Origin of the sequence: Chroococcidiopsis sp. CCALA 051 (assembly GCF_003015105.1) — a bacterium.
GTDB lineage: Bacteria > Cyanobacteriota > Cyanobacteriia > Cyanobacteriales > Chroococcidiopsidaceae > Chroococcidiopsis > Chroococcidiopsis thermalis.
Genome location: NZ_PYCI01000029.1, coordinates 1 through 55426 on the forward strand (window position 1 = coordinate 1; position 55426 = coordinate 55426).

A 55426-nucleotide genomic window follows, 5' to 3' on the forward strand; every position below is an offset into this window, starting at 1 on the left:
CTGTGATTGGTGTTTCAGGACGTTTTCCTGAAGCCAATAATGTTGAGGATTTTTGGCAAAATTTGTTAAATGAAGTGGAGGCAGTTTCAGTTTTCTCTAATCGAGAGCGAGAAGCAATCAATTTAACTTCTAATGGTTGCGATCGCTCCAAATCTCCAATCAAAGCGGGGGGTGTGTTGGATGATATAGAATTATTTGATGCTGCGTTTTTTGGCGTGAATCCTAGAGAAGCTGAAACCATAGACCCACAGCACCGTTTGTTTTTAGAATGTGCTTGGGAAGCTTTAGAAAATGCAGGATATGATTCTGAAACCGAGGAGAGTTCGATTGGAGTTTATGCGGGAGTTGGGAGGAGTACTTATTTCCTCTACAATGTGTTTCCCCATCAGGAAGTATCGCAGTCGAGCGGTTCTTTACAAGAGTTACTGATTAGCGATAAAGATTACGTTCCTACTCGCGCTTCTTATAAATTAAATCTTAGAGGACCAAGTGTTAGTATTCAAACTGCTTGTTCTAGTTCCTTAGTAGCAGTTCACTCAGCTTGTCAAAGTTTGCTGAGCGGTGAATGTAAAATGGCTTTGGCGGCTGGTGTTTCTGTCAAAGTTCCTCAAAATGAATTAACACTATCTCCATCGGAAATTGTTTCTCCTGACGGACATTGCCGTGCTTTTGATGCTAGGGCAAATGGCACTATTGGAGGGAATGGGATTGGGGTTGTTGTCCTGAAGCGATTGGAAGATGCGATCGCAGATAGAGACTATATTTATGCAGTTATTAAAGGTTCGGCAATTAACAATGATGGTGCTTTAAAAGTTGGTTACACAGCACCTAGCGAGGAAGGACAAGCCAAGGTGATTCGAGCAGCTCAGATCGTGGCTGAAGTGAAGCCAGAAACAATTTCTTATATGGAAACTCACGGTACTGGAACTGCTTTAGGAGATCCAATTGAAATTGCGGCGATGACAAGGGCTTTTCGAGCTAGTACCGATAAAAAAGGTTACTGCGCGATCGGTTCGGTGAAAACCAATGTCGGGCATTTAGATGCGGCGGCTGGAATTACAGGCTTCATCAAAACAGTTTTAGCTCTCCATTACAAGTTGATACCTCCTAGCCTCAACTTCGAGCAGCCTAACCCTCAAATTGATTTTGCAAATAGCCCGTTTTATGTCAATACCAAATTACGGGAATGGAAGGCAAACGGCACTCCGCGACGGGCTGGAGTTAGTTCTTTTGGTGTTGGTGGTACGAATGCTCATGTTGTCTTGGAAGAAGCACCTGGAGAAAGTCAAAAGTCAAAAGTTAAAAGTCAAAATTGCCAGGATACAGGTGAACGTTCTTGTCACTTGGTGTGTTTGTCGGCGAAAACTGAGTCGGCGCTGGAGAAGGCTACGGTTAATTTAGCGAATTATCTCAAGCAGCATCCAGATGTGAATCTGGCGGATGTGGCTTATACTTTGGCGATCGGTCGGAGGGCGTTCGATCGCCGTCGAATGGTTGTCGTACGAGACGGTGAGGATGCAGTCACAGCTCTGGAATCAGTTGCGCCGCAACGAGTTTTTACTCAAGTCAAGGAATTGGGTAGCCGCTCCGTCGTGTTTATGTTTCCCGGTCAGGGAGCGCAGTACATTAACATGGCTGGGGAACTCTATCAAAGTGAGGCGATCTTTCGGCAAGAGTGCGATCGCTGTTTCGATCTCCTCCAATCCCATTTGGATATCGATTTGCGTTCTTGCTTGTACCCAACAGCAGCAGACACAGAAGCAGTGCAGCAGTTGCAGCAAACTGCAATTACCCAACCAGCATTGTTTGTCATTGAGTATGCCTTGGCTAAATTGTGGATGTCGTGGGGAGTACAACCGCAAGCCGCGATCGGTCACAGTATTGGAGAATATGTAGCGGCGTGTCTGTCTGGAGTCTTTTCTCTCAAAGATGCTTTGTTGCTGGTGGCGACTCGCGGACAGTTGATGCAACAGCTTCCCAGGGGTGCAATGCTCTCCGTGAGTTTATCGGCGGATGAGGCGCGATCGCTCTTGAATGACAATCTTTCTTTAGCAGCAAGTAATGCTCCGTCTCTAAGCGTTGTATCGGGTTCGGTAGAGGCTGTGGAGCAACTGGAACGCCAACTGACACAACAAGGGATAGACTGTCGCCGCCTGCATACTTCCCATGCTTTTCATTCTCAAATGATGGAGGCGATCGCCGCACCTTTTCAGACTGCGGTGCAAAAAGTCAAGTTGTCTCCTCCCCAAATTCCTTTTATTTCTAACGTTACAGGTACTTGGATTACACCAGAAGCAGCGACAGATCCTAATTATTGGGTGCGACATCTGCGCTTTTCAGTGCAGTTTTCTGAGGGAATTGCCGAGTTGTTAAAAGACGAGCGGGCGATTTTTCTGGAAGTGGGACCCGGACGGACGTTAAACACTTTAGTGAAACAGCAAGCATCTAGCAGGGTTGGATTTACTTCGCTGCGCCATCCGAAAGAGCAACAATCGGACGTAGCATTTTTGCTGAATACGCTAGGACGGCTTTGGTTGATAGGAGTGCAAGTCGATTGGTCTGGTTTCTATGCTGGTGAGAAACGCGATCGCTTGCCGTTACCAACTTATCCCTTTGAGCGTCAGCGCTATTGGATCGATCCGCCAGAGCAATCGGTTGGTAGCACCCCAGTAAGTTTGGGTAAAAAGCCTGATATTACCGATTGGTTTTACATCCCTACATGGAAACGCTCGATCGCCTTGTCGCGTCAGTCGCAGCAGGTGCAAAACTCATGCACTCTTGTGTTTATTGACGAGTGCGGTTTGGGTGAGGCGTTGGTTCAGCGATTACGGCAACAAGGGCAAGTGGCGATCGCCGTGCGCGTCGGCCCTCAATTTGAGCTTTTGGAAGAGAATGTCTTCGCGCTCAACCCACAACAAGCGTCAGATTACGAGGCTTTGCTGCAAGCACTGCACGCACGACAACAGCTTCCAGATTCAATTATTCATTTGTGGACGCTTGCACCCCCTACCCAGATAGCGTTGGATGTTGAAATATTTGAGCGATCGCAAGTTAGGGGATTCTATAGTTTGCTGTTTCTCGCTCAAGCATTGGGGAAGCAAAATTTGGGCGATCGCTTGCAATTAACGGTTGTCTCTAACCATCTTCACGGCGTGACGGCAGAAGAAATTGTGTCTCCAGAGAAAGCGACTGTATTGGCAGCGGTGAAGGTAATTGGGCAAGAATATCCCCAGATTCGCTGTCGCAGTATTGATGTGATGATTTCTGATGCGGAGAAGCTAGTGGAGCGGTTGTTGGGGGAGTCGATCCCAAGTCAAGCAGAAGATTTGGTGTCACGCATTAGCCGAAGGCGAAGCGAAGCGTTAGACGCAAAGGCGCAAAGGGCGCTTAAGGTAGATGTGTCTGCTGATGTGGCGATCGCTTATCGAAAGGGGCAGCGTTGGGTACAAGCGTTTGAATCAGTTAAGTTACCAAAAACAAATACATCTGCACTCCTTAGAACGGGTGGAGTCTATCTGATTACTGGTGGACTTGGCAACATTGGATTAGTGTTGGCGGAGTATTTGGCTAAGAGTGTCAAGGCGAAGTTGATTCTGACGGGGCGAGCGGTTTTTCCGACGAAAGATGAGTGGGAAAAATGGCTGGCGACTCACGATGAAGATGATGAAATTAGTGGCAAAATTCGGAAAGTTCAACGGTTAGAAACATTGGGCGCACGGGTGATGGTAGCTGCTGCTGATGTGGCTGACATCCAACAAATGCAAGCTGTTATCGCTCAAGCTGAGTCGCAATTTGGTCAGCTTAATGGTGTGATTCACGCTGCTGGAGTTTTGGGAGAAAGAGCGTTTAGCACTATTGAAAAGATTGAAATAATCAATTGCAGGCAGCAGTTTCAATCGAAGGTTTATGGATTATTGGTATTAGAAAAGGTTTTACAGGAAAAACAACTAGATTTTTGCTTGTTGATGTCTTCTTTGTCCTCTGTTTTAGGAGGCTTGGGTTCTGTTGCTTATGCGGCTGCGAATCTGTTTATGGATGCTTTTATCCATCAGCAGAAGCAAAATAATTCGATTCCTTGGATTGGTGTAAACTGGGATATCTGGCAGTTTAAAAATAACAAAAATATTTTTACTAGTGCTAGTTTGGCTGAATTCGCGATCGCATCGGAAGAAGGAATAGATGCTTTGCAACGAATTTTATCCCAAGCTGAATTCGAGCAGGTAGTTGTTTCAACGGGAGATTTACAAAGCAGGATCGATCGCTCGATTCAAGTGAAACTACGCGAAACGGATATTCCCAAGCAAGACAGTTTATCCTCGGCATACTCTAGACCGAATTTACCGAATTGCTATGTCGCGCCGCGCGATCGCCTGGAACAAACAATTGCTAACCTCTGGCAACAACTTTTCGGGATCGAGCAAGTAGGAATTCACGATAACTTTTTCGATTTGGGTGGTGAATCGATTAATGGGATGACATTTATCAACCAGTTCCAAAAACAAATGGGGCAGATCGTGCATATTTCAGCAATTTTTGAAGCGCCAACTGTTGCCGAGTTTGCTACATACTTGCAGAAAAAATATCCTGAAGCGATCGCGAAAATGTTGGGATTCGAAACAGTTCTGGTAGGCGATCGCGAGGAGGGAGAACTATGAATATTGATGAGTTTTTATCCTATTGTCGCAGTTTAGATGTAAAAATCTGGCTCGATGGCGAACGATTGCGTTATAGCGCTCCATCAGGAACGCTGACACCGGAATTGTTAGCAGAAATGCGATCGCGCAAAGCAGAAATTCTGAAATGCTTGCATACAACTCAAATTCAGCCGATCTGTCCTGCTGCTCGAAATGGAGATTTACCCTTGTCTTTTGCTCAGCAAAGGATTTGGTTCCTAGAGCAAATGGGGGACAAGAGTGCGGTTTATAACTTAGCTGGGGCGCTGAAAATTGAAGGTACGCTCGACGTTGCAGCTTTAGAGCAAAGCTTGAGGGAAATTATTCAGCGTCACGAAATCTTGCGGACTAATTTTGCTATTGCGAACGGACAACCAACTCAAGTTATTTCACTTAGCTGGAATTTTACGCTCCCAGTTGTAGATTTGCGATCGCTCCCCGTAGCAGATCGGGAAGTTGAGATGCAGCGCTTGATAAGCGCAGAACAAGAGCGACCCTTCGATCTGACTCAAGGGGCGTTGTGGCGATGGAAGTTACTACAATTGGATCGGAATGAGTACTTTCTACTAGTTGTAATCCATCACATTATCGCGGATGCTTGGACGTTCGCTGTAATTTTCCGCGAGTTGCAAGCGCTTTACACAGCCTTTGCCAGCGGTAAACCCTCACCACTGCCCGATCTGCCAATCCAATATGCAGATTTCGCCGTTTGGCAACGCCAGCGATCGCCAAAAGAGGTGTTGGAAACTGAGCTGTCTTATTGGCAGCAGCAATTGGACGGTGCGCCAACCGTGTTGCAACTCCCTAGCCGTCCGCGTCCGCCAGTCCAGACCTACCGAGGGGCAACGCAAGTCTTTACGTTACCTTCGTCTCTGACCGCAGCGTTGAAGTCTGTCAGCCAACAGGCAGAAGCTACCCTATTTATGACGTTGCTAGCGGCTTTCAATATCTTATTACACCGCTATACGGGAGCGATCGATATCCTAGTCGGTTCGCCAATTGCTAACCGCGATCGGGCTGAGACTGAATCACTAGTTGGTTTTTTTGTCAATACATTAGTGTTGCGTACCGATCTATCTGGCAATCCCAGCTTTCGAGAGTTGTTAAAACGAGTGCGAGAAGTGGCTTTAGGAGCTTATACGCATCAAAACTTACCTTTTGAAAAGTTGGTGGAAACATTGCCGCTAGAGCGAGATTTGAGTTACTCGCCATTATTCCAGGTGATGTTTGTCTTTCAAAATGTGCCGATCGCAGATATAAAGTTGCCAGATTTAACCATGCATCCTGTAAGGATCGATAGTCCTACGGCACAGTTTGACTTGACTCTCGATTTGACAGAAACAAAATCGGGGTTAATTGGACGGCTGGAATATAACACGGATTTATTCGAGGCTGACGCGATCGCGCGGATGGTGGGACATTTTCAGACATTACTAGAAGGGATTGTTGCCGATCGCGATCGGTGTATTTCAGATTTACCTATATTAACTTCGTGGGAGTGGCAGCAACTTGTAGAGTGGAATCGCTCCTCAGCAGACGATTCAAAAGATATTTGCATTCACCAACTGTTTGCTGCTCAAGTGGAGCGCACCCCCGATGCTGTGGCGGTGGTGTTAGAAGACAAGCAGCTAACTTATCGTCAGATGGATCGACAAGCTAATCAACTGGCACGCTATTTAAAGAAACTAGGCGTGAAACCAGAAACCCTGGTGGGGATCTGCGTCGAGCGATCGCTAGAAATGGTTGTAGGACTTTTGGGCATTCTCAAAGCTGGTGGAGCTTATGTACCGCTAGATCCAGCCTATCCCCAAGAGCGCTTAGCTTGGATGATAGCCGATTCGGGTGTAACGGTGCTGTTAACTCAGAAAAAGTTATTGGAATATCTTCCCGAGCATCAAGCTCATACAATCTGTTTAGATGCAGATTGGCAAGCAATATCTCAGGAGAACGAGGACAATCCTGCTAATGAAGTTAAGCCAGAAAATTTGGCTTATGTCATTTATACTTCAGGTTCTACAGGCAAGCCTAAAGGAGTGGCGATTCAACATAAGTCTTTAGTTAGTTTTACAAAGTCTGCAATTGTTGAATATGAGATCGATCGGTGCGATCGCGTTTTGCAGTTTGCTTCTCTGAGTTTTGACGTAGCAGCAGAAGAAATTTATCCCTGCTTGAGCTGTGGCGGAACACTGGTGCTACGAACTGAGGAAATGTTGACCATAGCTACATTCGTGCAAAAGTGCTGGGATTGGGGACTGACAGTGTTAGATCTGCCAACAGCTTACTGGCATCAGTTAACGACTGAATTAGCAAACGCCAATTTGACATTACCCGATTCGTTGCGCTTGGTAATTTTTGGCGGAGAGCGGGCGCTACCGGAAAAGCTAAGTTCTTGGTACGGGTATGTAGGCGATCGCCCTCAACTCATAAATGCTTATGGTCCCACTGAAACGACTGTAGAAGCAACTATTTGTAAATTATCACACAGCCACGCGCGATCCCCCCTTGCCCCCCTTAACAAGGGGGGGGATCTTGCCCTCCGCAATCGGGAAGGTGGAAAGGATCTCGTTGCCCCCCTGAATCAGGAAGGTGGGAAGGATCTGATTGCCCCCCTGAATCAGGAAGGTGGGAAGGATCTGATTGCCCCCCTTCAAAAGGGGGGTTGGGGGGATCGCCTTCGAGAAATACCGATTGGGCGACCTATGCCTCACGTCCAGGTATACGTACTAGATCGATATCTTCAACCCGTCCCCATCGGTGTTCCTGGCGAACTCTATATCGGTGGTGCTGGCGTAGCGCGAGGCTATCTCAACCGTCCAGATTTGACCCAAGAACGATTTATTCCCAACCCTTGGGAAAAGTCAAAATTCAAAAGTCAAAAGTCAAAATTAATTCCGAATTCCGAATTCCGAATTCCGAATTCCAACTCCCGCCTTTACAAAACCGGGGACTTAGTTCGTTACCTACCAGATGGAAATATTGAGTTTCTGGGACGGATCGATCGCCAAGTCAAAATTCGCGGTTTTCGCGTTGAATTAGGAGAAATTGAAGCAATTTTGGCTCAACATCCAAAGGTGAGGGAAATAGCAGTCACTGTATGGGAAGACCATTTAGAAGATAAGCGTTTAGTAGCGTATATTGTTCCCAGCCAAGGACAAATCCTTACGACTAACGAACTGCAAAGTTTTCTCAAGGAAAAACTACCTAATTATCTGCTGCCGTCAGCTTTTGTGATGTTGGAAACGATGCCGCTGACTCCCAATGGTAAGCTAGACCGTCATGCGTTGCCTGCACCAACAAATCGCCCGGAGTTGGTAGAGGCTTATGTTGTACCTCAAACGGAAACTGAACGAGTTATCGCTGCTGTGTGGCAAGAAATGCTGCAACTAGAAAAAGTAGGGATTGATGACAATTTCTTTAACATAGGTGGGCATTCATTACTTTTGGTCAAGGTACAGGTGAAATTGAATCAAATCTTCGATCGAGAACTGTCTGTGATTGATATGTTTAAATATCCCACTATTAAAGCTTTAGCTAATTATTTAAATCGGCGATCGCGCGAAAAATTGAATTCTCAATTAGGTCAAAATCGCGCTGCAACTCGTAGCGATCGCGCCTCAGCACGGCAACAAAAAAGGCAATTCAGACAAATGCATCGAGCTACAAACGAACGGGGGAGGGATTGAAATGAGTAAGTATTCACTTGACTCCCTCAATCAGACAGATATCGCCATTATTGGTATGTCATGCCGTTTTCCAGGGGCAGATAATCCTGATGCATTTTGGCAGAATCTTCGAGATGGCGTAGAATCTATTTCCGTTTTTAGCGATCGCGAGTTATTGTCTTCAGGTGTAGACTCCGAATTGTTGAGTCATCCTAATTATGTTAAAGCTGGTGGCGTTCTACCGGATATCGAACTATTTGATGCGGCATTTTTCGACATTAGCGCCAGAGAAGCTGAGATTTTAGACCCACAACAGCGCCTGTTTCTAGAGAATGCCTGGACAGCGCTAGAAAGTGCGGGTTATGACGCTAAAACCTATAGTGGTTCGATTGGCGTTTATGCTGGTGTTGGCATGAATACTTATTTGCTCCACAACCTTTATGCCAACCTGAACTCCCCAGATTTAGCAGCGGCTTTTCAACTGGCGATCGCCAACGACAAAGATTTTCTGCCTACACGCATTTCTTACAAGCTCAACCTGAAAGGACCGAGCGTTAACGTACAAACCGCCTGTTCTACTTCTTTAGTTGCGGTTCACTTGGCTTGCCAAAGTTTACTAAACGGCGAGTGTGACATGGCTTTGGCTGGTGGCGTTTCTATTCGCATTCCGCAAAAGGTTGGGTATTTGTATCAAGAAGGGATGATTCTTTCTCCTGACGGACATTGCCGCGCTTTTGACGCTCAAGCTCAAGGTACTATTGGCAGTAGCGGACTGGGGATTGTCGTCCTGAAGCGATTAGAGGATGCTATTGCTGATGGTGACTGCATTCACGCCGCGATTAAAGGCTCGGCAATTAATAACGATGGGGCTGTCAAAGTTGGTTATACAGCTCCTAGCGTCGATGGACAAGCATCTGCGATCGCAGAAGCTCAGGCGATCGCTGGGGTTGCACCAGATACAGTTACTTATATAGCAGCCCACGGCACGGGAACACCTCTAGGCGATCCGATTGAAATTGCAGCCCTAACACAAGCTTTTGCTACGAGTACCCAACAAAAATTTTGCGCGATCGGCTCGGTAAAAACGAATTTCGGACATTTGGATGCTGCTGCGGGTGTGGCGAGTTTGATCGAGACGGTTTTAGCACTGAAACACAAACAGATCCCGCCTAGTCTACACTTTGAACAACCCAATCCAGAAATTGACTTCACCAATAGTCCTTTCTACGTCAACACTCAGCTACAAGAATGGAAAACCAACGGCATTCCGCGCCGCGCTGGAGTCAGTTCTTTTGGCATTGGTGGCACGAATGCCCACGTCGTTGTGGAAGAAGCACCTGGAGAAAGTCAAAAGTCAAAAGTTAAAAGTCAAAATTGCCAGGATACAGGTGAACGTCCATGTCACTTGCTGTGTTTGTCGGCGAAAACTGCAAATGCTTTGGAGAAGGCGAGCGCGAATTTAGCTCATCACTTAGGGCAACATCCAGAGGTGAATCTAGCGGATGTGGCTTATACTCTGGCGATTGGTCGTCAGGCGTTCGACCATCGCCGCACAGTCGTAGTCCGAGACGGCAAGGATGCAGTTACAGCTTTAGAATCAGCCGCGCCAGCACCAGTGGTTCGCCTGGATGGTTCTCAACAGCCTGCGGTAGCGTTCCTGTTTCCCGGACAGGGGACGCAATACGTGAATATGGGACGGGAAGTCTACGAAACCGAACCGAGATTTCGCCAGCAGGTGGATGAGTGCTGCGAGATGCTACAACCCCTACTGGGGCTAGATTTACGCTCGATTCTCTACCCCCACGACTCACAAACCGCAACGGCAACCGCACAACTGCAACAAACCGCACTGACTCAACCCGCGATTTTTGTGGTCGAATATGCCCTGGCGCAATTGTGGATGTCATGGGGCGTGCGTCCAGTGGCAGCACTCGGTCACAGCATCGGGGAATATGTCGCCGCTACGATTGCCGGGGTGTTTTCTCTAGAAGAAGCACTATCGCTGGTGGCAGCTAGAGGACAGTTGATGCAGCAGTTACCAGCAGGGAAAATGCTTGCCGTGCCACTGGGTGAAGCACAAGTCCTACCCCTACTGGACGAGCAGTTATCGCTAGCAGCCGTCAATGCTCCGAATACTTGTGTCGTTTCTGGCACTAAAGAAGCAATCGAGAACTTGCAGCAACGCTTATCCGCCCAAGGGATAGAGTCTCGTCTGTTGCATACTTCCCATGCGTTCCACTCGCCGATGATGGCAGCGGTACTTGTACCTTTTGGGCAACGAGTCGAACAAGTGCGTCTCCAAGTGCCGCAAATCCCGTTTTTGTCTAACGTCACGGGAACGTGGATAACTACTGAGGCAGCAACCGATCCCAGTTATTGGGTGAAGCATCTGCGTCACACGGTGCGGTTTGCGCATGGATTGCAGCAGTTGATGCAGCCACCCGGACACATTCTGCTGGAGGTGGGAGCGGGAACCAGCTTGAGTACGTTGGCGCGACGGCAGGCTCAAGCATCAAAGCCAGTGGTGTTGTCGTCACTGCGCCATCCCCAACAACAGCAATCGGATGTAGCGCTGTTGTTAGAGAGTTTGGGGCAGTTGTGGCTTCATGGGGTTAAGGTAGATTGGCAGGGATTTTATCGCCCTCAGCGGCGTTCTCGCTTGCCCTTGCCGACTTATCCTTTTGAGCGCCAGCGTTTTTGGGTTGAACCCGATCCTGATAATAATCGCGATCGCCAACTATCGATTCGCAATAGGACTCAAACATCCTCCCCAAATATAGAATTACAAAACTCTTCTGTTGTTGAATCTTTGGATGATTCTACAGATGCATTAGATAATTTCACAGGTGTAGAAGATAAACAAAATTTCTCTGAATTAGCGATAGAAGAAATCCTCGATCGCCAGCTCGATCTGATGTCTCAACAGCTAGATTTTGTGCATAACATAAAATCCGGTTAACATAGCCTCTCTACTTGCAGAACTAGCTCGCCATCAATCTAGCGAATTTTACACTTTTGACTTTTGTACGGGCGAGTTTATCGGAAATATTTGTTGGAGACACAGAGACTTCGTAAACCCGCCCCTACAATTTTTGACTTTTAACTTTTGACTTTTGACTTTTGACTTACTAATGCTTAATTCTTCAGATAATTCACGGTTTGATAAAGTCGTTTCAGCGCTCAAGGATATTTTGAGCGGTTGGCTGGGAATAGAATCTCAGGCGATAGATATTCATAGCAATTTTCTTGAATTGGGTTTGGAATCTCTGTTATTAACTCAATTTAGTCGTTCTGTTCGAGATCGTTTTGGAATTGAGATTCCTTTTCGCTTATTGATGGGAGAGTTGTCAACGCTTGAAGCATTGGCTACATACATAGCTCAACAGATGCCATTCGAGGAAGAAAAATCAGCACCTTCTCCGCTTCCCGAAACGATGCCTGTAGAAGCGATGCCTGTAGAAGCAATATCTACACCAGTGCGAGAAATGGCTGCTGCACAAAGTTCTAACAACTCTCAGGCGATCGCCAAGCTGATTGCACGACAGCTAGAGGTTATGTCCAAACAGCTAGAAGTACTACGCTCTACGTCATCTGAGGTAAAGCGCGATCGCTCTTTATCTGCTATGAATCAGGCTCAGCAGGCGATCGCGCCAACAATTGAACGCAAACCAGTTATGAGTTCCCAACAGGGGGATACGGGTTTAAGCCCTCACCAGCAACGGCATTTAGACGCATTAATTGCGCGAGTTGTCAAGCGAACCCAAGAATCGAAAAAACTGACGCAAGCTGCTCGTCCTTACTTAGCTAATCCTAGATCGATTACAGGGTTTCGTCTCCCCATCAAAGAGATGTTGTACCCAATTCACGTCCAGCGTGCTGCTGGAGCGAGAATTTGGGATGTTGATGGCAACGAATACATCGATCTGTCAATGGGGTTTGGTCCGTTGCTATTCGGTCATTCACCACCTTTTGTCGTGGAGGCGATTCAAGCACAGATCCAGCAAGGGATGCAAAATGGTCCGCAGTCACGTCTTACGGGTCAGGTGACTCAGTTATTTTGCCAGTTGACGGGTCAAGAAAGAGTAACTTTTTGTAACGACGGTACAGAGGCGGTGATGGCAGCAATTCGGATCGCCCGTACCGCGACAGGACGCTCCAAAATTGCGGTGTTTGCGGGTTCGTATCACGGCAACTTAGATGAGGTTTTGGTCACGGGAGTACCAACAGCAAACGGTTTGCGTACCGTGCCAATTGCTCCAGGCATTCCGCAGCACATGACGGACAAGGTGATGGTACTCGAATATGGCAGTCCTGAATCTCTCCAGCTGTTGAAAACCCACGCTCAGGACTTGGCAGCTGTGCTAGTCGAACCCGTACAAAGCCGCAGACCCGATTTTCAACCTCAAGAATATCTTTACGAATTAAGGCAGTTGACTCAAGAAACAGGAACCGTACTCATTTTTGATGAGGTGATTACTGGCTTCCGAATGCATCCTGGTGGTATTCAAGCATTATGGGGAATTCAAGCAGACCTGTCCACATATGGAAAGGCGCTTGGCTCTGGTTTGCCAGTTGGAGTAGTTGCTGGCAAAGCGGCATTGATGGATGTCTTGGATGGCGGCTTTTGGAATTATGGAGATGCGTCTTATCCGCAAGTGGAAACGACTTATTTCGCCGGAACCTTTTTCAAAAATCCTTTGGTCGTGGCTGGTGTTTGGGCAGTCCTTAACCATATCAAGCAAAGTGGAGCGCAACTACAAGCAGAATTAGCAGCAAAAACCGCAAAGTTAGCGGCAACGCTTAATGCTTTCTTCGAGCAAAAGCAATTACCAATTCAAGTTGCCCATTTCGGTTCGCTGTTTCGGTTTATTTATCCGCCTAACCTCACTTGGATGAATTTGTTTTTCTATCACCTATTAGAAAAAGGGATTTACATCTGGGAAGGACGCACTTGTTTTTTATCGACTGCTCACACCGATGTAGATATCGAGCAAGCGATCGCCGCCGTGAAGGAAAGTATAGTAGAAATGCAAGCAGGAGGCTTTTTACCCTGCGATCGCCAGATCGTGCCTGTTTCTCGCCACGAGCATTTACCGCTATCGTTTGCCCAGCAAAGATTGTGGTTCCTCGATCGCCTCGATCCAAACAACTTTGGTTACAACGAGCCAATCGCCCTCCGCATTGCCGGAGAACTGAATGTCGCAGCACTGGAACAGAGTTTCAATGAAATTATTCGCCGACACGAAGTTTTGCGTACTACCTTTACTACAGTTGAAGGGCAACCAGTCCAGGTCATTGCCCCTCACCTCCACTTGACGATCCCAGTTGTGGATTTGCGGCATTTGCCAAGTGCCGAACGAGAAACAACTGCCCTTCACCTGGCAACCGAGCAAGCCCAGCAGCCTTTTGACTTGACGCAAAACCCGCTACTACGATGCACGCTGCTACAGCTAGATGAGACAGAATACGTATTGCTCTGCACGATGCATCACATTGTCACCGATGCTTGGTCAACGGGTATATTTTTTAGCGAACTGGCAGCTTTGTATGCAGCCTTCATTGCTAGTAAACCTTCACCATTACCAGAACTACCGATACAATATGCCGACTTCGCTGTTTGGCAGCGCCAGCAATTGCAAGGGGAGGTACTAGAAACTCAGTTATCTTACTGGCGACAGCAGCTAAGTGGTAATTTACCCGTGTTGCAGCTACCTACAGATAGACCGCGATCGCAGTTCCAGACTTTTCGCGGTGCTAACCAATCTTTTGAGCTGCCAGCCAACCTGCATCAAGCACTACGAAATTTAAGCCACCAAGCAAATTGCACGTTATTCATCACCCTACTAGCAGCCTTTGTGACGCTGCTGCATCGCTACACACAGCAAGATGACATCGTTGTCGGTACGGATGTCGCGAACCGCAACCAACCGGAAACAGAAGAGTTAATTGGGTTTTTTGTCAACCTCCTTGCCTTGCGTATCAATCTGTCGGGTAATCCTGGTTTTCAAGAACTGCTGGGGCGCGTGCGCGAGGTAGCTTTAGGGGCTTATGCCCACCAAGACTTACCCTTTGAACGGCTAGTAGATGCATTGCGATGTCGCGATCGCAGCCGTCCGCCTCTCTGTCAGGTATTGCTAGTGATGGATAACGTGCCGACAATGCCAGCCTTGGAGTTACCAGGACTAACTCTGAGTCCGATAGACATTGACAACGGCACGGCTAAATTCGATCTAGTGCTATTTGTGGAGGAAAAAGAACGGGGAATCGTCGGGAAATGGCAGTACAACACCGATCTTTTCGATGCTGCGACAATAAATCGGATGTCAAAGCATTTTGAAACGCTACTTCAGAGCATTGTGGCACAGCCGGAAGCTCGGATCGATAGTTTAGAAATGCAGACTCAAGCTGAAATCGCCCGACAAGCTGAGAAAAAGAGCCAGCAGAAAGCAGCCAAGCGGCAAAAGTTTGTGGCAGTTCAACCGAAAGTCGTGGATTTGTCACAAAATAGCGCGATCGCCACCGATTTGTTACAACCTGGGGCAACATTACCTTTAGTCATTACTCCAACCGTGGATGATTTCGATCGCATTGATTGGGCAAAGAGCGATCGGCAATTTATCGAAACCAAGTTATTGCATCACGGTGCGATCCTCTTCCGTAATTTCAAGATTGCCTCTGCCTCTGAATTTGAAAGTTTTGCTGAAGCCATCTGTCCGGGGTTATTCGGCGAGTATGGCGATTTACCGCGTGAAGGCGTTTCCGGTAAAGTTTACGGCTCCACCCCCTATCCATCCGAGCAAGCAATCTTGTTTCACAATGAAAGTTCTCACCTACACTGTTATCCCCAAAAAATCTGGTTTTTCTGTATGCAGCCAGCCGCGCAAGGGGGAGAAACACCAATTGTTGATTCCAGAAAAGTTTATCAGCTGCTCGATCCAAAACTGCGCCAAAAATTTGCTCAAAAACAGTTAATGTACGTTCGCAACTTCACTGACAACTTGGATGTAAGTTGGCAAGATTTCTTTCACACAAACGATCGCGCAGCAGTAGAAGCATACTGCCGTAAAGCAGGAATGAGCGTGGAGTGGAAGCCCGATGGTAGTTTGAGAACTTGCCAAGTACGTCCGGCAGTCATCAACCATCCCCAGACGGGTGAGACGGTGTTTTTCAACCAAATCCAATTGCATCATCCATCTTACTTACAAGCGGATGTGAGGGAATCGTTAATGTCTGTATTTGGAGCGGAAAATCTCCCCCGTCAGCTTTATTATGGCGATCGCTCTCCAATTGAAGCATCGGTCATAGAAGAAGTTTTAGCAGTTTACAAAGCGGCTGAAATTAGTTTTCCTTGGCAACAAGGAGACGTATTGATGCTAGATAACATTTTGGCTGCTCACGGACGCAATCCCTATATAGGTTCGCGCAAAATTGTGGTGGCAATGGGAGAAATGATTCATCGCGCCGATATCGAAAATAAGGAGACAGCTTATGCACACTGAAACTACACTCGGCTTTGAGCTTTCTCCCCAGCAAAAACGCCTGTGGTTATTGCAGCAAAATAGTCCTGCTTACATAACTGGGTGTGCTATTTCCATAGAAGGGGCGCTTCAGCCAGAAGTTTTAAAAGCCGCTTTAGAGCAAATTGTCCATCGACATGAAATTTTCCGCACGATTTTTAGGCGGCTACCTGGTCGGAAGTTGCCAGTTATGACTGTGGTAGATCTGAACCGAGATGCACAAGCGATCGCAATTGATAGCAGTTTTCAATTGGATGCAATACGCGTCTGTAGGGGCGCACAGCTGTGCGCCCCTACAAATGTCATCCACACAATCGAGAATTGCTATGAAACATTATTTCAAGAAGCATGTAACCATAGTTTTGATTTCGAGTCAGGTTCGCTGTTGCAGTTATCTTTACTGAAATTGTCGCCAAATCTCCATGTTTTGCACGTCTGCTTACCTTCCCTGTGTGCCGATTCTCGGACGATCGCAAATTTAGTCGCTGAGATCGGCAATTCCTATTCCACTTGTCTAAAAGGTCGGGAATTGGGGGCAGAAGTCGTACAATACTGCCAATTCTCGACATGGCAAAATCAATTACTTGCAGATGCAGATGCAGAGGAAGCTAATGCATATTGGCGCGAACGAGTTGCTTCCCTAGAATTAAAACTCCCTTTTGAAAATAAGCCTTTAAAACCAGCAACATTTCAACCTGAGTGTTTTGAATTGGCGATCGCTCCCACTCTCGCAACTCAAATTGAAGACTTAGCGCGTAAATTCGATACTACCATCGCGATCGTCTTGCTAGCGTGTTGGCAAACACTTTTATGGCGGCTGACTCAACAGGACATTGCGATCGGAGTGGCTAGCGATCGCCGAGAATATGAAGAACTCGATCGAGTCATGGGGTTACTTGCTACCTGGCTACCAACCAAAATCAATTTAGTCCCAGATTTACGCTTTCAAGAAGTTGTAGCATTAGCCGCAAAAACTCTCAGTCAAGCCGAGGAATGGCAAGATTATTTTACGCCAAAATCGATAGAAAACAACAATACTCTAGCGTTCTCAATTGGTTTTGAATTCGAGCAATTGCCGGAGAAATTTTCTACTGCTGGCGTAACATTTTCGCTTGACAAGCAGTATAGTTGCATCGAGCAGTTTAAAGTTAAACTGACCTGTACTCAACGCGACAATTCTCTGAGTACGGCATTTTATTATGATATTAATTACTTTTTAGCAGATACCATCCAACGCTTAGCTGCCCAGTTTCAAACTTTATTAACCCATGCAATCGAAAATCCAGAAATCGCGATCGCTCAGTTAGAAATCCTCAGCCAGAGCGATCGCCAACAATTACTGCTATTAAATCAAACACAGATAGATTACCCGCTTGACAAATGTATCCACCAATTATTTGAAACTCAGGTAGAGCGATCGCCTGACAAAATAGCTGTTGTCTTTGAAGATCGGCAATTGACTTATGCTCAATTAAATGCTGAGGCTAATCAACTCGCTCGTTACTTGCAGCAGTTAGGAGTCAAACCAGAGGTGCTGGTGGGACTTTACCTAGAGCGATCGCTCTTAACGTTGGTAGGACTTTTAGGCATTCTCAAAGCTGGTGGCGCATATCTACCGCTAGATCCAGCATTGCCAGCAGAGAATTTGGCTTTCCGCTTGCAAGATGCGCAAGCACCAATCGTTTTGACCCAACAGCACCTAGTCGAGACATTACCACCCCACTCAGCACGGGCAATTTGTCTGGATGCAGATTGGGATGAAATTGGGCGCTATAGCGATGAGAATCCCACAAGTGAAGTAACCATTGAGAATCTCGTCTACGTGCTATACACCTCTGGCTCGACTGGCAAACCCAAGGGTGTCGCGATCGAGCATCGGCAACTCCTGAATTATTTTTATGCGATCGCCCCCCAACTCAACTTACCCACTGATGCTAGCTTTGCCACCGTGTCTACCTTTGCCGCTGACTTAGGTAATACCTGCATATTTCCTGCTCTGTGTCAAGGGGGTTTTCTGCATATCATCTCTCAACAACGGGCATCCGACCCCGTAGCCTTAGCAGACTACTGCGATCGCCACGCAGTCGACTGTCTCAAAATTGTCCCCTCACACTTAGCGGCACTTTTAGCATCGCCTTCCCCAGCCAAAATTCTGCCGCGTCAATGCCTGGTGTTAGGTGGTGAGGCTGCAAGTTGGAATCTCGTCGAGCAAATCCAGCAGTACGCACCAACCTGCCGGATTATCAATCACTACGGACCCACAGAAACAACTGTTGGCGTGCTGACCTATCCCTTAGAAACAAGGCAACAAGAGACAAGGCAACACGATTCTGCAACAGTTCCGCTAGGTCGTCCCTTGGCGAATATGCAAGTCTACGTCTTAGATCGGCAATTGCAGCCAGTCCCGATCGGCGTACCAGGGGAATTATATATTGCTGGTGCTGGCGTAGCGCGGGGCTACCTCAACCGTCCAGATTTGACCCAAGAACGATTTATTCCCAACATCTGGGAAAAGTCAAAATTAATTCCGAATTCCGAATTCCGAATTCCGAATTCCGATTCCCGCCTCTACAAAACTGGCGATCTAGTGCGCTACCTACCAGATGGCAACCTGGAATTTCTAGGACGGCTGGACGATCAGGTCAAGGTGCGTGGCTTCCGCATCGAGTTGGGAGAAGTTGAGGCAGCACTGAGACAACACCCGCAGGTCAGGGAAGTTGTTGTCATCGTTCGAGAAGATAACCTAGACGATCGCCGTTTGGTTGCTTACGTCGTTCCCAGTCAAAGCACTGCGATCGCTAACGATTTGCGTTTGTTCTTGAAGGATAAACTACCCGAGTACATGATGCCATCTGCTTTTGTGCTGTTGAAGCAACTACCTTTGACTCCTAATGGTAAGGTGGATCGGCAAGCGCTACCTGCACCGGACACGTCCAGACCCGATTTAGCAGATACTTTTGTTGCACCTCGGACTCCTGTAGAAAAATCTCTAGTGGAAATTTGGGCGGAAGTTTTGCGGCTAGAGCGAATCGGGATTAACGACAATTTCTTTGACCTCGGCGGACACTCTTTGCTTGTAACTCAAGTTGTGTCTCGCGTGCGTGACGCTTTCGAGATCGAGTTACCCCTACGCGACTTTTTCGCTGCACCGACCGTAGCCGATCTCGCCGTGAAAATTGCCCAAAAACTAGCCCAAGAGACTGACGGCGAACTGCTCGCCCAAACGTTAGCAGAACTAGAGCAGCTTTCGGAAGCAGAAATTCAAACATTACTTGCCAGCGAAACAGAGTCGAACGATTGGGAAGGAAGCAGAAAATGAGTGACGCGATCGCCAATATTGCTAATCTATCTCCAGAGCAACGCGATTTACTACTGCAACGGCTGAGGCAGAAACGCGGCAATGTCTCGTCTGTCAAAATTCAGCCCCAAAGTCGCGACACCAATACTTTTCCCTTGTCCTTTGCTCAACAGCGGTTGTGGTTCCTCGATCGCCTCGAGCCAGGTAATCCCTTATACAACCAAGCCGTTGCTCTGCGAATCGTAGGAGCGCTGAATTTACCAGTATTAGAACAAAGCTTTAACGAAATCGTGCGCCGTCACGAAGTTTTACGCACGACTTTCCATCAGGTAGATGGGCAACCAGTCCAGGTCATTGCTCCTAGTTTAGTCTTGAAACTGCCAGTCATCGACTTAGAAAAACTCCCTGCCGCAGAACGGGAGGTTGAAGTGCAACGTCTTGCAACAGCAGAGGCAAAGCGATCGTTTAACCTAGCAGAAGCTCCACTATTACGATTTACCATCCTGCGGCTGAACCAGTCCGAGCATATACTGCTATCTACAATCCATCACATTATCTCTGATGGTTGGTCTAACGGCATACTGATCCGCGAACTCACCGCTCTCTACACAGCTTTTGCTAGCGGCAAACCCTCACCCTTACCAGAATTATCCATTCAATATGCAGACTTTGCTGTTTGGCAGCGGCAATGGTTACAAGGGGAAGTTCTAGCAACCCAACTCGCTTACTGGCAACAGCAACTAGAGGGCAGCGCCCCGATTTTGGAATTGCCTACAGACCGTCCTCGACCTGCAATTCAGACTTTTAAAGGAGCAGTGCAATCTTTTACCTTGCCTCTAGCTTTAACTGAGGCATTGAAAGATTTGAGCAGGCAGGAAGATGTCACCCTGTACGTGACATTGTTAGCGGCATTCAAAACCCTGCTTTACCGTCACACGGGACAGGAAGATCTGCTCGTCGGTTCGCCCATTGCCAACCGCAATCGGAGCGAAATTGAAGGAGCGATCGGATTCTTTGCGAATACCTTGGTCATGCGTACCAATATGGCAGGTACTCCCAGTTTTCGAGAGCTGTTGAGCCGAGTGCGTCAAGTTGCTCTAGGAGCATATGCCCATCAAGACCTACCCTTCGAGCAGTTGGTAGAGCAATTGCAACCAGAGCGTTCCTTAAGCCATACGCCTCTATTCCAAGTGATGTTTGCGCTCAACGTGCCGATGTCAGCTTTGGAACTACCAGGTTTGACCCTAGACCTGTTGGAAACGGATAGTACTACTGCTAGGTTCGATTTGACTTTGTGGATGACCCAAACCGATCGCGGGTTGACGGGCAGTCTAGAATACAATACCGATCTGTTCGATCGCAGCACGATCGCCAGGATGCTTGGGCATTTCCAAACCTTGCTAGCAGGCGTTACTGAAAATCCCGATCGCAGCCTCGGAGATTTGCCACTCTTAACACCAGCAGAGCGACAACAAATCCTGGTGGAATGGAACAATACCAACTGGAATATAATCGACAATCGAGCAAATCCCGATTCTCCTGTACGGGCGCACAGCCGTGCGCCCGTACCGACTTGCCTGCATCATTTATTTGAAATGCAAGTCGAGCAAACGCCCGATGCCATTGCTGTAGTCTTTGAAAACGAGCATCTCACCTACCGCGAGTTAAACCAGCGGGCAAATGCACTCGCTCACTACCTACAGCAACTCGGAGTCAAACCAGAGGTACTGGTGGGGATTTGCATGGAGCGATCGCTAGAAATGGTAGTCGGACTCTTGGGAATTCTCAAAGCTGGAGGGGCTTACGTACCTCTTGACCCAGAATATCCCCCAGAACGATTAGCTTTTATGCTGCAAGATGCCCAAGTCGCAGTGCTGTTGACTCAAGAAAAGCAGATCGCTGGACTACCCGATCGTCAAACGCACGTTATTTGTTTGGATACTGAGTGGGAAAAAATTTCTAGAGAGCAAAAAACGAATCCAGTTAGCGATCTCCGGTCGGAAAACCTAGCATATGTCATTTATACTTCTGGTTCTACGGGAAAACCAAAAGGGGCAATGAATACCCATCGGGGCATTTGCAATCGCCTGCTGTGGATGCAACAGGCATATCAACTGACAAGTCAAGATCGGGTACTGCAAAAAACTCCGTTTAGCTTTGATGTTTCCGTTTGGGAATTTTTCTGGACTTTGTTAACTGGCGCACGTCTAATTATCGCCAAGCCTGGGGGACATCGCGATCGCGATTACTTAGTTAACATCATCGCCCAAGAGCAGATTACCACCGTGCATTTTGTCCCCTCCATGTTGCAAGTGTTTCTCGATCGCGATTTAGATCGATGCGATCGCTTGCGGAGAGTCTTCTGTAGCGGTGAAGCCCTCAGCCTTGGACTGCAAGAAAAATTCTTTCAACATCTAGATTGTGAATTGCATAATTTGTACGGTCCCACAGAAGCGGCGATCGACGTGACATTCTGGCAGTGCCAAAAAAATAGCCATTTAAGAACTGTACCTATCGGTCGTCCCATTGCCAACACGCAGATTTACATCCTCGATCCCCGTTTACAACCAGTACCCATCGGCATTCCTGGCGAACTCTATATCGGTGGCACTGGCGTAGCCCGAGGCTACCTCAACCGCCCAGATTTGACGCAAGAGCGATTTATTCCCAATCCTTGGGAAAATTCAAAATTCAAAATTCAAAATTCATTCCGAATTCCGAATTCCGAATTCCGAATTCCGAATTCCAACTCTCGCCTTTACAAAACTGGCGATTTGGCTCGTTACTTACCTGATGGAAATATTGAGTTTCTCGGGCGGATCGACCATCAAGTCAAGATTAGGGGTTTTCGGATCGAATTAGGAGAAGTTGAGGCAGTTCTCAGCCAACACCCAGAGGTAAAAGACACTGTGGTTGTGGCGCGGGAGGACGAACCAGGCGATCGCCGTTTGGTTGCTTATGTCGTGTTGCACTCGCAGCAGGCGATCGCACCTCAACTGCGCGGCTTTTTAGAAAAGAAACTGCCCCAGTACGCGATTCCCAACCACTTTGTCATTTTAGAAGCACTACCGCTCTTGCCCAATGGTAAGGTAAACAGGCAAATCCTACCCGCACCCGATCCGGCTAGCGCTGAGTTAAAGCCTGATACTACTGCTCGTACCCCCGTTCAACAGCTCCTAGTTGCTATTTGGGGTGATGTCTTGAAGTTAGAACGAGTGGGTATTCACGACAACTTCTTTCAGTTAGGCGGACATTCCCTGCTAGCAACTCAAGTTATGGCACGGGTGCGTTCTGCTTTTGAGATCGAGTTACCCTTGCGTTATTTGTTTGAGTCGCCAACGATCGCTAAATTTTCCGAGCGCGTGGAAACAGCAATGAAGCTCGGACGAGGACGGGAAGCACCACCAATCGAGCCTGTTTCGCAGCAGGGATATTTACCCCTGTCCTTCGGGCAACAACGACTATGGCTCCTCAGCCAATTGGAACCCAACAACCCGTTTTACAATTTGCCCGCAGCCGTACGCCTGACAGGTAGGCTCGATGTCGCAGCGCTGGAACAAAGTTTAAATCGAATCGTACAGCGTCACGCCGCCTTGCGGACTAAATTTGTCACAGTTGACGGACAAGGATTTCAAGTTATCGATCCAGTTTTAAATTTATCTCTGCCAGTCGTAGATTTGCGATCGCATCCCACACGGGAAGCCCAAGTGCAAAAACTAGCTCGCCAGGAAGCAAACCGTCCCTTCGACTTGGCTCAAGATGCATTACTGAGAGTGATGCTACTGCAAGTAGGCGATACAGAACACGTATTACTACTAACAATGCATCACATTGTTTCCGATGCTTGGTCTATGGGCATACTCGTTCGAGAACTGGCGGCGCTCTATCAAACTTTTACCACTGGGGAATCCTCGCCCCTCCCCGACTTAACAATCCAATATACAGACTTTGCCATTTGGCAGCGCCAATGGTTACAGGGAGAAGTGCTGGAAACTCAGTTGAATTACTGGAAGCAGCAACTTAGCGGCGCTCCTCCCTTGACACAACTACCTCTAGATAAACCGCGATCGCCAGTCCGCACTTATAGGGGTGCAAAACAATCTTTTCTCCTATCCAAAACCTTAGCCGCAGAAATTCAAAATCTCTGTCAGCGCGAAGGAGTCACCTTATTCATGACTCTGCTAGCAGCATTCAAGACATTGCTGTATTCCTACACGGGACAGGAAGATATTTCAGTTGGATCGCCGATCGCCAACCGCACCCAGCCAGAAGTTGAAAAGCTAATTGGATTTTTCATTAACACTTTGGTACTGCGTACCGATTTGTCCGGCGATCCGAGTTTCCGAGAGTTGCTGGGTCGAGTGCGTCAGCGTACCTTAGAAGCCTATACTTACCAAGACGTGCCTTTCGAGAAACTGCTGGAAGAATTGCAGCCCGATCGCCACTCAAGTTACAATCCGCTATTTCAAGTGTGGTTCGTCCTCCAAAATGCCCCCATGCCAACCCCAGAGTTATCGGGACTGCATTTGACTCCATTAGAGATTGACAATCAGACGACTAAGTATGACTTGCGGCTGGAATTGGAAGAAAGTCTAGCAGGTTTACACGGTTCATTTGGCTACCGAGTCGATTTATTCGAGCCAAATAGTATTACCCAAATGGCAGAGCGTTTAGAAATACTTTTGCACCAGATTGTCACTCAACCCGATTTGAAGTTAAGCGCGATCGCCCAAATCTTAGCTAACCGCGATCGCGAACGACAGATCGTCAAAGCTAAGGAACTAGAAAAAGCGAGTTTGCAAAAATTCAAAAAGCATCAACGCCATCCAATACGTGGCACGCAGTAAGTAGTCACCCTAATCATGAAAGATATTCCCAAGCCCAGCCTAAAAAACTTAAGCAACCTGCGGCGAAAAGCGATTAACCTCTCCCAAGTAGGAGCGATCGCAATCGATAATTTACTGCCAAATCGCCCTCTACCTTTGCTCATTCAACCGACTAACGAGCGACTAGATTTGTGTGCTTGGGCAAAACACAATCGTGAGGCGATCGCCACATATTTACTGAAGCATGGAGGTATACTTTTTCGCAATTTTCAGTTAAATGGAGCAGCCGATTTCGAGCAGTTTATTCAAGTGACTTCTGGAGAATTATTACCCTACACTTATCGTTCTACACCGCGCAGTCATGTTAGCGGCAACATCTATACTTCAACTGAATATCCTGCTAGTCAATCAATCCCACTGCACAATGAAATGTCATACTCCCGTCATTGGTGCATGAAAATTTATTTTTATTGCTTTGAGAACGCTCAACAGGGAGGAGAAACCCCAATTGCTGATAGTCGCCGAGTTTTTGCTCGAATCGATCCAAGAATTAGAGAAAAGTTTCAGCAAAAACAAGTCATGTACGTACGAAATTATCGTAAAGAATTCGATCTTTCTTGGGAAGATGTATTTCAAACTTCAAATAAATCCGAAGTAGAAAATTACTGTCACGCGGCAGGTATTGAGGTAGAATGGTTGGACAAAGATCGGCTCAGAACCAAGCAAGTTTGTCAGGCGATCGCCACGCATCCAAAAACAGGCGAAATCGTTTGGTTTAATCAAGCACATTTATTTCATGTATCAAACTTAAATCCATCTGTTCGAGTCGGTCTTTTAGCTGGGTTTAAAGAAGAAGAATTACCGCGCAACGCCTATTATGGCGACGGTTCCCCAATTGAAGATTCTGTATTAGAAGAAATCAGAACAATCTATCAACAAGAAGCAATTATTTTTCCCTGGCAGACAGGAGATGTATTGTTATTAGACAATATGTTGTCATGTCACGGACGAATGCCATTTGTTGGTTCTCGCAAAGTTTTAGTTGGGATGTCCGAACCATTTAAGTAGTAGTATTTAACAACAGAGGCATGAAAATGCAACCAGAAATCATTGAGGGTTATCGACTTTCCCCGCAGCAAAAGCATCTATGGCTGTTACAGCAAAGCGATCGCCAAACTTATCGCACTCAGTTTGCTCTCTTAATCGAGGGAAATTTAGATATAAAAACTTTAGAGATAGCTTTACAAAAAGTCGTTGCCCGACATGAGATTTTACGAACAAATTTTTGTTTTTTACCTGGAATGACAATTCCACTTCAGGTTATCAGCGATCGCAGTACGGTATCTATTCAATACGAAATTTGTAAAGATGCCAATATTCAAAAAGTTTTTATTGAACGACTCAAAACGCCTTTGGATCTAACACAAAGCTCGCTTTTAGATATATCTTTAATCAACTTATCTTCACAACAAAATATATTACTCATTAGCCTTCCATCTCTATGTGCAGATCGTGCAAATATTGATAATTTTGTGCGCGAACTTAGCCATTTGTATACAGCTTGTTTGGATGATAAGGAATTATCTGATGAACTCACGCAATATGCAGATATCTCTGAATGGCAAAACGAGCTACTTGAGGCAGAGGACACCAAATCAGGAATAGAATATTGGTGCAAGCAAGACTTATCTAATGCTTTGAACCTAAAATTACCTATTGAAAGTAAATCAAAACAAAAAAAACAATTTCAGCCTCATTGCCTTAGTTATAAAATCGATTCGAGTTTATTAGGTCAGCTTGAAGCAATCGCACAAAAATACGATTGTTCGATTTCTGATTTCTTATTGACTTGTTGGTTCGTTATCTTATGGCGTTTTACTAGGCAAGATAAGATTACGCTCGGTCGAGCTTTTGACGGTCGTAAATACGAAGAATTAGAACGATCGCTAGGATTACTAGAAAAGTATTTACCACTATCGTGTCATTTAAACGACCGCGTTCAATTTCAGGAAATCTTAAAAAAAGTCGAACAAGCGACAGTAGAAATCGAGCAATGGCAAGAATATTTTAGCTGGGAAAATGTAAAGCTAGAACAAAACAATCCAAGCTTGACATTTTTTCCAGTTTGTTTTGATTTTTGGCAACAGCCGCAGAAATATTACGCTGATGAAATTTCATTTGCTGTCATTCAGCAATACGTCTGTTGCGATCGCTTCAATCTTAAACTATCTTGCCTGCTTCAAGATGCCTCTTTGACCGCAGAATTTCATTACGATTCAACTTTATTTGACATAGCGGCGATCGAACGCTTGGCAAGCCATTTTCAAACATTATTGGCGAGTGCTATTAATTGTCCAGAAGCAGAAATTGGTCAGCTAGAAATCTTGAATCAAAGCGATCGCAACACATTATTAGTTGAATTTAACCAAACCCAAACCGACTATTCACAAGAGCGATGCATTCACCAACTTTTCGAGGCACAGGCAACGCAAACACCAGATAATATTGCTGTTGTCTTTGAAGATCGACAACTCACCTACGCCGAACTCAACAGGCAAGCTAACCAACTCGCGCATCGCCTCCAGAGATTGGGAGTAACCTCGGAGGTACTAGTAGGACTATTTGTCGAGCGATCGCTAGAATTCATCGTAGGACTTTTAGGCATCCTCAAAGCTGGTGGCGCATACCTGCCTCTAGATCCTGGCTTGCCGCAAGATGGCGTAGCCTTCCGGTTGCAAGACGCTCAAGTCAAGGTGCTGTTAACTCAACAACATCTCGTTGAATCGCTGTCTCATAGTGGTTTTCAATTGGATGCAATACACGTCTGTAGGGGCGCACAGCTGTGCGCCCCTACAAATGTCATCCATACAATCGAGAATTGCTATCAATCCACAGCGCAAATAATCTATTTGGACACCGATTGGCAAGACATTGCGACTGAAAGCGATAAAAATCTTACCAGTGAGGTAAAACCTGAGAATTTAGTCTACGTGCTATTTACTTCTGGCTCGACAGGCAAACCCAAGGGAGTTGCGGTTGAGCATCGGCAACTCCTCAACTATATAAACGCGATCGCCCAAAGACTAGACCTTTCTACCTGTAATAGCTTTGCTGCTGTTTCCACCTTCGCCGCCGACTTGGGCAACACGACAATCTTCCCTTGTTTGTGTAGTGGTGGCTGTCTCCACGTAATTTCCTCCGAACGTGCTGCCAACCCAGAGGCACTAGCAGACTATTTCCATCGCCATCCCATTGATTGCCTCAAGATCGTTCCTTCTCACCTAAGCGCCTTACTCACAGCTTCTCGCCCAGAACGCATCTTACCGCGACAGCGACTCATTTTGGGTGGCGAAACTTGTAGCTGGCAACTCATTGAGCAGATTCAGCAATTATCAACGTGCCAAATCAAAATATTTAACCACTATGGTCCAACAGAAGCGACTGTAGGTGCAACCACCTTTGCGATCGCCGCAGAACAAACCAAACAAGTTTCTCAGACTGTGCCTCTGGGTCGTCCGCTTGCCAATACGCAGATCTATCTACTCGATCCGAATCTACAACTAGTACCCATCGGCGTACCTGGCGAACTCTACATCGGTGGCGCTGGCGTAGCGCGAGGCTACCTCAACCGCCCAGATTTGACGCAAGAACGATTTATTCCCAATCCTTTTTGGGAGAGTCGGGAGTCAGAAAGCAGGGAGCAGGGAGCGCTGCGGTGCAGGGAGCAGGGAAGCAATTCAGAATTCAAAATTCAAAATTCAAAATTAATTCCGAATTCCGAATTCCGAATTCCGAATTCCGACTCCCGACTCTACAAAACTGGCGATTTGGCTCGCTACCTACCTGATGGAAATATTGAGTTTCTAGGACGGATCGATCGCCAGGTCAAAATTCATGGTTTCCGAATTGAGCTAGGGGAGATTGAGGCGGCGCTGAGACAACATCCTGCAATACGGGAGACTGTAGTTGTAGCGCGAGAAGATCGACCGGACATCAAGCATTTGGTTGCCTATATCGTACCGAAAAAACAATCGGTTCCCACAACTAGCGAACTACGGGAATTTTTACAGCAGCAACTGCCCGAGTACATGGTTCCGTCAGCTTTCGTCAAACTGAAAGCAATGCCGCTTTTACCCAATGGGAAGGTGGATCTTCAAGCACTGCCAGCAGCAGAGGCGATCGCACCAGAAACAGACACGTTTGCCGCACCGCGCACCACTGTTGAGAAAATGCTGGCTGAGATTTGGCAGCAGATTCTCGGATTGGAGCAGGTAGGAATCTACAATAACTTTTTTGAGTTGGGCGGAGATTCTATCTTGAATATGCAGGTGGTTGCCAAAGCTAACCAAGCGGGATTGCAACTGACCCCGAAACAACTGTTTGAAAATCAAACAATTGCCGAATTAGCAGCAGCAGTTGGCAAACACCGAGTTATTTCAGCCGAACAGGGAATCGTGACGGGTCGAGTTCCCCTAACTCCGATTCAACAGCGATTTTTTGCGCAAAATCTACCTGACTCGCACCACTGGAATCAATCCGTTTTGCTGGAAGTGCGGCAGATCGACCCAGCACTCTTAAAGCAAGCAGTACAGAAATTGCTGGAGTATCACGACGCTCTCCGGTTGCGCTTCGTTCGCCAAGAGTCCGTTTGGCAGCAGTTTAACGCTGACTTTAACGGAATAGTGCCGTTTACCCAAATCGATTTATCGGCATTGTCACCCGCAGAGCAAAGGGAAGCGATCGCCTCTGCTGCTAACGAAATCCAAACTAGCCTAGATCTATCATCGGGTTCCCTAATCCGGGTAGCTTTTTTCGATCTGGGTGCTAGTCAGCCTAGCCGCTTGCTAATAGTCATTCACCATTTAGCCGTTGATGGCGTGTCGTGGCGCATATTACTCTCAGACCTCCAGACTATTTACCAACAACTCAGCCGAGGTGAGACAATCCAACTACCACCCAAAACCACTGCATTTAAACATTGGGCAGAGCGATTGACAGATTACGCGCGATCGCCAGCATTGCAGCGAGAACTAGAATACTGGCTCGCAGTATCTCGTCAACAGACAACTCGCCTACCGATCGATTTTCCTGATGGCGAGAACACGGTAGCTCAGGCTCGCACTGTCGCGATCGCCTTGAGTCGGGAGGAAACCCAAGCTTTATTGCAGGAAGTACCAGCAGCCGCTCAAACCCAAATTGGTGACGTTTTGCTGGCAGCACTAGCGCCAGCTTTGAAACAGTGGACGGGCGCAAACTCACACCTCATCGATTTGGAGGGACACGGCAGGGAAGCAATTTTTGACGATGTAGACTTATCGCGCACCGTAGGCTGGTTTACTACCATCTTTCCAGTATTGCTGGACTTAGGGGCAGAGAAAGATCTAGGGGATACTTTAAAAACAGTTAAACAACAACTGCGAGCTATTCCCAATCGCGGAATTGGTTATGGCGTGCTGCGCTACCTCAGTGGCTCACAACTAGGATCTCAAGCGGAGATCCAATTTAACTATCTGGGACAGTCCGATCGAGTCTTCCAATCGTCTCTGTTTGCCCCAGCTTACGAGTCTTGCGGTGCGGGACGCAGCCCCCGAGGAAGCAGAGCCTATTTACTAGATATTAACGGCATTGTTGCTGAAGGTCAGTTGCAACTGGATTGGACTTACAGCGAAGCAATTCATCGTCGAGCCACAATTGAAAATTTGGCAAATAGTTTTTTGGGAATATTGCGCCAACTTATCGCCTATTGTCAGTCCCTTAAAGCTGTAGGATACAAACCTGCTAACTTACCGGACGTAGTACCTGCTGCTAGTAAAATAACTGCTGCCGTTTTAAACGCTGAGGCTGAACTCGATGCTGCAATTCGTCCTGAAACATCTTTTCAGCCTACAGTTAAACCAACTCGGATCTTTTTAACTGGAGCAACAGGATTTCTAGGAGCTTTTTTACTTCACGAGTTGCTACAGCAGACCGATACTGAGATTTATTGCTTAGTACGTGCTGCCAATCTTGAATCAGGCAAACAGAAGATTCAAAACAATTTGGCATCCTATTTGCTTTGGCATGAGTCTTTGAGCGATCGCATCATCCCAGTTGTCGGAGATCTATCGCAACCACTTTTAGGTCTTACTGACGAGCAGTTTCAATTGCTGGCAAGTGCGATCGATGTCATTTATCACAATGGCGCGGCGATTAATTTGGTTTATCCCTACTCTGCCCTTAAAGCAACTAATGTGCTGGGAACTCAGGAAGTTTTGCGACTGGCAAGTCAAACCAAAGTCAAGCCAGTACACTACATTTCAACTCTCAGCGTGTTGTCCGCCAACGATCGCGCTGAAACTAGAAACATGCGAGAACTGTACGAGTGCGATCGCCATCATATACCGTCTTTTGGCTACGCTCAAACGAAATGGGTAGCAGAAAAGTTAGTTGCAACTGCCCAGCACCGAGGTATTCCTGCTTGCATTTACCGCTTAGGACGGATTTCGGGAGATAGCAAAACGGGTGTTTGTAATACTAACGATCGCCTGTACAGAACGATCAAAGGTATTATCCAACTTGGATACGCGCCCGCTCTCGATACAACCGTAGACATGACTCCTGTAGATTATCTCAGCAAAGCGATCGTTCATTTATCGCAGCAGGAAAAATCTGGCGATCGCGTATTTCACCTCTGTCATCCCCATCCCTGGCGCTGGTTCGAGCTAACTAACTGGATGCGATCGTTTGGCTATCCACTTCAACCAATTGATTACAAACAGTTTCAAGCAGAGCTACTTAACGAAAAAATGTCCCCGGACAATCCACTGTATCCACTCATACCTTTTTTTAGCGATCGCGACGAAACAGAATCTTCTAGCTCAACTCCAGCATCCGATCGAAACACATCGGAGGAACTTGCAGATATCCCGATTGCGTGTCCGCCCATAGATACCCAGTTACTCAATAATTACTTTTCATACCTGATTCAAAGCGGTTTTCTCGATGCTCCTCATAGCAATTCTCAACTGCGTGCGTGACATCTGTAGGGGCGCACAGCTGTGCGCCCCTACAGATCTTTTACCCAATTGGAAACCGCGATCGCGTTAATGTAGGGTGCATTGCAATACTTCTCGGTTAGAGTGCATAGTCCTTGAAGATCCCCCCAACCCCCTTTTTAAGGGGGCTATGATTCCCCCCTTTTTAAGGGGGGCTAGGGGGGATCGCATCAAAACCTGTGATGTATTGGGGTGCGTTACACCAACGCACCCTACCTAAGAAATGTCTTTTCAAAGCTTTTCTACTTGAAAAACTTCATCAAAATCATGAAAACAACAGCCCTAGCAAACCAGTCCCGCCAGCAAAAGTATTTAGAGCAATTCATCATGCGTTACACCGAGCGCACAAAAACATCAAAACAACTGGCGCAGACCTATCGCCCCTATTTGGCTGACGAGCGAGGAACGGAAGATTTCAGTTTTCCCTTTAAAGAAATGACCTATCCCATCGCCAGCAAACGTGCTGCGGGTTCCAGAATGTGGGATGTCGATGGCAATGAATATATAGATCTCGTCATGGGGTTGGGAGTCAATCTTTTTGGCTACAATCCTCCGTTTATTCAAGCAGCACTAGCAGAGCAGCTAGAGCAAGGCATACAACTCGGTTCGCAACTAGAGTTTGTTGGTGAGGTTGCAGAGCTATTTTGCGAACTAACGCGGATGGAACGAGTCGCCTTTAGTAATACAGGCACAGAAGCAATAATGACTGCAATTCGTCTAGCACGATCGGTCACAGGTCGCAACAAAGTTGCAATATTTTCCCATTCCTATCACGGACATAGCGATCAAACACTGGTTCAAGCAGAAACGGTAGATGAGAATCTGCATTCAGTGCCAATTTATCCAGGTATACCACCCAGCGCTGCCGAGGATGTTTTGGTTTTAGATTTTATGCATCCGCGATCGCTCGATGCGATCGCGGCTCGTCACCAAGAATTAGCAGCTGTGTTAGTGAGTCCGATCCAAAGACAAAGACCAGATCGAGATCCGCGCATGTTTCTCCACCAACTAAGGCAATTAACCGCAGAATTGGGAATAGCGTTAATCTTTGATGAAGTCGTAACTGGCTTTCGCCTGCATCCAGGTGGCGCTCAAGCGTTTTTTGACGTGGCAGCAGATTTAGCCGTATATGGAAAAATCGTTGGTGGCGGGATGCCAATCGGAGCCGTTGCTGGTAAGGCTGTCTATATGGATCGGATCGATGGTGGGATGTGGAATTATGGAGATGCTTCCTATCCTCAAGCGAATCAGACATTATTTGCAGGGACTTTTCGCAAACATCCACTGGCGATCGCGGCTGCACGAGCTGTCCTTCAATATCTCAAGTTGCAAGGATCGACTCTGCAAGAGCAATTAGCTCAGCGCACGTCACAATTTATTGCTGAATTGAATGCTTACTTTGCCACAAAAGCAGTACCGCTCCGCATGGCAAATTTCAGCTCGATTATCGGTCCCGCGACTTCGGGAATTTCTGCATCGTTTGAGAGCCTGATGTTGTTGAATTATAACTTAATCGATAGAGGGGTTCTGCTTTTACCTGGAGGAGGAGGGTACTTATCCGCAACCCATACTGATGAAGATATAGTTCGCATTGTGCAGGTTTTTAAGGATAGTGTAGAGGAACTTCAAAATGTAGGTCTGTTGCTTCAGTAGAGTTTTAGGTTGTGTTGTCTCTCTAATGAGTTGCAAACACCAGTAGAATCCTCAGTACTGAAGGTAATACCAAGTGCAGGGAGTGGCATACCGATGGGTCATGCCCTAGACAAGTGTGGGACTGATAGACTGAACAAAGTAAATCGATCTTGAGCAGTGCAATGAATTGTCCCCTGTGCGGTCATGAAAAATCACATAAGCATGGCTTGACGAGTCAAGGGAGCCAACGCCACTTCTGTCCCAAATGTCAGCAAACCTTCACTGATACCTTTGATACACTCTACTATCGGCGGCAAGTGAGTGAAGGAAGATGTGTAAATTGTGCTGCAATCCCATGAGTCTCGGCAGCAGTTTACGAGGGATTAGTCGGATCGGTAGTTTAGCTTACGACACAGTAGTCAGCATTGTTCGTTCCTCGGCTCAAAAAGCGCAGCTCGTACACAATGCCGAAGTACAAGATGTTAATACAGATGCTATTGCTGCGGATGAGTTGTGGTCATTTGTAGAAAAAACAAAAATACTGCTTACCCCAAGAGCTAGAAGCTGGAGATTGCACCGATAGCTGTGAGTTTGGCACAGTTGAGTGGACTGATTCTTACAGGTCGTGTAGGTAAGCATACTGACGAACTAGCGATTGAGCTGGTAGTTAGTACTGAGGGCAAGACCGATTGCAAGGAATGGCATACGGATGGTTGGGATGGATATGAGCGAGTGCTGCCTGATGAGATAGACCATTATATTAGTAAAGTGTTGACCCAACGCTTGGAACGCACTAATGGGATTATTCGCTACTCAAACAGGGCGTTGGCATAGGCGACAGAACAAATTTAGCAAAGCGTGGGAGCAGGCAAAAGTTACTCTCAGGCTTGTAGTTAGCTACTTCAACTGGATTTGGCGACACTCCTGTTTAGGAACTACTGCGGCACAGCGAGCAGAGTTAACCAATCGTGCTTGGACTTGGAATGACATCGCTAGCTATCCCACACTTGTGTAGGGCATGACCCAGAATACAACGACAAAAACTACCGACTGTCGCTGTTTTACGATTTGGCGAAAACATCAGTCATCCGCATGGCTTGGGCACTGGCGCAAGAGTTGAAACCCCATCAATCTACGGCTGTGGCATTGACTCCAGGCTGGTTGCGATCGGAAATCATGTTGGATCTTTTTGGCGTGAGCGAAGCTAACTGGCAGGATGCAACAGCAAAAGAACCCCACTTCGTTATCTCGGAAACCCCGCGCTATATCGGTCGTGCCGTTGCGAGTCTTGCCCAAGATCCGGACTTGGCTCGCTGGAACGGTCAATCGCTATCGAGCGGTCAACTAGCGCAGATCTATGGCTTTACAGACCTAGATGGCTCGCAGCCTGATGCTTGGCGCTACATTCGTGAGGTGGCAGACGCTAGTAAACCTGCTGATGCAACTGGCTATCGGTAGCGTCTAACTGCGCTTTCGATTTTCTAAGCTTTGCAGGTACTCTGCGTATTCAACCTGAAATTCCAGGGCATTTTTGAAATCGGTAGAACGCTCTGACAGTGTTGCGACAACAGCTTCCTTGCTGGTTTCTGTTAAAGCGATCGCCTGGGGTTGACGGGGAAGGCGAAACTGGGTGTGGTCGTGAAAGATCATCGTAACGATCGTTCCTAGTGCCTTTTCTTCCTGTGATGCGATCGCACTCCACATCCATCGCTGTCGATCGCTTTGGTCTGCGCCCCATTCCCTTGAACTATTGAAATCGCCAGGGAGCCAAGGCGAGGGATACAACCCAGCCTGTTTCAGATGTTGATGAATCGGTCGAAATAGCTTGTAGCAATACACGCCATATGCCATGTCATCAACTTTGTTGAATGCATCTAATAATTTATCTCGATTCTGATGCAGCAGAGTTTGCCAGTTTTCATCGATCTGATTTTCGATGTAGCGACCAATTGCGTGAATATCGCTATTCTTGTGAATTGAAAGAACGAACTGTGATGAATTCATCGGGCGTTATCTCCCCAATTGCAGCAGCTTGCATTATGGCGCACGATCGATACAGATTTCAGGTAACATTGATTTAAAAATGAACGGTGTGCTTTATTATTCCGATTATCGCAACTACATTGCACGCCGCATTCAATAGTTATTGTTTGTTCTCTAGGAATTGCAGTATTGTAACTGTATCTGAATAAAACATCTGCGATTCAACGATCTTGCCACCGTGCATTTTATAGACGCTGACAACTGGCAAATCCAACTTTCTGCCGCTACTTGTCTCTAGCCCTCTCAGCCGCCAAAGGACGGTGACATAATCTCCTGAGTCTAGAAAAACCGCATCCATTTTTCTCTCTGCTGCTGGTTGGAGATCGTCCCAAGTTCTTGCTGCGCCTTCGACGTGTTGTTTCGCGCCTTCGATGCCATAATGTACGCCACCGTAGGGCAGTGACTCGGCATCGCGGATGATAATCTCAGGAGCGTAAGCTGCGAGAACTCCAGCAACATCGCGGTCTTCGACAGCTTGAAAGAGACGACGAGTATTTTCTACGTTTTCCCGTGACATAAATTCTTCTCCTTTTCCATGTCCTACCAATGAGCTGCAAGGGTTTGAAGAGTAGCTTGAGCCGTTGAAATAGATTGCTCTCGATCGCCTAAGACCAGGTTACTCGCATTGACAAACTGGACATCCTTTGCATCTTCAGGATGAAACATTTTCCAAGCCGTGATGAATTCTTGAGATAGAATTCGCGATACTGAACTTTGACTGCTGTAACTCGCGTCAATGTGAAGAATGCGTCTCATAAGCGAACCTTGAAATCTTGTGACAAATTCAGTATGTGGCAATTCCTGAATGCTTTTCTTCAAGGTTCTTGCGATTGTTTTCAACGTTCTTGCGATTTCGGCAAAGTTGCGTCGCGTGCTAGTCGCTGCGAAAAAACTTTGGGCGTTACTCCTACACAACGTTTGAAATGATAGGTAAAATGTCCTTGGCTAGCAAAACCAACAGTTTGAGCAATTGCAGCAAGTGATAGATCGCTCATGACTATCAATTCTTTAGCCCGTTCAATCCGGCAACGAATTAAATATTGATGAGGTGAAGTGTTTGTTGACTCCTTGAACAAATGAGCAAAATGATATGGACTTAATTGCACAATCTTTGCTAATTCAGCTAAGCTAATGTTTTCATCCAGATTTGCATTAATAAATTCAATAATTTGTTTCCATTGTTGTTGAGTAAATCTACCTATAATAGGTTTTAATTGACTTGAGTTAGTTGAATATCGAGATAAAAGATGAACGACAAGTGCATGAGCAATCGAATCAGCATAAAGATTACTATTTTTGCCGTCAATTTCTAAAGATGTTTTAAGTGCAAAACCAATCTGCCCAACTAACGGGTCAAACAGTGTAGCCAGATGTGGAATAAGTTCGAGGCGATCGCTGCCAAACACGTCATAACCAACAGTAGCTAGAAATGACGGTGATAAAAACAAATTGAAAAACTCAGCATCTCGATCCCAGTGGAACTGTTGGCTGAGGTAGGCTGGGTAAATTGCTAAATCTCCCGATACTGAGTCAACTGTCTTCTTTTTTCCATCGACTACTTGCTCAAGTCGAACAGGTTTGCCGACATTCAGACAAATGGTATGCCAAGGCGACACGTATTCTGGAATTTCACGAGGTGGTTGTCGAAAATGAGCAAACTGAATGTTTTTCCAGTTAGCACCGTCACTAGCTAGAATCGGCGGATAAGGGAAGACCAAATGTGAATTGTTTTTGTCAAAATTGCTCACAATTAGTTTTGTTTCAATTGCCTAAATTGTAAATCATAGAAGCTCTATTAGCATGAATGGATAGCCTTTTCGTTGAGCCGCTTTAGTTTTTCTGGATTCCTCATCGTGTAGATAGATTGGATGTAGCCATCCACGATATCAAACGTCATCACGCTGTGAATGCGATCGTCAACGAGCGTAACTATGCCCCGCTGTCCGTTAATATCAACGATGCGAGTCACTGCCCCAGAAAGCCACTTGCTCCGAATTGCCAGCAGGAAACGAGCTACTTTCATTGCACCCTGCAACGGTTTGAGAGCAGCAGCAACTTTTCCACCACCGTCCGACCAGAAGGTAACATCCTTGGCTAGAAGTGCCAACAACTCTGACAAATTGCCTTCGTTGGATGCTTCTAAGAATTTGGTTGTAATTTGCTCTTGCTGCTGATGGGAAACCGGAAAGCGGGAACGTGCGATCGCAATGTGCTGGCGCGATCGCCGCAGAATTTGACGACAGTTCGCTGGAGTTTTGCCCACTATCTGAGCGATTTCATCGTAGTCATAATCAAAAACTTCGCGCAGCAGAAATACGGCTCGTTCGAGCGGCGATAATCGCTCTAAAACGACAAGAAACGCCATCGAAAGTGAATCCGCCAACTCTACATAAGTGCCTGGATCGTTGGTTTGTTGCGTCGCGATCGGTTCCGGTAGCCAGGGTCCTACATATTGTTCTCGTTGCACGCGGGCAGAACGCAGATGATCAATGCAGAAGCGCGTGATAATAGCCGATAAATATGTTTTGGCGGATTTTACTGTTGCTTGAGTCGTTTGCTGCCAGCGCAGAAAAGTTTCTTGTACCATATCTTCGGCATCCGTAACCGTTCCTAACATGCGCTCTTGCGATCGCGAACAGTAAAGAACGATGTTGGTTAAAGGTTTCAAGATGGCTCATAAAACCTGCTCTTTCTGCTGAAGTGTTTTCCAAGCCCATACACCAACTCCACATCCGAGTCCTTCAACGAAGACCAGAAGAATCGCTGTGATATCAAAGAGAATACCCCAACCTGTAAGCGGAATTTGGAAGATCTGGTCGGGACTAACTGCAATCAAATGGTAATAAACACCAAACAACAATGCTCCAGTCATTGAACCCAGCAAGAGCCAGCTACCAGCTTTTTGAAAGGGTGTCCAAAGTAAGATCGTGGCGACGATTGGAGCTAGCACAACGATCGAGCTAACAAACAAGCTTTGGAACCAGGAAAGAGAAACGGGAATTTTCTCGTGGGCTAAACTATGTAGTGCTACTATGACTGCGTGGAACACGACAACGATAGTTCCATAACGAGTGATGGATTGCATCTTTCATTCTCCTCTGAAAGTGTATTGATAGCGATTGCTATCGCTAGATTCAACATCCAGAAGCAGAGATCGGTCATTCGCCAAGGACAAATGACCGACGAGCGCGATTGCTTACACTGGCAATGTTTCAGGAGTAGATGTTTTATCCGGCAACGGCTGTGGCTCGTAACTGCCTGGAACCACGCGAGTTGTAATGGCAATCCGATTCTAGCTATTGATGGTGACGATCGCCATCAATAAATTGGCAATTTCATCATCAGAAAAATAACGGCTGACTTCATCGTAAATTTCATCTGAAACTGAATCAGTTGCAATTAGGGTGACTGCTTCTGTAAAAGCAAGCACTGCCCGTTCTTGAGGGGTAAAAAAGGGAGTTTCCCGCCACGCATTAAGGGCATAGATTCGCTATTCCGTTTCGCCGTTAAGTCTAGCATCTTTGGTGCGCATATCAATGCAAAAGGCACAACCATTGATTTGTGATGCTCGAATTTTCATCAGTTCCAACAATGTCGGATTGATGCCACTGCCTCTGACATACCGTTCCAGTTGCAGCATCGCTTTGTACGCTGCCGATTCAACTCCAAGTTCCATTCTGGACTGCATTTGTGAATCTCCTATTTTTTCAGGCATTCACCTATTAGACGAATCAGTGCAGCTAGTTGTGACAGGTGAAACAAAGAAATGCAAACCAATAATTCGTTGCTCTACACTAGCGTTCAGCCTCGTAAAAAGCCTCGCTGCAACTGTCCGGCTGTAAGTTTCGGTCTACGCACGCAAAGACACGAGCACCCACGACGCGAAAGGTTTCATCAGATTTATTCGCCGTGTAAGTATAGGACACGCTTTTGTCTTTCCCGCAGGCTCTCGGGGATTCCTTCGCTATGTCTCCTATGCGACTGCGGTCTATTTCAATCCTGGCATAGGCGCAGTTTCCGTCTCTTTTATTGTCTTTTATAGTCAAACTCCAGGTACTCACGTCGTTCCTCACGGAGATATTCCCTCCGACGCAACTAGCATTAGCCAAGCGGCAAGATAGTGGGTAGTTGGTTGCGCTTGCTGGCATCAGGAACATAGATGCCAGCGTGACGAGTGCAGCAGAGACGCGAAAGTTACTTAAAAGCACGGTCGATTTTCCTTTTTTTATGAGTCACGATTGTTTCCTGTGCGTCGATCGGCTACTTTTCGTACATTCGATCGCGATCGCCCGATCCAAGTTCCTAACCATCGACTTGTCCGAGCATCGCAGTGATGTATCGATATTCTTGCGTGAAACCACCAAATCCATAGGCATCATCTCGTACCTCCTGAATGTAGATGTAACTTTCGGAGTGAAGCTCTCCTAGTAAGTCGCTCATTTTGGCGAAGACTGCCGCAATGTATGTGAAAAATTACTATTGGTGGGAAAACTGTCGCAGTTGGATCGCAGTGACTGCCACAACGATTGAGATTCCGCCCGCGATTTGCAGCAGTGTCAAGGTTTGTCCGAACCACAACCAAGCTAGAATCGCCGCCACACAGGGCTCTAAAGTGGCAACAATCGCGGCTCGCTCGGCACGAACCCTTTGAATGCTCCAAAAGAACAGTAGGTAGGGTAACAGATTTCCCACAATTCCGACCAGCAGCACTTTTGGGAAGCGATCGCCAGTTAGTAGATCTAGCGGCAATCCCTGTGTGAATTGGTACGCTAGCCAAAATAGACTGGCAACCGCATAGATTCTCAGCAAGATGCTTATGGATTCCCCCGTACCTGCCAGTTGCTCGCTCAAGATGATGTAGGTAGCAAAGAATACCGCAGTGGTTAGACCAATTCCAATCCCGAACCAATTGACTTGTCCCTGGCTGCTTTCCAGAATTTTTGAAACCAGGACAACACCTAGAATCGACAGGATCAGAGCAAGCAGAACAAATCGGGATGGGGTACGACGAGTAGCAACCGCTGTCCACAAAACTACTAAAATCGGAGACGTAAACAGGAGGACGATCGCCACTGCTACAGGTAACTGTTGAATGGCAACGTAGTCTGCGGCAACCAGAAACACCAGCACCAACCCTAAAGCAAACTGCTTCAGATTCATCGGTTTGATTTGTCCGCGTCCCCAGAAACTATAAAGAATTGCCAAGCCAAAGGTCGCGATCGTCGCACTGACTCCAGCCAGTTCCAACGGGTGAATGCCAGTCGTAAACAAATCGAAGGCGACGTTAGCGGCAACTGCCCAGCACAGAACCGTCAGGAGGATGGCAACAAGTCCAAGCGAATTGGGAGAAAGGCTTATTGATTTAGCAGGAGGAATGTCTAACATCGTCGTCTCCAAAATGGGGAGTGGGAGAGTAGGGGAGTAGGCTGTCACCTAAACGATGAAGAACTTCAGGTGATGCAGCAAGTGTTAGAACGAATGCTGGCTGGAGTCTGTAACTGAGAACGAAAGTTAATGACAATGTTGTTGAGCGATCCAATGCTGCATTGTTTCACCTTCCTACTAGTTGGGCAACTTGAGTACGTGCAGCCACGATCGAATCTGCCAACTTTTGTCCCCCATATTCATCGTTTTCTACATGAATAAAGGTGATATCCGTGATGCCCATAAACCCAAAGACGGTGACAAGGTAGGGGTCGTGATAATTCATCTTCTCGTAGCGTCCGCCAGGTTGAAAGCCAGAATCGCCGCGTGCTTCGATAATAAACATTTTCTTACCTAGTACTAGAGGCTTGTAAACGTTGCCAGCATCATTAGGTTCAAAGTCAAACGTTCGTCCAACTCGGACAATCTGGTCGATATAAGCCTTGAATCCACTAGGAACGCTCCAGTTGTACATAGGCACGCCGATGACGTAAATATCTGCCGCCAAGAATTCGTCTAGTAGCCGATCGCTCAGGCGAATCGCTTCACGCAGTTCGGGGGTATGTTGTTCCGGTGGTGAGAAGGCAGCTGCAATCCAGGATTCATCGACATGCGGAATCGGATTGCGTCCGATATCGCGGTAGGTAATGGTGTCGGTAGGATGAACTTGTTTCCATTGTTCGACAAACTCTCTAGTCATGAGGCGAGAATGGGATCTTTCACCTCGTGGACTCGCATCAATGTGCAATAAATGTGCCATCGTTGTAAATCTCCTAAAACAACTTGGTTAATTCCGAGAACCAGGAATGGCAAAGCCACCGTCAACTGAAATGGTTTCTCCGGTGATGTAAGTGGCTGCATCGGAGCAAAGCCAGACGACCGCTTCTGCAACTTCCTCAGAACTGCCTAATCGCTTCAGTGGAATATGATGGGTGAATGCTTGAACAACCGCATCGTTTGGATCGTCGGGATTGCCAAAGCGACGAAACATTTCCGTGTCGATGATGCCAGGGTTGACGTTGTTGATTCGGATGCCATGCTGGGCGCATTCCAATGCCGCTGCCCGTACCATGCCGTCTAAGCCGCCTTTGCTGGCAGAGTAAATCGTGGTACCCAGCAGCCCGCCTTTTGCCAACCAGGAAGAGGTATTGACGATAGCTCCCCCAGTTCCCTGTGCGATCATTTGCTCTATCTCGTACTTCAGGCAGAGCCAAACTGCTTTTAAGTTGGTGGTAATGGTTCGATCCCAATTTGCTTCAGTTAACTGCGTCATGGGTGCAAACACGCCTTCGGTTCCGGCATTGTTGAAGGCATAATCTAGCTGACCGTAAAGCGCGATTGTTTTCTGGATCAGTGCCTCAATTTCTGCGGGCTGAGATACATCTGTTTGCACAAAGCTGGCTTCTTTGCCTAACTGTCGGATTTGCTCGACTGTCCGATTGCCTGCGGTTTCTCGCCGTGCCGCTACGACTACTTTTGCTCCCTGTTTGGCGAATTGCAGGGCAGCGGCTCGACCTATGCCAGAACTTCCCCCAGTTACGAGGGCAACTTTATCGCGTGGAAAATTCATGATGTTTTCTCCCTTCAAATTGTCGAAATAGCACGCTTGCCTAGACTGACACCCTTACGAGCGAACTTATGTTGAGTGAAGATAGTGAAGTTTTGGTGATTTCACCCGCTTCAGAAGTCACTCATTCATTAGTAAGCCTCAGTTATTTGTAGTTCGATAGCATTCTTCTAGGGCTTGAAGTCTTTCTCTAGTAGCTCCACCAGTCGGTCTAGCTAACGGAATATCTTCACAAGCACTCGATTCTGAGCTAGTCTCTGCGTTATTGATGCTAGGGCGAGTCACCGCATCGTCAATTACTAGAGTAGCCTGCGATTCTTCAAGGGCAGGATTACTCAACGGGCGATCGGGGTTAGTGTTTGCATTGTCAGGTGTTGTAGTCGTAGGAACTGTCTGCGTTTGAGACAGTAATAGTGTTGTTCTGGGACTGGCTCCAGTAACACCGCTATTCGCAAAAAACACGGCGAGTATGAAACTGCCTGTCAAAATTTGTTTCAGCATTTTGTTTACCTGTCCTATGGTTGTTTACTTGCTAGAAAATCAAGAGTGTCAAGCCACTCCGAGTTGAAGTACGGCAATTTTATCGGGAACCGAAATGTAGGCGACCGTAGCCGAGAAACTGACCGGAACTCTTCTCTCCGGCTGGAAACGCCGTCACGCCGAATAGATAAATCCCTCCATTGGGATTGCTCTTTGCTCTGAGGGCAACTGTGACTGTGTTGCCAGGTGGTACAGGTGGATCGAAGGCGATCGTTGCTTCTCCAGGCTTATTGGGTTGTTCGCCGCCAATGCTAGCTAAAGGAATCTCTGAACCTCTGGCAAATCTGTCACCGAGAGAAGCACGACTGCGACGGGGATCGAACAAAACTGTATCGGAGTTCTGGCGCTGAGAGATGGTGACTGCCCCTAAAGGCTCTCCAGCATTTTGAGGAATTGCCAACGTGAAATAATAAGTCGCAGGCGTGTGTGGAGATTTATAGCTAGTTGTAGCTTTTACTAGGCGGGGAGGATAGTTGAAAGCTGTCTGTCCGTTACCTAAATGAACTGCCATAACAGGCAAGCTAATCAGAGAACCAGAGAGTATAGCGCCGATCGCCAAATTTCTCTTGGTAAGAATGTTACGTGCAGATATTTGTTTAGTCATACTTTTCTCCTTGTAAGTTAAAGCTATTGCTACTTTGAAAGACTGTTTCTAGATCGAGCGTTACGACCCAAAAAGAGGATGGTGAATGCTCAAGGTAAAGAGTGAAAGTTGTTTACCAATTAAGACGAAACAACATCATTTGTCGTGACAAGTTTCTTCGATCGCGTCTGCAAAGCGATCGCAGTTCTGCTAAAGTCAGATGTCTGACAAACTAGCTGTTGGCTGTTGTTGCCTGCTCGTTCTCAATTACTCGAATAGACATCACGGTACGGTTGAGCTAGCCATTCAAATGCCTGCTTGAGCTACTTGAGATTCAGAGTATGTCGGAAAATCGGTGTAGCCTTCTTTATCAAAGGAATACCAAACAGTTTGGTCAGCTGGCGGATTTAAAGACCAACCATTAGCAAACCGCTCAACCAAATCTGGATTGCTGATGATCGATCGCCCAAAGGCAACCAAGTCAGCATTGCCATTTGCGATCGCGGCTGAGGCGGTTTTTTTCGTATAGCCACTGTTAACCACGAGCGGATCGGTAAACACGTCGCGAAATTCGGCTGACACCATCGGCTCTCCCAGCTCATGAAAGCCGTTGAACGCCAGTCCATCTATCAAAGCCAAGTAGCCTAGACCATAAGTATTCAAATGCTGGGCGACATAGAGAAAGATCTCCCGAAAATCTTGAGAACCTATGTCATTAAAAGTACTGTTAGGAGATATTCTTACTCCCACTCGGCTGGCGGGAAACACAGTCAGAATCGCCTCGATAATTTCTTTGAGAAAGCGATAGCGATTCTCCAGGCTACCCCCATATCGATCTGTACGTTTGTTGGTTTTAGATGGCAGAAACTGGTCAATTAAATAGCCGTTGGCTGCATGAATTTCCACTCCGTCAAAACCAGCATCTTGAGCGTGCCGAGCAGAGGAACGATAATCTTCTACTATTAAAGGGATTTCGTTCGTCTCCAAGGCGCGGGGAAATTCATAGGGTTGCTTGCCAATGGGAGTATGAATGTATTTTCCCTTTAGTTGGATCGCAGAGGCGGAAACTGGCAGTTGACCATTTTCCTGAAAACTACTGTGAGAAGCTCGCCCAGAGTGCCAGAGTTGGAGAAAAAAAGGCGTACCCTTAGCATGGACAGCATTTACAACTTGTTTCCAAGCTTGTGCCTGTTCTTCTGAGTAAATTCCAGGGCTATTCAGCCAACCATTGGCTTGTTTCGAGATTGCAGTCGCTTCAGCAATAATCAACCCGACTGAAGCCCGTTGAGCATAATACTCTGCCATCAAAGCGTTAGGTATCCGCTCCTTACCTGCCCGTCCGCGAGTCAAAGGAGCCATTACGACTCGGTTTTTGAGGGGCAACCCTGCCAAATCAAAGGGACTGAGTAAAGTTTTAGCCTGTATTTGAGTCATCATGTGTTTTCATATACTAATGGGAGCGGAGTATGGTTAACATTTTTGTTCGATTGTCATTTCCACGGAATCAGCTTCTAGAGAGCATTTAGAGGAATCAGTGGGTGTTCACTATACCTCGCTCCTAGTAGTAAAAAAGATGCATTAATTGCTATTAGGGGAAGTGCAGGTATCAGACTGCAACCACGATTTTTCCTAGTTGCTCGTTCGACTCCATGTATCGGTAGGCATCAACGATCCGATCGAGGGTAAATCGTTTTTCAGCAAGCAGTGGACGAAAAACCCCTGATTGCAATCGCTGGTTGATATAGCTAATTCCTGTCTTCAACCGTTCTGGGTGAGCGATGATATGAAAGCCCAAGTGGAAACCCTGTATCCGAAAGCCTTTCACGATCGCGGGAACCACTGGAAAGACGGGTGTTCCTTCGGCAAGCCAACCATATTCAACAATCAGACCTTCGGGAGCGACAATGTCCGCTAATTTTTTCAGGTAAGATCCGCACACAGGGTCAAAGACAATGGCTGCTCCTTTGCCACCCGCAATCGCATTTACCCGCTCAACCATATCCTCTCGGTCAGTAACGATGACATACTGAGCACCCGCCTTGAGCAACCCTTCGCGCTTATTGTCCTTGCGAGTAATTGCAATGCTGATGCCCCCAGCATCATTCACCATTTGAATGGCGGCAAGTCCAACGCTACTACTAGCCGCAGTAATAGCAACGATATCGCCCTGCTTGAGCTTACCAAATTCAACCAGAGAACCATAGGTCGTCAGATATTGCATCCAAATTGACGTTCCCTCTTCTGGCGAAAGTTGGTCTGGATATTTAGCAACATGTATCGCAGGGACGACAGCGGCATCACCCGCTACACCATATCGGTTCAGGCTGAAGCCAGGAATGGTGCTGACGCGATCGCCCACCTGAAAATCGGTTACTCCTTCACCCAAGGCTTCAATGATTCCTGCTGCTTCATAGCCAATCCGTGACGGAAATTGGGCTTGCTCGGTGTAAGTATTGGTGCGATACAGCACCTCTGCACGGTTGAGCCCTAACGCCTGAACTTTGATTCGTACCTCTCCAGACTGTAGATCGCGTAGGGGTTCTTCTTCGACTTTGAGAACTTCGGGACTACCAAATTCGTAGAATTTCACAACTTTAGGCACAATGTACTTTCCTTTGCGTTAAACGATTGGTATTGCAGTGAAAACAGCACTTCAAGATTGTTTTTTCATTGTTTCCTTGTGCTTACGATTGCTCACCATTTCAGCATAGGAAAACGCTCCACATCTAACTATCAAATTCCTGTGCAACTATCAAATTCCTGCACTCAGTTTTTAGACTGCCCGTTAGAATCCACATAAAAGTGATTACAATCGGAACTAGACACATTGGGTTTGCACTATGGATGCGATCGCCACCCACCCGCTCGAAATTACTCACCTGCCAATCTTATCGAGTCAAAATCAGGGCTGGGAAAATCTTCTGGTGGAGCAATTTCAGCAGCCTCCAGGAGAGGAAAGGAGTCATTTTAGCGAGGAACACGCTATTTGTCTGTCTCTAGCTCCCCGTCCCGTTCGTTTACTACAAATTAAGGGAGGCAGAACCTATGTCGGCTTGCACGCGAAAGGGGATGTTTCGGTAACGCCTGCTAAGACTCCGTATTTTGCCCGTTGGGATAGCGATGACAATTGTTTGCAAATTCGGATCGCGTCGCGGTTTATCCAGAGCGTTGCCAGAGAGACGATCGCCACCGATTCCGAGCGGCTGAAATTGCGCCTAGAATTTCAAACTCGCGATCCTCAAATTGAGGCGATCGGCATGATGTTGCTAGCCGAACTCAAACAAGAAAACGTAGGTGGCAGACTCTATATCGAGTCCCTGGCAAATGTTCTAGCAGTGCATTTGCTCAGACAGTACGCTGCTCCCAAATCTCAGTTCATCGTTTACGGCAATGGCTTATCCGAGCGACAAATTCTGCAAGTCGTGGAGTATATCCACGCACACCTCGATCGCGATATTAAGCTGGCTGACCTGGCTGCATTGTTAGGAATCGGTCAATCTCATCTCAGCCATCAATTTAAACAGTCGCTTGGTATGACTCCCCACCAATATCTGCTTGGGCAACGGATAGAACGGGCAAAGCAATTATTGAAACAAGGCGATCGCTCGATTACGAACATTGCCGTTCTGTGTGGATTTAGCAGTCACAGCCATCTGAGTCAACAGTTTCGGCAGCTGACAGGGATGACACCGAAAGCCTACAGAGCAAATTCATATCAGCACCGTAACCCTCTTTTATCACTCTAAGCGGATGAAAAGATGAGTTGTAAGTTGAGCCGATGCACTTCGGGGACAAACAAATTGATTCATCTGACCCATGAGTTGCTCAAATCCAAACTGCAATGAAGCAATCGGAAACACCTCTAACCATCGCTTTAACCAGTTGAAACAAACTTCTTGGTTGAATGATTAAACGTAAATTGTTGAGCAGATGTTTCCAACCACTTTGATTGTTCCACCTTTGGATGTTGAGCAAACTGCTGCTGAGTGATTGGACAAGCATCATGAAAGGCATCGGCAAACAAACTCACCATCAAAAACGCACTCATTACCATCTCCCACCATTTCTCAATCTGTTCATAGTGAGTCATGCGAAAATCTGCCCAACCCAGCGTATCCTTGGCTTGTTTAAGTCCATACTCAATACTCGTTCTAAACCCATAACTATCACCAATTTCGCTCAGTTTGATCGCAGGTGCAGCTACCATGACAAACGAAGTCGAATTATCCGGCAAGATTTTGGGGTCAGTAGTCAACAGCCAATATTGCTGACGACGACGTTTCCCATAGATCACCTCTGCCATGTAGCGGATTTCGGTTGTGCCATTGCTAAAGGTACGTTCAAATCTCTGCCACGGTTGTTGAACCACCTGCTGGTCTTGGGGTAGCCACAGGGCATGATTGCTGCGAATTGCCAAGATGTAAGGTAGTTTCAACTCATCCAGGACATTCACAAAGTTAGTCTGACTTTCACCATACAAGCTATCCGCTAATACTAGTTCAAACCGAAATCCCATTGCTTGTAGTTGCCGAATCATCGTCGCTGCAATTTGTGGCTTCGTTTGATATTCATCTGTGATTTTTAGTCGTTCTCGTGGTTTATACACCTCAAAACACAAGGGCAAAATCATTCCTTCCACTAATCCATAAGCTGTCACTGCGACGATGCCATTTTCCTTTTTGCCCACGTTCCCAATGTATTGTCTTTTAACGTAGTCGGTACTTTTCCCTTTCTTGCAATCTCCGGTTTCATCAATCAATAAAGTCATTGTTCTTCCATGCAACACCTTGAGGATTATCTCTAGGCGTTTTTGGCGTAACTGTTGAACTGTCCAGGGAGATTCAGTCAGAAAGTGATGCAAGTTTTGATGATTGTCTAGTCCAACCGATGAGGCAATCGCTGGCAATGATTTGCGTTTAATCTCGCTAATCATGCCCAAATGCAGCAATTTGAATGCTTCAAAGCTCCGCACTTCTGGAAATAACGGCTGAAACAGTTGACAATATTCATCGACAAATCGAATTGTGGGTTGAGCAGATCTTGCGGCTGACATATTTATTTTGAAACAATCATATTTACCTCTATTCTAATACTCTCTGCTTAGAGTGATAAAAAAGGGGTATAGCATTCGAAGTATAGATTAGGACGCTAAACTGACAGATGTATCTACTCGTTCACGCGCATTCTTCAATAGTTCCTTGAGACTTTCTGACTCGATTTTTAATCGGAAACCAGTAATGCTCAATCTCATTTAAATCTGGAGATAATGGTGGTAAGTCTTGGATTTCACATTGTGCCGATTTGATTAATTCTCGAATTTTCTCGGATTTATGAAAAGTTGCATTGTCTAAAATTACAGTCTGTCCTGGTTTTAAGTGTGGCAGGAGTTTTTCGGATAACCACTGCTCAAAAACCAACCGATTACAAGCTCCTTCAAAGGTGAACGGAGCTAACAGTTTTCCTTGACATAAACCACTAATATAGCGAGTCTAAATGAATCGTGAACAAAAGCCGAAGAGAAATATGTAGAATGGAGATCTTGATGTGAGAATCTGCTCTTGACTGACATGAACCTGAATCATTTGTCCAAAGCACAACGAATTCAGATGTTAAAGGATTTTATTAAAAGCCATCCACCTGAAAAAGAGATGAAGAGAGCTTTAGCAGTCAAACTAGCTGAAGAAGGCTATAAATATCGACAAATTAGCAAAATTTTAGAAGTTTCTGTCGGATTTATTAGCAAATGGAAGCAGGCTTTTGAGTCAGGTGGTTTAGCTGGGTTAAAGTCTTCATATCTAGGAGGAAAAGGTTACTTAACTGAGAGCGAGAGGCAAGCAGTAATTGAGTGGCTGATTGAGCAAAAAACCTGGGACATTTCTGATTTAGAAGTGCATTTAATCGAGCAGTATGATGTAGTTTTTCAATCACGGCAAAGTTATTATCAATTATTAAATTCAGCCCGAATTACTTGGCAGAAAGGAGAACAAATCAATCCGCGATAAGACCCAGAAGCCATCGCAAAAAAAAACCGCTCGTATTGCCCATCTACTAGAAGAGAATCGACCGCAGATTGAAGCTAGACAATTAATCGTATATATCATAGATGAATGCCATTTAATTTGGAATGATCTGTGTGGCTATCTCTGGAATTTGATAAGAGAGCCTCAAAAAATTCCAATTCTCAATCCACGAGAAAGACAAACTTACTACGGAGCCTTAAATCTTTTCACTCAAGAATTTGTGATGATTCCCGCTACAACAGCTAATGGAGAATTAACTATCAAGTTTATCAAAACATTGCAAGGTAAACATCCCTCAGCCAGAATCTTATTGATTTGGGACGGTGCTAGTTATCATAGAGGACAAGAAATGAAAACTTTTTTGGCGCAGCAAAATCAAAAACTTTTACCAGAAGAATGGAAAATTGCTTGTGTCCGATTTGCTCCTTACGCTCCCCAAGAAAATCCCGTTGAGGCGATCTGGTTACAATTGAAAACTCTACTGAGAAGGTTTCATCGGTTTGGCAAGAGTTTCAATATCGTTAAACGTCTATTTCAGCTTTTTGCTGACTTAAAGCTCTTTAATCTTCCGAATTTCAGCAACTACAATGCTTTTTCACGATTCGCTTAGACTCGCTATAATACTGACTCTAATGCTTCTTTTTCCCGATTTTAAGTCATAAAATCTTTGTCCTTTTTCATTCCAGCCGTAGCTGTAGTCATCTCGATTATCTATCCCTGACTCATCTATATCTACTCGCTCCTCTGGTTTCTTTCGATCGATTTTTTCGATAAATTCTTGTCTTTTTTCTTCATCTCTTTCTCGATCCCCGTAAGTTTTTTTCTAGGAAATCCAATTTTCTTTAGAGCTTTACCAATAGTTCTGTCACTGATTTCTAAGTGCCACGCTTGAGCCATTTCATGCGTGAGTCTGACTGCCATGTTTTCGAGCAAACTCGGGTATGACCGAAATTTAATGTAGAGATTCAGCGAGAGTAAAGCCATAGCGATTAATTTTCGACCAGAATTGCTGCCATCGACCTGAAGTGTAGGTCAAGGTTCGTAAACTCAAGACAATCCCAGCACCACGGTCTTTCCATTTCATGCCTGCACCACACAAACGTGCTTTGACAATCACCTTACATGCTGATTCAGTGACTCCCGAACCAATCGGTAAATTCCAGGCAATAGCTTCGGCATAATGCATTTGATGGTGATGGTTACGAAAGTAGGTGATGGCATCAAGGAGTCCAGAACGCACAGCGTCAGACAACCGTTGCGGCTCGATTGCGGACATTTCGGCTAACAAACGAGTGGCAGCACCGACAGAGTGTTTGAGAATGTGACAGTGGCTATCCATCCAGGCTCGTTGATACTCCACACTGCGAGGGTGAACAGATGCGGCAACTTTAGCTAAATACTGCGTCGCGTGATAAAAATCTAACACCTGGCTGTGGGTGAGTGGTTCTAGAAACGTCCAATTCTCCGGTGCGCCATCGGCTAATCCTTGATAATGGGCATGAGGGTATAATCGCTTCACCTGTTCGACTTCTCGTTGCATCCGCAAAAAGAATGTCTCTCGCCCATGTTCTGGTGTAGCGGCAATATAAGTGGTGTGTTGTCGCTCTCCTAATGCGTCATACAAGCTAATCGTGCCGACCATAGCTTGTCTCCATCCATCTTCACATTACAACATGCACGTTCCATCTACTCCGATGCTTACCGTTTCAATTACCATAGGCAACTTCGGTGTTTGGTAGTGCCAATCTTCTTCTTTAAGCAAAGCAATAGTACCAACAACTTCTGCCAAGGTTTGCACAAATGACCGATGTACCTTGAGTCCATGATTGGAGCCTAAGTCCTCTACTAGCCGTACACTGCTCATCTGGGCGTATTTATGACTGATTTGTTGCGCGAACTTGGGTGTCGAAGTGATGATGATGGGAGCATCCACCTCCAATGGACAAACAGTTTTCCCACCATCACTAGTTTGATAGACATGGCGCTCTAGAGCTACCATTCCATACGGTGTTTGATATGTTTTGGGTAATTTTCCTTTACTGGTCCAACGCATTCCACCACTTTCGATGGGGTCACCATCAGTATCGAACTGAATGAAGTGCTTCTCCACTCGCTAGAGTGCCTGCTTGATTCAGCACTGATTGCAGTGTTTCTTCTGTCTCTAAAAATGTCTTTTGCAAAGGAACCACCAGCTGGAGTGTGACAAACTCGGCATTGCTTTCCACAAGTGTTACACTCATTCCCTGTCTCTCCAGCAGTACTTGCTTTCTCTAAACTATACCAGCTTCTCTTTCTCACATCAATATCTGGTCATACTCTTTTGAAGGAGTTAGCGATGAGAGCAGAGATCGAGCAGCAGCAGTTTTTTCAGGCATTGTTCCAGCAGCTAGGGCAAGCTTCTCTAACTCAAATCGAGTCGGCTTTAGCTGAGCGTGAAATGGTTGAACCAGAACCAGAATTAAGTTCCCAGACGATCGCTCGGCTGCAACAACTCCTTGCAGGTGCATGATGGCAGTAGACTAGAACCAGCTCAAATCTCGTTACCTCCAAGATCACTTCTCAACTCGGCTTGGTGGAATTGCTTCAAACTTAGCTAGGGCTAGATCGTTGCTTGACTCTGGCACTAACGAGCAAGTCGCCCTTCAACTGATCCGCGAAAGCCAGTTTTTGATCGAGTGGACTGCTCCAGATGCTAGCGAGGATGTCGCTGTCGAACTAGTCGTACTCCAACGCCTACTTAGCTTCTGGCACTACCACTGGTCATCACTGTGGTCTAATGCCGAGCAGCGCAAAAGCATTGCCCACCAAGCTCAAGAATGGTCCGATCGTCTCCTTGACTACTCCGGTCTCCTCAGTTGACATTCGATTAGACTATCTTGTGCTTGTAAACCAGAGGTTTACAATTTTGTTCTTTTAATGCTATTCTGTAAATAGATTAGGAGACTCCACATTATGATAGGTAGGAGACTTAAGCTATCTCGTTTAAGTGCAGGATTCTCACTTAGAGAGCTTTCAGACAAAATTGGCAACTTGGTAACAGCTCAAGCAATTGGTAAGTACGAACGTGATGAGATGATGCCTGGTTCTAAGGTATTAATTGCTCTAGCCCAAGCTTTAGGGGTGTCAGTCAATTACCTGGTTAGCGAGGGTTTGATTAATTTGGACGGTGTCGAGTTCCGGAAAAACGCTATAACCAACGAAAAGGAAGAGGCTTCCATCCAGGCTGCTGTCCTTAGCGCTGTCGAGCGTTATCTCGAAATTGAAGACATTCTTGGTGTCACGAGCCAAGAGTGGCAGCAACCACAGGGGTTTCCCTTTCCAATTCACGAAATAGCTGATGCTGAGTCTGCTGCTTTATCTTTGCGTTCTTGCTGGAATCTTGGCTCCGATCCAATTCCAAATCTTGCTGAATTTCTGGAAGAGAAGGGCATTAAAGTTTTAGCTCTATCTCTTACGGAGAATGTGTCGGGTTTGATATGCATGGTTCACCGACGTGAAGGGTCAGATGTTCCAACAATCGTTCTTAATCAGAATGATACGGGAGAGCGTCAGCGATTTACTCTAGCACACGAACTCGGTCATTTACTTCTTGATATGTCCCAAGGGATTAACGAAGAAAAAGCTTCCAACAGATTTGTAGGTGCTTTCTTGATGAGTGCAGATATTCTAAGAGCCGAGGTAGGTAAACATCGGCACTATATTTCTCTGGGCGAACTGCTTCAACTCAAAGCCATCTTCGGGGTTAGCGTTGGGGCGATCGCTTATCGGTGTAAAGACTTAGGTATCATTGATAACGCTCTATACCAGCAACTGTTTGAGGGATTTAAAGAACAGGGTTGGCGTCATCCACCTTATAAGGAACCACTACCAGTTGAGCCATTGCAGCCGACTCGGTTCAAGCGCTTGTGCTTCCGTGCTTTAGCAGAAAATGCTGTCTCAGAGGCAAAGGCTGCTGAATTACTTGGTATATCAGTGCGACAACTAGAGCTAGAGATGGATCGACCACCAGAAATTCAAGCCGCATGAATGTTCTCGTCTCCGATACCTCCGTGCTGGTAGATCTTGAACGCGGCGGTCTCCTGAAAGCTACTTTTAGCCTACCTGTAACCATGGCAGTCCCAGATTTGCTATATGCACAAGAGTTGAGCAACTATAATGGGGAGCGATTGCTTAACCTGGGTCTCCAAATCCTCGAACTCGACGACCAAGGGGTCGAGATGGCCATCAACTACCGGGAACAAGTCCGCGCTATCTCGCTCCCTGACAGTTTTGCTTTAGTGCTTGCCAAGACTTGAGGGTTTACCCTCCTCACTGGTGACGGCGCACTGCGTAACTTGGCAGCTAAAGAACAGGTCGAATGTCATGGAGTTCTTTGGATTCTAGATTTTTTAGAACAGGAACAGGTTATGGCAACAGCAGATCTCTATACAGGACTTAACAAAATAGCCAACCACCCCCGATGTCGCTTGCCCACACCCGAAGTTACCCTTCGGCTTAATCGTTATGCTAGGCAAAATTGAATTTCTATAAAGTTCAGTCAGGGGAATGAAGCGATTGTTCGTTAGGAGAATTTTATGAGAACAGTATCAATTCAATTACCTGAAACCGTCTTTTCTGCACTTCGCAAAAATCCTGAAGAATTTGTCAACGAAATGCGAATTGCAGCAGCAATCAAATGGTATGAATTAGGTGAAATCTCTCAAAGTAAAGCATCTGAAATAGCCGGACTGACTCGTGCAGAATTTATTCATGCTTTATCTCGTTATCGAGTTGATTTTATGCAATATACTGCCTCTGAGCTAGCCGCAGAAATAGCAAATGGTGATTGAGCGCGTCATCGTTAACTCTTCACCGCTCATTGTTCTGTTTAAGAGCCAACAGGCAGAATTACTGCCACAGTTGTTCCTAGAAATCTTAGTTCCTGAAGGTGTATTTGCCGAAGTGACAATGGCAGGTGAGGATGATGCCGCAGCCAGACAATTACCGAATGTTGCTTGGATTCAAACAGTAGAAGTTACTTCTATTGTTCCTGAAGTTGCTGCTTGGGATTTAGGCAAGGGAGAATCGCAAGTGTTGAGTTTGGCTTCAACGACTGCTGAGTGTGCGGCTGTAGTTGACGATCGAGCAGCACGGCGTTGCGCTCAAACTTTGGACATCCCTACTATTGGCACGGGAGGCTTGCTTGTAATAGCAAAACGACGCGGCATCATCTCCAGCATCTCCCCAGGAATTCAAGCCTTACAGAATGCAGGTTTATGGTTATCTGAGACTGTGGTCACTTTGCTCAAACAACAAGCTGGGGAATAGTTATACCTCAAGCCCATCCTAAGTTACCCATCATTACTACACCGGACAAAATTTTGCTACACGTACAATTGCCTTAGTTACCACTATTAGTCACTCCTTGCTCAACCAGCGTGCGATCGCTTCCTCTTACCCTGCTCCCATGCCCACCATCCTAGTGACTAGCAGTCTGTCTCTGCGATTGCAGGAGCGTGACTGGCATGCGATCGCTCACGGCTGAGTAGCTACACTTGGCGGTAAGAGCTGCAAGATTCAACTACCAGCAGCAAAGAGCGTATTTCTGCTTTAGCCGTATGCTCTGCCCTGCTCGCAATCCAAGATAGCCGTATTGACTGAAGTACAAGAACGTGGCACTATAGCAGTATAAATAGTTAAGACAAATAACTGGATAAGTTTTCATCACCAAACCTTGTGGATGCACTTGGACACGTCGCTCAGTTGGGCAAAGGTTACTACTCATACTACCGAGCTTAACAATCGAGCTACTGGCATGGTTCCATCCAGTATTCCGCTCCATTCGGTACACACTTGAAGTGCGATCGCACCTGAGTATACCATGCTCGGTCGTTACACGCTCACTTTTGACCAGGTATACGCTTGTTTGTTGTGGGAATCTTCGACTGTATGCAATAGCAATTCGTTCAAAACTTTCTACCCAACACAGCGATCGAAATCGCTCAAAACTTGTCTCCACCTACCCCTCATCTCTCATCCCTAGCCTATAGTCCTTGACACATATATGAGCAATGCCACTCGGTTTGACCTCAGCAGAGAGGAAATTATTGCCCGATACCGTCAGCGCATTGCCAAAGGCGATCGCACCAAGCTGACCAAATACGAGTTGGAACAGCTAGCACTACATTTTGTTGAGCTATTGAAGTCACTCAACTCAACAGATGAGATTCAAGCTTTGTGCGAAGCTGAAATTCAACTTCTAGAAGAAGGCTATCCTCAAGCAACGATCGCTGGCAATCAGATACCGCTATACCGCCGACTGATCGAGGATGCAATTTCTACAGGCGCTCTACCCCTAACTGATGAAAACAGCCATATAGTTGCTTGGACTAAGCGCAATACTGGAGAACTCGGACAAACCCAAGAACACTTCGCTCTTAACTACCTCAAATACGATCGAGCTACCTACCAGCAAATTCGCTCTGAAGGTACGGCAGCTAATAATAGCAGGCAAGACAACCTGCAACCCGTTCCAATCCAACGTTACCTAGATCAATACTTCGGACAGTTTTTGGCGCTTGGCAGTAGACAGAAAAGCCATCGAACCGATAGAGTGCCTTTTAGAACA

Annotated in this window: 31 protein-coding genes and 9 pseudogenes; 21 read left to right on the forward strand and 19 right to left on the reverse strand. The window is 46.4% G+C overall.

Annotated features, from left to right (window positions below; translation table 11 throughout):
- Window positions 1-2 precede the first annotated feature (2 nt).
- From C7Y66_RS09360 to C7Y66_RS09410, 11 genes and pseudogenes are all read left to right on the forward strand, one after another.
- Window positions 3-4655, forward strand: a complete 4653-nt coding sequence (locus C7Y66_RS09360; RefSeq protein WP_233222601.1) for a type I polyketide synthase — start codon at window positions 3-5, stop codon at window positions 4653-4655.
- The gene (locus tag C7Y66_RS09365) at window positions 4652-8356 is read left to right on the forward strand and encodes a condensation domain-containing protein (protein ID WP_106545368.1); all 3705 of its coding nucleotides are present in this window, start codon (window positions 4652-4654) and stop codon (window positions 8354-8356) included. The genes C7Y66_RS09360 and C7Y66_RS09365 overlap by 4 nt, the downstream gene beginning before the upstream one ends.
- A 1-nt stretch (window position 8357) precedes the next feature.
- On the forward strand, window positions 8358-11294 hold the full coding sequence (locus tag C7Y66_RS09370) for a type I polyketide synthase (RefSeq protein ID WP_106545369.1): 2937 nt from the start codon (window positions 8358-8360) through the stop codon (window positions 11292-11294).
- 172 nt (window positions 11295-11466) lie between these two features.
- Window positions 11467-15834 carry an aminotransferase class III-fold pyridoxal phosphate-dependent enzyme gene (locus C7Y66_RS32365; RefSeq protein WP_106545370.1) on the forward strand — a complete coding sequence of 1456 codons (4368 nt, stop codon included), beginning with the start codon at window positions 11467-11469 and terminating at the stop codon, window positions 15832-15834.
- On the forward strand, window positions 15824-19171 hold the full coding sequence (locus C7Y66_RS09380; RefSeq protein WP_106545371.1) for a non-ribosomal peptide synthetase: 3348 nt from the start codon (window positions 15824-15826) through the stop codon (window positions 19169-19171). Before C7Y66_RS32365 ends, C7Y66_RS09380 begins: the two co-directional genes overlap by 11 nt.
- Window positions 19168-23997, forward strand: a complete 4830-nt coding sequence (locus C7Y66_RS09385) for a non-ribosomal peptide synthetase (RefSeq protein WP_106545372.1) — start codon at window positions 19168-19170, stop codon at window positions 23995-23997. Before C7Y66_RS09380 ends, C7Y66_RS09385 begins: the two co-directional genes overlap by 4 nt.
- A gap of 15 nt (window positions 23998-24012) precedes the next feature.
- A complete protein-coding gene (locus C7Y66_RS09390; RefSeq protein WP_106545373.1) occupies window positions 24013-25044 on the forward strand; it encodes a TauD/TfdA family dioxygenase in 1032 nt (343 codons plus the stop codon).
- Between the two features lie 26 nt (window positions 25045-25070).
- The gene (locus tag C7Y66_RS09395) at window positions 25071-30992 is read left to right on the forward strand and encodes a non-ribosomal peptide synthetase (RefSeq protein ID WP_199197336.1); all 5922 of its coding nucleotides are present in this window, start codon (window positions 25071-25073) and stop codon (window positions 30990-30992) included.
- A gap of 285 nt (window positions 30993-31277) precedes the next feature.
- Window positions 31278-32663: an aspartate aminotransferase family protein gene (locus C7Y66_RS09400; RefSeq protein ID WP_106545375.1), complete on the forward strand. Its 1386-nt coding sequence runs from the start codon at window positions 31278-31280 to the stop codon at window positions 32661-32663.
- Window positions 32664-32824: 161 nt separating this feature from the next.
- Window positions 32825-33657: pseudogene (locus C7Y66_RS09405) on the forward strand (IS1 family transposase).
- A gap of 11 nt (window positions 33658-33668) precedes the next feature.
- Window positions 33669-34100, forward strand: a pseudogene (locus C7Y66_RS09410) (short-chain dehydrogenase); the annotation flags it as partial.
- A 3-nt stretch (window positions 34101-34103) separates the two neighbouring features.
- Here C7Y66_RS09410 and C7Y66_RS09415 read toward each other — a convergent pair.
- The 6 genes and pseudogenes from C7Y66_RS09415 to C7Y66_RS09440 all read right to left on the reverse strand — a co-directional run bounded on the left by C7Y66_RS09415 (window position 34104) and on the right by C7Y66_RS09440 (window position 37770).
- On the reverse strand, window positions 34104-34646 hold the full coding sequence (locus C7Y66_RS09415) for a DUF6022 family protein (RefSeq protein WP_106545376.1): 543 nt from the start codon (window positions 34644-34646) through the stop codon (window positions 34104-34106).
- Window positions 34647-34785: 139 nt separating this feature from the next.
- Window positions 34786-35202 (reverse strand): nuclear transport factor 2 family protein, encoded by a 417-nt coding sequence (locus C7Y66_RS09420; protein WP_106545377.1) that lies wholly within the window; start codon window positions 35200-35202, stop codon window positions 34786-34788.
- Between the two features lie 23 nt (window positions 35203-35225).
- Window positions 35226-35441 (reverse strand): hypothetical protein, encoded by a 216-nt coding sequence (locus tag C7Y66_RS09425; protein WP_106545392.1) that lies wholly within the window; start codon window positions 35439-35441, stop codon window positions 35226-35228.
- A gap of 80 nt (window positions 35442-35521) precedes the next feature.
- Window positions 35522-36433: a helix-turn-helix domain-containing protein gene (locus C7Y66_RS09430; protein ID WP_199197338.1), complete on the reverse strand. Its 912-nt coding sequence runs from the start codon at window positions 36431-36433 to the stop codon at window positions 35522-35524.
- Window positions 36434-36480: 47 nt separating this feature from the next.
- A pseudogene (locus C7Y66_RS09435) lies at window positions 36481-37363 on the reverse strand (RNA polymerase sigma-70 factor).
- A complete protein-coding gene (locus C7Y66_RS09440) occupies window positions 37360-37770 on the reverse strand; it encodes a hypothetical protein (RefSeq protein ID WP_106545378.1) in 411 nt (136 codons plus the stop codon). Before C7Y66_RS09440 ends, C7Y66_RS09435 begins: the two are co-directional and overlap by 4 nt.
- Before the next feature lie 90 nt (window positions 37771-37860).
- Between C7Y66_RS09440 and C7Y66_RS33335 the strand changes: the two genes are divergently transcribed.
- On the forward strand, window positions 37861-38010 hold the full coding sequence (locus C7Y66_RS33335) for a hypothetical protein (RefSeq protein WP_370143931.1): 150 nt from the start codon (window positions 37861-37863) through the stop codon (window positions 38008-38010).
- Here the strand turns inward: C7Y66_RS33335 and C7Y66_RS33340 are convergent.
- From C7Y66_RS33340 to C7Y66_RS09490, 9 genes and pseudogenes are all read right to left on the reverse strand, one after another.
- Window positions 37978-38373 (reverse strand): annotated as a pseudogene (locus C7Y66_RS33340) (carboxymuconolactone decarboxylase family protein). The gene C7Y66_RS33335 and the pseudogene C7Y66_RS33340 overlap by 33 nt on opposite strands.
- Before the next feature lie 614 nt (window positions 38374-38987).
- A complete protein-coding gene (locus C7Y66_RS09455) occupies window positions 38988-39125 on the reverse strand; it encodes a hypothetical protein (protein WP_199197341.1) in 138 nt (45 codons plus the stop codon).
- Window positions 39126-39161: 36 nt separating this feature from the next.
- Complete coding sequence (locus C7Y66_RS09460; protein WP_106545380.1) at window positions 39162-40070, reverse strand: DMT family transporter; 909 nt, start codon at window positions 40068-40070, stop codon at window positions 39162-39164.
- A gap of 166 nt (window positions 40071-40236) precedes the next feature.
- Window positions 40237-40869, reverse strand: coding sequence for an FMN-dependent NADH-azoreductase (locus C7Y66_RS09465; RefSeq protein ID WP_106545381.1), 633 nt, complete (start codon window positions 40867-40869; stop codon window positions 40237-40239).
- A gap of 27 nt (window positions 40870-40896) precedes the next feature.
- Window positions 40897-41679 (reverse strand): glucose 1-dehydrogenase, encoded by a 783-nt coding sequence (locus C7Y66_RS09470; protein WP_106545382.1) that lies wholly within the window; start codon window positions 41677-41679, stop codon window positions 40897-40899.
- 138 nt (window positions 41680-41817) lie between these two features.
- Window positions 41818-42177 (reverse strand): hypothetical protein, encoded by a 360-nt coding sequence (locus C7Y66_RS09475; protein ID WP_106545383.1) that lies wholly within the window; start codon window positions 42175-42177, stop codon window positions 41818-41820.
- Between the two features lie 79 nt (window positions 42178-42256).
- Complete coding sequence (locus C7Y66_RS09480) at window positions 42257-42820, reverse strand: DUF2808 domain-containing protein (protein WP_106545384.1); 564 nt, start codon at window positions 42818-42820, stop codon at window positions 42257-42259.
- Between the two features lie 285 nt (window positions 42821-43105).
- Entirely contained in the window at window positions 43106-44236 is a 1131-nt protein-coding gene (locus tag C7Y66_RS09485) for an alkene reductase (protein WP_106545385.1), read from the reverse strand.
- A 169-nt stretch (window positions 44237-44405) separates the two neighbouring features.
- Window positions 44406-45401 (reverse strand): zinc-dependent alcohol dehydrogenase family protein, encoded by a 996-nt coding sequence (locus C7Y66_RS09490; protein WP_106545386.1) that lies wholly within the window; start codon window positions 45399-45401, stop codon window positions 44406-44408.
- Between the two features lie 238 nt (window positions 45402-45639).
- On the opposite strand from C7Y66_RS09490, the gene C7Y66_RS09495 reads away from it, so the two are divergent.
- The gene (locus C7Y66_RS09495) at window positions 45640-46545 is read left to right on the forward strand and encodes a helix-turn-helix domain-containing protein (protein ID WP_106545387.1); all 906 of its coding nucleotides are present in this window, start codon (window positions 45640-45642) and stop codon (window positions 46543-46545) included.
- Here C7Y66_RS09495 and C7Y66_RS09500 read toward each other — a convergent pair.
- Together C7Y66_RS09500 and C7Y66_RS09505 are read right to left on the reverse strand one after the other, a co-directional pair.
- Window positions 46537-47852: pseudogene (locus C7Y66_RS09500) on the reverse strand (IS701 family transposase). The gene C7Y66_RS09495 and the pseudogene C7Y66_RS09500 sit on opposite strands and share 9 nt — an antisense overlap.
- A 121-nt stretch (window positions 47853-47973) precedes the next feature.
- Window positions 47974-48279 (reverse strand): annotated as a pseudogene (locus tag C7Y66_RS09505) (transposase); the annotation flags it as partial.
- A gap of 87 nt (window positions 48280-48366) precedes the next feature.
- On the opposite strand from C7Y66_RS09505, the pseudogene C7Y66_RS09510 reads away from it, so the two are divergent.
- Window positions 48367-49429: pseudogene (locus C7Y66_RS09510) on the forward strand (IS630 family transposase).
- On the opposite strand, the pseudogene C7Y66_RS32370 reads toward C7Y66_RS09510, so the two are convergent.
- Window positions 49421-49756 (reverse strand): annotated as a pseudogene (locus C7Y66_RS32370) (IS630 family transposase); the annotation flags it as partial. The pseudogenes C7Y66_RS09510 and C7Y66_RS32370 sit on opposite strands and share 9 nt — an antisense overlap.
- A gap of 15 nt (window positions 49757-49771) precedes the next feature.
- A pseudogene (locus C7Y66_RS09520) lies at window positions 49772-51059 on the reverse strand (ISKra4 family transposase).
- A gap of 95 nt (window positions 51060-51154) precedes the next feature.
- Between C7Y66_RS09520 and C7Y66_RS30995 the strand changes: the two are divergent.
- The 7 genes from C7Y66_RS30995 to C7Y66_RS09550 form a co-directional block, all read left to right on the forward strand.
- Window positions 51155-51328, forward strand: coding sequence for a hypothetical protein (locus C7Y66_RS30995; protein WP_158265895.1), 174 nt, complete (start codon window positions 51155-51157; stop codon window positions 51326-51328).
- A gap of 98 nt (window positions 51329-51426) precedes the next feature.
- Window positions 51427-51678: a hypothetical protein gene (locus tag C7Y66_RS09525; RefSeq protein ID WP_199197342.1), complete on the forward strand. Its 252-nt coding sequence runs from the start codon at window positions 51427-51429 to the stop codon at window positions 51676-51678.
- A 93-nt stretch (window positions 51679-51771) separates the two neighbouring features.
- Window positions 51772-52845, forward strand: a complete 1074-nt coding sequence (locus C7Y66_RS09530; protein ID WP_106545389.1) for an XRE family transcriptional regulator — start codon at window positions 51772-51774, stop codon at window positions 52843-52845.
- A complete protein-coding gene (locus C7Y66_RS31725) occupies window positions 52842-53114 on the forward strand; it encodes a hypothetical protein (RefSeq protein WP_199197343.1) in 273 nt (90 codons plus the stop codon). Before C7Y66_RS09530 ends, C7Y66_RS31725 begins: the two co-directional genes overlap by 4 nt.
- A gap of 279 nt (window positions 53115-53393) precedes the next feature.
- Entirely contained in the window at window positions 53394-53648 is a 255-nt protein-coding gene (locus tag C7Y66_RS09540) for a UPF0175 family protein (RefSeq protein ID WP_106545390.1), read from the forward strand.
- The gene (locus tag C7Y66_RS09545) at window positions 53638-54126 is read left to right on the forward strand and encodes a DUF3368 domain-containing protein (RefSeq protein ID WP_106545391.1); all 489 of its coding nucleotides are present in this window, start codon (window positions 53638-53640) and stop codon (window positions 54124-54126) included. Before C7Y66_RS09540 ends, C7Y66_RS09545 begins: the two co-directional genes overlap by 11 nt.
- Before the next feature lie 736 nt (window positions 54127-54862).
- A partial coding sequence (locus C7Y66_RS09550; RefSeq protein ID WP_233222604.1) for a protelomerase family protein occupies window positions 54863-55426 on the forward strand: 564 nt, incomplete at its 3' end.

Bases quoted from the DNA above. Each gene is read 5' to 3' on its own strand.
- C7Y66_RS09365 (WP_106545368.1), top strand. From the start codon at position 4,652: ATGAATATTGATGAGTTTTTATCCTATTGTCGCAGTTTAGATGTAAAA.
- C7Y66_RS09370 (WP_106545369.1), top strand. From the start codon at position 8,358: ATGAGTAAGTATTCACTTGACTCCCTCAATCAGACAGATATCGCCATT.
- C7Y66_RS32365 (WP_106545370.1), top strand. From the start codon at position 11,467: ATGCTTAATTCTTCAGATAATTCACGGTTTGATAAAGTCGTTTCAGCG.
- C7Y66_RS09380 (WP_106545371.1), top strand. From the start codon at position 15,824: ATGCACACTGAAACTACACTCGGCTTTGAGCTTTCTCCCCAGCAAAAA.
- C7Y66_RS09385 (WP_106545372.1), top strand. From the start codon at position 19,168: ATGAGTGACGCGATCGCCAATATTGCTAATCTATCTCCAGAGCAACGC.
- C7Y66_RS09390 (WP_106545373.1), top strand. From the start codon at position 24,013: ATGAAAGATATTCCCAAGCCCAGCCTAAAAAACTTAAGCAACCTGCGG.
- C7Y66_RS09395 (WP_199197336.1), top strand. From the start codon at position 25,071: ATGCAACCAGAAATCATTGAGGGTTATCGACTTTCCCCGCAGCAAAAG.
- C7Y66_RS09400 (WP_106545375.1), top strand. From the start codon at position 31,278: ATGAAAACAACAGCCCTAGCAAACCAGTCCCGCCAGCAAAAGTATTTA.
- C7Y66_RS09415 (WP_106545376.1), bottom strand. From the start codon at position 34,646: ATGAATTCATCACAGTTCGTTCTTTCAATTCACAAGAATAGCGATATT.
- C7Y66_RS09420 (WP_106545377.1), bottom strand. From the start codon at position 35,202: ATGTCACGGGAAAACGTAGAAAATACTCGTCGTCTCTTTCAAGCTGTC.
- C7Y66_RS09425 (WP_106545392.1), bottom strand. From the start codon at position 35,441: ATGAGACGCATTCTTCACATTGACGCGAGTTACAGCAGTCAAAGTTCA.
- C7Y66_RS09440 (WP_106545378.1), bottom strand. From the start codon at position 37,770: ATGCAATCCATCACTCGTTATGGAACTATCGTTGTCGTGTTCCACGCA.
- C7Y66_RS33335 (WP_370143931.1), top strand. From the start codon at position 37,861: ATGACCGACGAGCGCGATTGCTTACACTGGCAATGTTTCAGGAGTAGA.
- C7Y66_RS09455 (WP_199197341.1), bottom strand. From the start codon at position 39,125: ATGAGCGACTTACTAGGAGAGCTTCACTCCGAAAGTTACATCTACATT.
- C7Y66_RS09460 (WP_106545380.1), bottom strand. From the start codon at position 40,070: ATGTTAGACATTCCTCCTGCTAAATCAATAAGCCTTTCTCCCAATTCG.
- C7Y66_RS09465 (WP_106545381.1), bottom strand. From the start codon at position 40,869: ATGGCACATTTATTGCACATTGATGCGAGTCCACGAGGTGAAAGATCC.
- C7Y66_RS09470 (WP_106545382.1), bottom strand. From the start codon at position 41,679: ATGAATTTTCCACGCGATAAAGTTGCCCTCGTAACTGGGGGAAGTTCT.
- C7Y66_RS09475 (WP_106545383.1), bottom strand. From the start codon at position 42,177: ATGCTGAAACAAATTTTGACAGGCAGTTTCATACTCGCCGTGTTTTTT.
- C7Y66_RS09480 (WP_106545384.1), bottom strand. From the start codon at position 42,820: ATGACTAAACAAATATCTGCACGTAACATTCTTACCAAGAGAAATTTG.
- C7Y66_RS09485 (WP_106545385.1), bottom strand. From the start codon at position 44,236: ATGATGACTCAAATACAGGCTAAAACTTTACTCAGTCCCTTTGATTTG.
- C7Y66_RS09495 (WP_106545387.1), top strand. From the start codon at position 45,640: ATGGATGCGATCGCCACCCACCCGCTCGAAATTACTCACCTGCCAATC.
- C7Y66_RS30995 (WP_158265895.1), top strand. From the start codon at position 51,155: ATGAGAGCAGAGATCGAGCAGCAGCAGTTTTTTCAGGCATTGTTCCAG.
- C7Y66_RS09530 (WP_106545389.1), top strand. From the start codon at position 51,772: ATGATAGGTAGGAGACTTAAGCTATCTCGTTTAAGTGCAGGATTCTCA.
- C7Y66_RS31725 (WP_199197343.1), top strand. From the start codon at position 52,842: ATGAATGTTCTCGTCTCCGATACCTCCGTGCTGGTAGATCTTGAACGC.
- C7Y66_RS09540 (WP_106545390.1), top strand. From the start codon at position 53,394: ATGAGAACAGTATCAATTCAATTACCTGAAACCGTCTTTTCTGCACTT.
- C7Y66_RS09545 (WP_106545391.1), top strand. From the start codon at position 53,638: ATGGTGATTGAGCGCGTCATCGTTAACTCTTCACCGCTCATTGTTCTG.